Source organism: Pseudothioclava nitratireducens, assembly GCF_029210495.1.
Lineage (GTDB): Bacteria > Pseudomonadota > Alphaproteobacteria > Rhodobacterales > Rhodobacteraceae > Pseudothioclava > Pseudothioclava nitratireducens.
Window position 1 is genome coordinate 377,700 of record NZ_JARGDK010000001.1, and the last position, 57,191, is coordinate 434,890.

Genomic DNA, 57,191 nt, shown 5'->3' on the forward strand with positions numbered 1-57,191 from the left:
TCTGAACGTGGCCGCGCATCTGACCTGTGTCGATGCAACCCGCGCCGAGACCAAAGAGATCATCGACGCCTATGCCGAGGCGGGCGTCACCGAGATCGTTGCACTGCGCGGCGATCCGCCGAAAGGCGCGAGCCGCTTCACCCCGCATCCAGAGGGGTTTGCCTCGTCGGTCGAGCTGATCGAGTGGCTGGCCGAGGACGGTCGGTTCACCCTGCGTTGCGGCGCTTACCCCGAGCCCCATCCCGAGGCCGCCAATACGCTGGCCGATGTGAAATGGCTGAAGCGGAAGGTGGAGGCTGGGGCGACCTCGGCAATCACGCAGTTCTTCTTCGAGGCGGAAACCTTCTTCCGTTTCCGCGATGCCTGCGAAAAAGAAGGCATCGACGCCAAGATCATCCCCGGCATCCTGCCGATCCAGTCATGGAAGGGTGCGAAGAACTTTGCGCAGCGTTGCGGGACCTCGATCCCGACATGGGTGGAGGAGGCTTTTGAGGCCGCGACCCGTGACGACCGCGAGGCGCTTCTGGCGACCGCACTTTGCACGGAGCTGTGCGACGACCTGATCGCAGGCGGTGTCGAGGACCTGCATTTCTACACGCTGAATCGCCCGAACATGACCCGCGACGTGTGTCACGCCCTGGGCGTGACCCCGGCAACGGCGCTGGAGAATGTCGCCTGAAGGGAGCCTCCGGCGGGGATATTTCGGGCAGATTGAGGGGGGCGCGGCTCCCCTTTTTCGTTCGTGACGCAACGGAAATTTCTTCCACCCTTCCGGCCAGCGGCGGCGCGGTTACTCTGCGTCAAAAAGGAGGGGCCATGACCAGACAGACTTTCGCCGAAGGGCCCGAGGATTTTCTCTCGCTCGACGAAGTGCTGGCCCAGAATGGGCTGGACTATATGCACAAGATGGCAGCCGGCGAGGTGCCGAGCCCGACCGTCCAGCGCGCAATGGCCTATCACATCAGCAAGGTCGAAGCGGGCCGCGTGGAGGTGCGTGGCACGCCCGAGCATCCGCAGACCAACGGCTATGGCGGGGTGCATGGGGGATGGTATGCGATGGTGCTCGACACCTGCATGACCTGTGCCGTTATCACCGGGCTGAAAAAGGGCCAGACCCAGACAACGCTGGAATTCAAGGTCAACCTGATCCGGGCGATCCCACTTGGGACCGAGGTGGTCGGGATCGGGATGCTGGAGCATCTTGGCCGGTCAACCGGCGTCGCCCGCGGCGAGATCCGTGGGGCGGCGGACGGGCGACTCTATGCCACCGGCACTGCCACCTGCTTCGTCATGACCCCCTGAGCCGGAGGGCGCTGCGGGCGCCTCGGCAGGGGAGGGCTGGAAGGTGCGCCGCAAGACGCCCGGAACGAGAATGGTCTGCCAGCTGCGGCGCGCGCCGATGGCGCTTTCGTGGATGCGCTCGCTGGGATCGCGTCCGACGATTCGCGGCGCGCGAAACAGGAAGAGCTTGCCCCAGCCTGACCAACTGCCGACAGAGGGAGCGGCGGGATCGGTCGGGAAATCCTCTCGCCACGTATCCGGGAGCGCGAAGGCCAGCTCTTCGGCACGCTCCAGCATCCAGACCAACGGGATATTCGCCAGCGGACGCGACTCCTCTCGGCCCGAAAGCTGTCCGCCGATGTCACCGTGGCAGCCGCGGAACCAGACCTGCTCGACCCGTCCCGCCCCGGTGCCCTCGCAATCCCAGATCAATGGCTCAAAGATCGAGCGGGTTTCCTCGATGGCCAATGCCTGAAAGCCGTGTTTGACCGAAGGCCCAAGGTGGTGGTCGTGAAACCGATAGCGCGGCTCCGAGAGCATCCAGAGGAGCGGAAGCTGAAAGCCCAGACCCATCACCGTATCAAAAGCCCCGACCATCTCGATCGGACAGGTGTCATGGCACAGGCTCGCCTTGAAGCCCTGCAAGGTCTCGGGGCGCGCGCCGCCTTCATAGTGACGCCACGCCATGCTCACATTCCGCTCTATGGCGGCATCGCTGCGCAGGAGGCCGACCCGCTCGATCATGCCCGCCAGAGAGCGCGCGGCAAAGGCGCCGCGGGAGTAGCCGATCAGAAAGACGCGGTCTCCGGGACGGTACCGCATCGCCAGCCAGCCGTAGGCGCGCTGAATCTGGCGGTTCACCCCCCAGCCGAACCACAGGTCCGACAACTCGCGCCATTCGCGCCACTGCAACCCCTTGCCGTAATAGAGCGAGTGATGCAGACCGCTGCGACGCAAATATTGATAGAGCAACCCGATCGACGTGACCTGATGTGGCTTGAGCGAGCCCATCGTGCCATCGAACAACAGAACATGATCGACCGGCTCGCGCCCCAAGCGGGTGCTAGGCTGAGCGGGCGGCCCCCAAGGCGGCAGGCGCCGGAACATGACGGCGATCTTTTCGATCAGCCCGCGCATGTCATCAGCCCTCCGCCGATCATGTCAACGCGTTCGGGCATGTCTCCCCGGAAACGAAAAGGACCCTGCCAGTATAGGCAAGGTCCGTTGTCATGTCATTGACGTTCCGGTGAAAACCGGGCGCGCTCAGTCCGCCAGGGTGAGCGCAGTCACGATTTCCATCTGGCCGAACCCGTTGAAGCGGGTGTTGGTGGCCGAGGAATAGGCGCCCATCCCTTTGAAGACGATGAAATCGCCCTCTTCGAGATCAGCCGGCAGCGGCAGTTCGCCCGGCAGGCGGTCGACCGAGTCGCAGGTCGGGCCAAAAACGATGCGCGGCTCGGCGGCGCGGATGCGCTTTTCCCCCTCGGGCGAGTAGACCGCGATGCGGTCGATATTGCCGACCAGCGGCAGCTCTGCCAGACCGCCATAGACACCGTCATTGAGGAAGATGTGGGTGCGGTCGCGGAACGCTTTGACGCGGGTGATGTGGCTGAACGCATCGCCCACGAGGCCGCGGCCCGGCTCGCAGACAAGAGCGGGCGCATCGGCGCCGAAGGCCTCTTCGGTGACGCGACCGATCAGGGCAAAGATCGCCTCAAGCTCGGGTGCCGGGCCTTCGATCCGGTGGTTCGGGAAGCCGCCGCCCACGTTCAGGCGACGCGCCTTCACACCGGCATTCGTGCAAATCTCTGCGGCGGTGCGGATATAGGCGTCCCATGCCATGGGGTCGGTGCACTGGGTGCCCGGATGGAAGGTCAGCGACGGGATGAAGCCAGCCGCCGCAGCGCGCGACAGAAGCACGGCCGCCAGCTCCGCGGTCGCGCCAAATTTCGCGCCGAAGTTATAAGCCGCACCCGCCACCGGCAGCTTGAAGCGCACCGAGATTTCACATCCTTCGGCCGGCACCATCTCGATCAGCTTTTCGAGTTCAGAAACCGAGTCGACCGACCAGGTTTTCACCTCGGCGCGGACCGCGTGGGCGATCTCCGAGCGGGACCGGACCGGGTTGTGATAATGCAGCGCAGCGCTCGGCGCGATGCGGCGGATCATGTCGATTTCGGCGGGCGAGGCCACGTCGAACCCCTTGATGCCTGCGGCCACGAGATTCTCGATCACCATCTCGTCGGGATTGGATTTGACGGCATAGGTCACAAGGCCCGGAAAGCCCTTGAGGAACCGACGCGCGGTCGCCTGAAGGATGGAGGGCGCGAACACCAGAACAGGGTGATCGGGCTGCTTGTTGCGGATGATTTCGGCCGGGTTCGACCAGATAGTCTTCGACAGTCCCATTGGCTTCTCCTTTGCCGAATGAGTGGCAGCCACCTCTTGCCCCATAAGGGTTGGGAGAGCGCTTACGCGTTTCAACCAATCCCAGGCAAGGTACGTATGAGCCGCCCTTTTCCTGTCTTTCTATAGTCCGCCATATGAGGCACAATTTCACCTGTGGAAAGTGCAAAAATGATGTGATACTTCGTTATAATGACGAAAATTCCGGTCATATTGTTAGGTGTTGCATGGATGACCTAGATCGCAAGATCGTCGCACTCCTTTCCGGGGATGCGCGCATATCTCTGGCGACGATGGCGCGGCGGCTCAAGGTCGCGCGCTCCACCGTTCAGGCGCGGCTTGAGCGGCTGGAAACCACTGGCGTGATCGCGGGCTATACGGTGAAACTCGGAGAGGCGGCGCGGGCCGGGCGGCTCCGCGCGACCGCCCTTCTCGAGATTGAATTACGCGTCCAGCCTGCGATTTTACAGAAGCTCAAGGCGATCCCGGAAATCGAGCGCATCTCGACCACTTCGGGACGTGTCGATCTTGTCGTGCAGATTGCCGCCAATTCGACTCAGCAACTCGACAAGGTGTTGGATACGATCGGCGAAATTCCGGGCGTCAATAACTCCGAGAGCCTGATTCACCTGACCACGAAACTGGATCGTGCGGTCTGAACGGGCAGTTTCGGCCAAAACTGGCCGATGTGGCGGCGACGCTGTCGCGCGATTGTCGAAAAAGGCGTTCACTATCCCGATGCACCCGGCCCCGTGCCGGGATCAACACGCACAGATGGGGGTAGATCATGACTTTGTTTTCAGGGCTTTCGCGGCGCGGCTTTCTGACCGGGACCGCCGCCACCGCGCTTTTGACGCTGCATCCGTTCAAGGCCCGCGCCCAAGCGGGGCAGGTTCACCTGCGTCTTATCGAGACCACCGACCTGCATGTTGCGATCAACCCTTATGATTATTACGGCGACAAGCCCGACGACACGCAGGGCCTTGCCCGCACTGCCACCCTGATCGCGGGCATCCGCGCCGAGGCCGGCAACTCGATCCTGCTCGACAATGGCGACCTGATCCAAGGCAATCCGCTCGGCGACTACATCGCGCTTGAGAAAGGCGTCGAGACCGAGCCGCACCCGATGTTCAAGGCAATGAACCTTCTGGGCTATGATTGCGCGACGCTGGGCAATCACGAATTCAACTACGGGCTGGAGTTCCTGACGGCTTCGCTAGCGGGGGCGAATTTCCCCTTCGTTTGCGCGAATGCGGTGAAGGGGCCGGAGCTTGGCGCAGACCCGCTGTCTGATGAGACACTGATCGCCCCCTATATCATTCTCGACAAAATGCTGACGGATGGCGCGGGCAATGAGCACCCAATCCGCATCGGGCTGATCGGGTTTGTCCCGCCGCAGATCATGCAATGGGACGAAGCGAACCTCTCGGGCAAGCTTTCGACCCGCGACATCGTGGAGACCGCCGAGGCTTTCGTTCCGAAAATGAAGGCCGAGGGCGCGGAGCTGATCGTGGCGCTCGCCCATACCGGGATCGAGGGCGGCGGTCGGATTGACGGCATGGAAAACGCGGCGCTCTACCTTGCCGGGGTCGAGGGGATCGACGCCGTGCTGACCGGCCACCACCATCGCACCCTGCCCGGCCCCGATTACGAGGGGATCGAGGGCGTGGATGCGGCCCGCGGCACGCTCATGGGCAAACCCGCCGTGATGGCCGGGTTCTGGGGCTCGCATATGGGGCTGATCGACCTGCTGCTCGAAAAGACCGACGCAGGTTGGAGCGTCGTCGATCACACCTCCGAGGCGCGTCCGATCTTTGAGCGGGTGGAGCGCAAGCCCGTGCCCCTTGTCGAAAGCACCGCCGCTGTTTCGGACGCGGTCGCCGCCGACCATCAGGCCACGCTCGACTATGTGCGCCGTCCGGTGGGCGAGACCTCGGCCCCGCTCTACAGCTATTTCGCGCTGGTGGCGGATGACCCCTCGGTGCAAATCGTGAGCCAGGCGCAGCTTTGGTATGCCCGCGAAATGCTCAAGGAGACCGAATTCGGCGCGCTGCCGATGCTGTCTGCGGCGGCGCCCTTCAAGGCGGGCGGGCGCGGCGGGCCGGATTACTACACCGATGTCCCCGCCGGGCCGGTCGCAATCAAGAACGTGGCGGACCTCTATCTCTATCCGAACACGTTCCGCGCGGTGAAGGTCACGGGCGCGACGGTCAAGGAATGGCTCGAACGCTCTGCCGGGGCATTCAACCAGATCGAAGCGGGCGCGCAGGATGCGCCGCTCCTGAACCCCGATTTCCCGTCCTATAATTTCGACGTGATCGACGGCGTGACCTATCAGATCGACCTCAGCCAACCGTCCAAATACAACAATGACGGCGAGGTGATCTCGGATGGCAACCGCATCGTCAACCTGATGTTCGACGGCGCGCCCATCGACCCCGCGCAAGAGTTCATCGTCGCCTCCAACAACTACCGCGCGGGCGGCGGCGGGCATTTCCCGGGTGTGGACAGCTCGAAGATCATCTTCGAGGGTCCGGACACCAACCGCGACCTGCTGGTGCGCTTCATCCAGAAGGAGGGCACGATCAACCCTTCGGCGGATGCCAACTGGACCTTCGCGCCGATGCCGGGGACGACGGTGCTCTTCGACACCGGTCCCGGCGGCAAGGGCTTCCTTGCCGATGTGAAGGGCGTGAAAATCGAAGAAGCCGGCGAGGGCGAAAACGGGTTCGCCCGCTACCGGATCTCGCTCTGATCCGCAGATACCCGAAGGGCGCGGAGGAGTCTTCCGCGCCCTTTGTTTTAGGCCCAGAAGGCTTTTCCTTGCCGCGCCCTCGCGTTAAAGAGCGTCAAGCCCGAACAAGGACGTGATCGATGACGATGGAAAAGACCTTCAACGCCCAAGAGGCGGAACCGCGGATCTACGCGAAATGGGAAGAGGCCGGGGCCTTCAAGGCGGGCGCGAATGCGCAGCCCGGCGCCGATAGCTTCACCATCATGATCCCGCCGCCCAACGTCACCGGCGCGCTCCATGTCGGCCACGCCTTCAACAACACCATTCAGGACATCCTGATCCGCTGGCACCGGATGCGCGGCTTCGACACGCTGTGGCAGCCGGGGCAGGATCATGCGGGCATCGCGACCCAGCTCATGGTGGAAAAGGAACTGGCCAAGACCGGCCAACCCAAGCGCACCGAACTGGGCCGCGAAGCGTTCCTCGAAAAGGTCTGGGAGTGGAAGGGCAAATACGGCTCGACCATCATCAACCAGCTCAAGCGCCTCGGCTCCAGCTGTGACTGGGAGCGTAACGCCTTCACCATGTCGGGCGCACCGGGCGCGCCTGCGGGCGAAGAGGGCAACTTCCATGATGCCGTCATCAAGGTCTTTGTGGATATGTATAACAAGGGCCTGATCTATCGCGGCAAACGCCTTGTGAACTGGGACCCCCATTTCGAGACCGCGATTTCCGACCTCGAAGTCGAGAATATCGAGGTCGCGGGCCATATGTGGCACTTCAAATACCCGCTCGCCGGGGGCGCCACCTATGAATATGTCGAGAAGGACGAGGACGGGAACGTCACCCTGCGCGAAACGCGCGACTATATCTCGATCGCAACCACGCGCCCCGAAACTATGCTGGGCGATGGCGCGGTGGCCGTGCACCCTTCGGACGAGCGGTATGCGCCTATCGTCGGCATGCTTTGCGAAATTCCGGTCGGCCCGAAAGAGCATCGCCGCCTGATCCCGATCATCACCGATGACTACCCGGACCCGACCTTTGGTTCGGGCGCGGTGAAGATCACCGGCGCGCATGACTTCAACGACTATCAGGTCGCCAAGCGCGGCGGCATCCCGATGTATCGCCTGATGGACACCAAGGGCGCGATGCGCGCTGACGGGCTGAGCTACGAGGACTGTGCCGCCCGCGCCATGGACATCTCGAAAGGCGCCGATTTCACCGAAGCCGAGATCGACGCGCTGAACCTCGTCCCCGAGGAACTGCGCGGGCTCGACCGGTTTGACGCGCGCAAGGCCGTGGTGCAGCAGATCACCGAGGAAGGTCTCGCCGTGATGATCGCCAACCCGACAGCGGGTGAAGAGGGCGAGCCGGACCTGATCCCCTATGTCGAGGCCAAGCCGATCATGCAGCCCTTCGGGGATCGCTCGAAGGTCGTGATCGAGCCGATGCTGACCGACCAATGGTATGTGGACGCCGAGAAAATCGTGGGCAAGGCGCTGGACGCCGTGCGCACTGGCCGCACCAAGATCATGCCCGAGGCAGGCGAGAAAACCTATTACCACTGGCTCGAAAACATCGAGCCGTGGTGCATCTCGCGCCAGCTTTGGTGGGGGCACCAGATCCCGGTGTGGTATGGGCTCAACCTCTCGGCCGAAGGCTTCGTCGACGACGAACGCGATGGCTCTCTCGACCTGGTCGAAATGGGGCGCCTGCTGGTCGAAACCAAGATGGTCCACCAAGGCGACGTCTATCACTGCGCCGCCGATCTCGACACGGTGGCATCGCTCTTCAAAGCGGGGATCGCGGACCTGCCGACGCCGCTCAATGCGGCGCGGATCGTCGAGGTGAAGGACAAGCACGAGGCAGTCGAGACCCTTGCCGCCAGCCTCGCGCAATATGAGGTCAATCAGGACCCGACGCAGTTGGTCTACCCGGTCTGGCGCGACCCCGATGTGCTCGACACCTGGTTCTCGTCGGGCCTCTGGCCCATCGGTACGCTCGGCTGGCCCGAGGATACCGAGGAAATGCGCAAGTATTTCCCGACCGATGTGCTCGTCACCGGCTTCGACATCCTGTTCTTCTGGGTGGCGCGGATGATGATGATGCAACTCGCCGTCACGGGCGAGGTGCCGTTCCACACCGTCTACCTGCACCAACTCGTCCGTGACGAGAAGGGCAAGAAGATGTCGAAAACCGCCGGCAACGTGATCGACCCGCTCGAGATCATCGACGAATACGGCGCGGATGCGCTGCGCTTCACCAATACGTCGATGGCAGCCATCGGCGGCGTGCTGAAACTGTCGAAAGACCGCATCGCGGGCTATCGCAACTTTGGCACCAAGATCTGGAACGCGACCCGCTTCGCCGAGATGAACGGCGTCTTCGAGGGGCCCGCCCCGGCTGGAATCCCGCAGCCCTCGCACACGGTGAACCGCTGGATCATCGGCGAAACCGCCCGCGTGCGCGAAGTGGTGGACGAGGCCTTTGCCAGCTACCGTTTCAACGACGCGGCACAGGCGCTTTACGGCTTTGTCTGGGGTAAGGTCTGCGACTGGTATGTCGAATTCGCCAAGCCTCTCTTCGATGGTGAGGACGCTGCCGAGACCCGCGAGACGATGCGCTGGGTCCTCGATCAGTGCTACACGCTGCTGCACCCGATCATGCCCTTCATCACCGAAGAGCTGTGGGAGCTGACCGCGCCCGAAGGCGGGCGGGCAAAGATGCTCGTCCATGGGGACTGGCCGACCTATGGCGCCGACCTGATCGACGCCGAAGCCGACCGCGAAATGAATTGGGTGATCGGCCTGATCGAGGAAATCCGCTCGTCGCGCACGCAGATGGGCGTGCCGGTGGGTCTCAGGTTGCCGATGGTTCTGGCCGAAGCGGATGAGGCCGCGCGCGCAGCGCTGGCCAATAACGAGGCGCTGATCCTGAAACTCGCGCGGATCGACTCGATCACCGAAACGGCGATCCCGAAAGGGGCGATCTCGATCCCGGCGCCGGGCGCGCTGTTTGGGCTGCCGCTCGAAGGCGTGATCGACATCGGCGCCGAGAAGGCCCGGCTCGAAAAGGCACTTGGCAAGATCGAGAAGGAAATCGGCGGTCTCAAGGGGCGTCTGTCGAACCCGCAATTCATCGCCAAAGCCAGCGACGAAGTGGTCGAGGAAGCCCGCGACAACCTCGCCGCGCGCGAGGAAGAGGCCGCCAAGGTGGCCGCCGCGGTCAAGCGGCTCGCGGAACTGGGCTGAGACGCCTCGTCAGAGATCTTGACCCCCGGTGCGAGCGCCGGGGGTTTTCATTTGAACTGAGGTGCGCGCTTTTGCAGGTTCGCCGCGATCACCTCCATCTGATCGGGCTTACCGATCAGGTCGGTCTGCTCGCGGCTCTCTGTCATCAGCACCTCAGCCTCGGGCGCGGTCAAAGCTTTGCGGATCAGCCGCTTCGCCGCCCGGATCGCGGACGGGCTGCGCCCCGCGATGGACTGCGCCAGCGCCAAGGCGCGGGCCTGTGGGTCGGCGTTTAGCTCGGTCACCAGCCCCCAATCCGCGCCCTGCTCTGCGGTGATCTCATCGGCCGTATAGGTCAGGCGCCCGATGACATCGGCGCGCGTCAGATGCGGCAGCGTCGCCATGCCGCCCATATCGGGCACGAGCCCCCATTTCATCTCCATGATCGACAGCCGGGTTTCGGGGGCGGCGATACGCATGTCGGCACCGAGCGCCAACTGGAACCCCGCGCCGAACGCCACACCATGCAACGCAGCAATCACCGGCACCGGCAGGTCGCGCCAGACCAGCGAGAATTGCTGGAACTTGTTCGCAGCCCCATGCGTGCGCGGCATGATGAGCGCCTCCGGGTCGCCCATCGCGAGCGCACCGAAATTCACGACATCAAGGCCCGCACAGAACGCCCGCCCCTCGCCTTGCAGCACAACCGCGCGCAAATCGTCGCGCGCGGCCAAGGCCTCACCTGCCGCGATCACCGCGTCGATCATCTCGAAATCGACCGCGTTCATCTTGTCGGGCCGGTTGAGCGTCACAAGCGCCAGATTGTCCTGAATATCAAGTGTCACACGGGTCATCGGGGCCTCCTCTTTGCGCCGACTATAGCGGTGCTTCTGGCTGGCCCTAGGATGACGTGGCGTTCCTAGCGCGGCACCAGTCTCTCGACCGCGCGCAAACCGCCCGCCGCCTTGTCATAGACCAGCGTGAGGATTCGCCGTTGCGCCACGACCTGTCCGATGCGCGTCCCGATCACCGGGGCGACGCGCACCGTGCCGGCTGCTGCGATCCCTGCCAGAAAGCCGCGTCTTGAAAGCTTGTCCACCATGGCAATCTCCCTTCGCATTTGAGATGGGGGACGATGCGCCCCCTTGCGAGGGGGAAAAAGAAGGCCTACGCCTCAGATATGACCGGACCTCGCTATACCCGCCTCGTGCAATCGCTCCCCGCCACCGTGCCCTTTGTCGGGCCCGAAACGCAGGAGCGCGAGCGGGGCCGACCCTTTGCCGCCCGCCTTGGTGCGAATGAGAACGGGTTTGGCCCAAGCCCCCGCGCGATTGCCGCGATGGCGGCGGCGGCGGGGGAGGTTTGGAAATACGGCGACTCGGTCAGCTACGACCTGCGCGTGGCGCTCGCAGCCCGTCACGGCTGTACGCCCGAGCATATCGTCGTGGGCGAAGGGATCGACGGGCTGCTTGGATATCTCGTGCGGCTCCTGATCGAGCCGGGCGACGCGGTAGTGACCTCGGACGGGGCCTACCCGACCTTCAACTACCATGTCGCGGGCTTTGGCGGCGTTCTGCACAAGGTCCCTTATCTGAACGACCATGAGGACCCGGACGCCCTGTTGGCGATGGCGGAGAAGACCGGCGCCAAGCTGATCTACCTCGCCAATCCCGACAACCCGATGGGTACGGCACATCCGCGCGCAGTGATTGCGTCGATGATCGAACGTCTGCCCGAAGGCGCGCTGCTCGTCCTCGACGAGGCCTATGTCGAGCTTGCCCCGGACGGGATCGAGGCCGAGATCGCGCCGGATGATCCGCGCGTGATCCGGATGCGGACCTTCTCCAAGGCGCATGGCATGGCGGGGGCGCGTGTGGGCTATGCGATCGGGGCGAGGCCGCTGATCCAATCCTTCGACAAGATCCGCAACCATTTTGGCATGTGCCGGATCAGTCAGGCGGGCGCGTTGGCGGCCATCGAAGATCGCACATGGCAAGCCTATATGCGGCTCTTGGTCGATGGCGCGCGTAAGCGCATTGCCGAGATCGCGCGCGAAAACGGCCTCACGCCGATCCCATCAGCCACGAATTTCGTCGCGGTCGATTGCGGGCGCGATGGGGCTTTTGCCCGCGCTGTGCTGCGTGAGCTGACGGCGGCGGATGTGTTCGTGCGGATGCCGTTCGTCGCGCCGCAAGATCGTTGCATCCGCATTTCCTGCGGGCCGGATGCAGAGCTTGATCTGCTGGCAGCCGCACTTCCCGGCGCATTGGCGCGCGCCGCCAAGGGCTGAGCGACCGCGCGCCGATCACGCATTTCTCTCGGGCTGGTGATTTGCCGAGGCCCCGCCAGAGCGGCATCTTGCCTCAAAACAAGAGCAGGAGAGTCGCATGAAACGCGCGCAGAAAACCATCACCCTTCTCAGCCCGCTGGCCTTTGCGCTGACGCTTGGGGCATATGCCGAAAGCAGCCCGCCGCCGCTCGATGCCGCGCTGGTCTGGACCGAGGCCGCCTTGGTTGCACAAGACGGGAGCACCGGGTCGGACGATCTCGACTGGGTCATCGACTGGATCGAGCGGCACGGCGCCGCCTGATCACTTCGGGTTCGGCAAAGCCAGAACCCGCGCCGCAGCCGCAACGCCGCCCGCTCCGTGCGGAATGCCAAGCGCCTGCATCCCCGCCTCCATCACCCCCAGAACGCCCATCGTCATATGGGCGTTCACATGGCCCATATGCGCGACGCGCAGGTAGTCGCCGTAGCGCGGACTGTCGAAGGGCACCATGCCAAGCCCGATGCCAAGGGTGACGCCCGCCACGTCCTCGCACCATTTGCGCAACCGACCGGCCCCGCCATCGCCGATCTTTACCGCCGTCACCGAATGCGCGCGATGCGCCGGATCGGCAATGTTGAGCGAAATATCCCCCGCCTTGCCCCATTCGTCAAACGCTGCCCAGACCGCCGAGGCCAGATGATGGTGGCGCGCCCAGACCTCGCTCAGCCCCTCTTCGTCAAGGATCATCTTGAGCGACTCGGACAAGCCGAACAGGTGATGCGTGGGCGCGGTGCCCGCGAAATGCAGGTAGAACATCTCGGGGAAGGCGCGCGGCGTCCAATCCCAATAGGGCGTACGTAGATCGGCCGTTTTGCTTGCCGCCAACGCCTTGTCGGAGAACCACACGAAGGCGAGACCGGGCGGCACCATCAGCCCTTTCTGACTTGAGGCGACCATGACATCCACGCCCCAGTCATCCATTCGAAACGCATCACAGCCGAGCGAGGCAATGCTGTCCACCGCGAGAAGTGCGGGATGCCCCGCCGCGTCTATCGCCGCCCGCAGCGCCACAATATCGTTGCGCACCGAAGTCGCCGTATCCACCTGCGACACCAGAACAGCCTTGATCTCATGCTTGGTATCGGCCCTGAGCGCGGCCTCGAGACGCGCCGGATCGGCGGGGCTGTGCAGCCCGAAGTCGATGCTCTCGACCGTGACGCCCATGGCCTGAGCGTGCTCGGCCCAGCCATGCCCAAAGCGCCCCGTGATCAGCACCAGCGCCTTATCCCCACGCGAGAACATGTTGGCGATGGCTGCCTCCCATGCGCCGTGCCCGTTCGAGATATAGATCGCCACATGGCTCGACGAGAGCGCGACACGGCGCAGGTCCGAGACGATCCCGGCCGTCATCTCGATCAGTTCGCCCTCATAGATATTGGGCGCGGCGCGATGCATGGCACGCAGAACGCGGTCCGGCATCACCGAGGGGCCGGGGATCGAGAGATAGGGCCGTCCGTGGGAAAGGGGCATCGGGGGTCTCCGGTAACGTGTCGGGCCATCCGATCCGCGCGCCGCGAGATTGTCAATTGGCTGCAATGCAATGCCGCCACCCTCGGGCGGCATCGCTTGCCGCTTGTTTGCATTCGGGCTAGACCCTAGATCAGCCGTGCGCATGTCCGCGCTCATGGAACACAGGCCCGCCTTTGCCCCAAAGCCACACCCCATACAGCTCCCGCGACTTGTTCGCACGCATGTGGCGCGACTACCTGCGATCCCACTGGCCGCTGATGAGCGTCGCGCTCTTGCTGATGGTGATCGAAGGCTCGACGCTGGGCGCGCTAAGCTGGATGCTGGAGCCGCTTTTCGACCGGGTGTTCTCGGCCAAGGAAGCGGGGATGATCTGGTGGGTCGGGGGCGCGATCTTCGGCCTGTTCTTGCTGCGCGCGTTGACCTCGGTCCTGTCGCGCACGGTGTTGACGAATATCTCGCTCAAGACCTCGACCGCAATGCAGGTGGACCTGCTGCGCCACATTCTGACACTCGATCAGGGCTTCTTCGTGCGAAACCCGCCCGGCGCGCTGATCGAGCGGGTGCAGGGTGATACGCAAGCCGTGCAGGGCACATGGCAGGTGTTCATTGCGGGCGGTGGGCGCGATATGGTCGCGCTTGTGTCACTGTTCGGTGTTGCGATTTCCATCGACCCGATCTGGACGCTGGCCGCACTGATCGGCGCACCCCTTCTGATCGTGCCAACCGCGCTCGCGCAACGTTATATCCGGCGCAAAACCCGCCAGATGCGCGAGGAATCGAGTGATCGCGCCACCCATCTCGACGAGGTGTTTCACGGCATCAACGCTGTCAAACTCAACCGGATGGAAGACTACCAGGTGGGTCGCTTCACCGCACTGGTGAATAAGATCCGCCGGTCGCAGGTGAAAATGAGCGCCTCGACCGCGACCATTCCGGCACTGATCGATGTCACCACGGGGCTTGGCTTTTTCGCGGTGCTGCTCTTGGGCGGCGGTGAGATCATCTCTGGCGAGCGCTCGGTCGGTGAATTCATGTCCTTCTTCACAGCGATGGCGCTGGCATTCCAGCCGCTCCGGCGTCTGGGCAACATCTCGGGAACGTGGCAATCGGCGGCGGCGAGCCTGGAGCGGCTCTATGGTCTGTTCGACACAGAGCCCACGATCCGTCCGCCCGCACAGCCCAAACCCCTGCCCGCCAGCACCGAAATCCGGCTCGAGGATGTGCGGCTCAGCTATGGCCAAACCCCGGTCTTGCGCGGGCTCTCCTTCACCGCCGAAGCGGGCAAGACCACCGCGCTTGTCGGTCCGTCAGGCGCCGGCAAGAGCACGGTGTTCGGTCTGCTGACCCGGCTGATCGACCCGAATGAAGGCCGCGTGACACTTGGCGGCACTGACCTGCGCGATCTCGATCTGGCGGAACTGCGCAGCCAGTTTTCCTCGGTTGCGCAAGAGGCCGCACTCTTCGACGAGACGATCCGCGAGAACGTGCTCCTCGGGCGCGATGATGTCTCGCCCGAGACCCTCGCCCGCGTCCTTGAGGCCGCGCATGTGCAGGATTTCGTCGCCCCCTTGGCCGAGGGGCTGGACACCCGCGCCGGCCCGCGTGGCTCGGCGCTGTCGGGTGGGCAGCGGCAGCGTGTGGCCATCGCGCGCGCGCTGATGCGCGACACGCCGATCCTGCTTCTGGACGAGGCGACGTCGGCGCTTGACACGGCGTCTGAGGCAAAGGTGGCGCAGGCGCTCGAAGACCTGTCGCAAGGACGCACGACGCTGGTCATCGCGCACCGTCTGTCGACGGTTCGGAACGCCGACAAGATCGTGGTCATGGCCGAGGGGCGCGTTGTCGAAGAAGGCACGCATGAGACCCTGCTCGCAGCGGGCGGCACCTATGCCGCGCTGTGCCAGATGCAACTTGTGGACTGAGCCGCGCGGCCTATATCGGACGCGAAGGAGACCCCAATGGCCGAACGCAAGATTTACGAGATCACTGGCCCGGACCGGATTCACTTCCTGCAAGGGTTGATCACGAACGACGCCCGAAAACTGGCGGATGGGCCGATCTACGCCGCGCTGCTGACACCGCAAGGCAAATATCTTGCCGATTTTTTTCTGGTGCCGCAGGGGGATGCGATCCTGCTCGATATTGCTGCGGGGATCGCCGAGGCCACGATCAAACGGCTGTCGATGTATAAATTGCGCGCGGATGTCGCCATCACGCCCTCGGACCTTGGGGTCTGGCGCGGCACCGGCGCCGCACCCGTTGGCGCTGTTCCCGACCCACGTCACGCGGATCTTGGATGGCGGCTCTATGGCGAGACAAGCGGCGATGACGGCACGGATTGGGACTCCATCCGAGTTGCGCATTGCATCCCCGAGACCGGGATCGAGTTGACGCCAGAGACATACATCCTCGAAGCGGGCTTAGAGCGACTGAACGGCGTCGATTTTCGCAAGGGGTGCTATGTCGGACAGGAGGTCACCGCGCGGATGAAGCACAAGACCGAGTTGCGCAAAGGTCTCGTGCGCGTGACAGTGGAGGGCGCAGCCCCCATCGGCACCGAGATCGTCGCCATCGACGCGGAAGGCGGCACAAGACAGGCGGGCATGCTTTACACGCAATCGGGGGGGCAAGGCATCGCCTATCTGCGCTTTGATCGTGGCTCTTTGCCATTGCGCGCCGGTGCGGCGCAGATCACTCCAGCCTGAGTGTTAGCGTTCACCTTTCCGCGAGCCATGCGCGTGACGCATAGTTTTTTCTCCTCCGCTGGCGCCATCGGCAGGACGTTTCTTGTCCTCCTTCGCGGTTAACGGCGCCACGTCTTCACACCGCAGGAGTTACACGGCCACGGCCCTGACTTGTTTCGCTTGAAAGAACAGTACACGGGCGAGCGCATCGCGTGGCCCCTTGTTTCAAAGGGGGAGAACCCATGTGAGGGCCGAGGGCCAGTAGAAAAACACTCCCTCGCCAACACCTTGAAAAGAGCGAAACGCTTTCTAGATTTAGTGAATGCCTTCCCCGGATGCAGACTAAATCCTGCGTGGGTCAGTTCGAGCCATGCGAAAAACGCATGGCTGCCATGATCTGAGGGGCATATCGAATCAAGTGAGAAAGGCCATAGATGCCCCTCACGCCAGGAAACGCAAGAGCAATAACAAAGGACGGAACAATGCGCGATTTCGTTGACGGCTCCGCCTTCAACTACGAACAAGGTCAGCGCGCACGGAAGCTGTTTGCTGCCGTTGTGCTTGCTGCACTCGATGACGCGATTGCCGATGACAAGAAATATGGCAACGGCCCCGAGCAGATCGCTCGCTGGGCGCGGTCGCGTGATGGCCGCGAGGTCCTGTCCTGTGCCGGGATCGACCCGAACGAACGGGTCGTCAAAGGTTTGATGGAATTCGTGTCCAAGGGTGTGCGCACCTCCGTCGCGCTGTCGCGCGAAGAGAGCGAGCGCCGTATGGCCGCGGAAGAGGCAGAGGCCGCGTAAGCACCCCTCAATTCATTCAAAAAGGCGCAGCCCCGGCTGCGCCTTTTGTATTTTCGCCCTGCTCCAAAGTCAGTCGGTTCACTCGAACTCACGGCTGACAAGTGCCCGCTGAATCTCCCGCCGCACCAGTTTACGCACGTTGCGCGTGATGCGCTCGCCCAAGGCACCCTGAAGCTCTTCACGGATCATATCGGCCACCAGATCACGCAGCGCCTCTTCCGAGATCGGAAGCTTGTCGAGGGCCGGGGCAATCACGTTTTCGTCGCGCAGGATGTTCTCGCTGGCCTCTTCGAGTGCGATATCCTCGCGCAGGCGCTCGTAGCTGGACGCCCGTGCATTGCTGTTGAGCACCTGCTCCTCGGCATCGTGAAGATGCAAACGGCGCAGCACCTTGCCCGTCACAGCGCTGGCAAGCGGATCGGTGGCTGCGGGCGCGGGTTCCTCGGACCAGTCCTCTGCATCACCGGCCCAAGCATCGCTTTCAAGATCGGGATCGACAAGCGCCTCCTGAGCCTCGGCAAGCTCAGGGTCGAAGAGTTCGACCTCCTCATCCTGCGCCTCAGCGGCAAACGGCTCGTGCGCATCATCGGCTTGAGGGGCTTCGGCATCCTGTGCTTCCGCCTCGACCGGCATCTCGGGCGCCGCGTCCTGCGCATCATCGTGCGACTCAGACTGGGCGTCGAATTGATCGGCCAGCGCTGCCCCCTCGTCGGGCGCAAAGGGATCTCCCTGCTCCGGCTCGAACTCGGCACCACTCTGCGCGACGGCGGCCTCCATCTCGGCGATGGTATCCTCGAGACGATTCAGCTCTTCTCCCAGATCGACCTGGGTTTCCGGCGCGGGCGGGAAGGCCGTGTCATCATCGAAAATGACTTCGCCCTCATAGGTTTCTTCTGCGTCGGCGGCGGTCGCCTCTTCGCAGGTAGCCTCCAGCTCGGGGGTCGCCGGTGCGTCGGCACAGGACGGCTCTTCGACGGCGGCATCTTCCTCGCTCACGCGTTGCGCCGGGGTGAGGACCAATGTCGGGGCTTCATCCTCCAGCACGACGGCGTGCTCGGCCGGCGCGGTCCGATGCGGCATCGGGCGATGACGCACGGCGGCATCTTGCGAAACGAGCCGCCGGATCGACGACAGCACATCCTCGATTTCGATATTGGTTCCGGGATCAGACATCATGCCCCCCATCCTGCGTTTACCAGTCTCACAAGTCCAGCCCCATGCAGGAGAATCCGGGAAAGCGGGGCACCAGACACACAAGAACGGACGCCCCGGTCAGAGACGCCCGTTCCAAACTCATACAGCAAGTCAGGGCTTGCCAATGGCCCGAAGCACCCGGTCCAGGCTTTCACCATGGGTGCTGGTATAGGGCGCATTGCGCACCGCGTTGTAATAGGCCGCCGGATCATAGGTCGGAATTCCGAGCTTGAGGTTTTCTACCGTCAAGAGACCCATAGCCGACAAAAGTTGATAATAAGCTACCTGCAACCCTGCCTCGGCATCGATACGCGACGCCCGCGCATCCAGCAGGTCCTGCTCGGCATCAAGCACATCCAGCGTGGTCCGCGCGCCGAGCGTCGCCTCTTCGCGCACACCTTGATAGGCGATGGTCGCGGCTTGAATCTGCTCATCATAGGCGCGGATCTGGGCGCGGCGCACTTCGATGCCCGCCCATGCGTTGGCCACCGCTTCGGCCACTTGCGATGTAGCACTGCCAAGCGCGGCACGCGCGCCATCCCGACCCGCGATCGCCTTGCGATGCGCCGAGGACAGCGCGCCGCCGGAATAGATGGTTTGCGAGGCGCGCACGCCTACGCTCGCGTAATCGTTCGAGCTGTCTTCCGGGATCGTCGTGGTCAAGGAGCCGGTCACCGTTGGCATACGGCTCTTGGCGGCCAGTTCAACACGCAGATCATTGACGGTGACCTGATGCTGGGCCTGCCGGATCACCGGGTGCTGACGCACGCCGATGGACCTTGCCTCCTCCAACGATTTCGGGAGCGATGGCGCGCGCGGCAACGCGGCGAGCGCCTTGGGATAGTGCCCCGTCACCGCCTTATATGCCTCGCGCGCGGCAGAAAGATCCCCTTGGGCAGCCGCGAGGCTTGCACGGGCAGCAGCAAGCTGCGCTTCGGCCAGCGAGACATCGGTGCGGGTCACCTCACCAACCTCGAAGCGATCTTGTGCCGCCTTGAGTTCCTCACCGATGACGCGCACCGAATTCTGGTTGATCGCAACCTGCTCGGAGGCGGATTTCACATCCGCATAGGCCTGGACCGTGTCGAGCAACACATTCTGCTCGATATTGACGAGCGCCTGACGAGTGGCCAGCACAGCTTCCTTGGCGATTTCGATGCCAAGCCGGGTCTGACCGAAATCGAACAGCGTCATTTCGCCGGAGAGCTGCAGCGAGGCCCCGAGACGATCGGGTTGCCGACCCGCCGCTCGTGTCTGCGCTTCTCCAAGCGGGTTGCGGGTATAGCCGACATCCGCGATCCAGCGGATCACCGGGCGCAGCGCGGCCATCGCACCCGCGACATCCTCATCCGCTGCGCGCAAGGTCGCGCGGTTCTGTTCGAGAAGGTCGGAATTCCGGTAGGCCGCCACCAACGCGTCGGCGAGGGTCTCGGCACGCGCGGCAAGCGGCGTCGCCATCAGCCCAAGACCCGCGACTGCGGCCAAGAGAAGGGGTTTAAAGGTCTTGCGTTTCATGCCTGGCTTCCTCATTGTAACGGCCATGCCCTGCACTTCTTGCGGCGCAATGGGCACCGTGGCGCCGAAAACGCCACGCATTCAATTCTGCCTATACGAGCCTAAGAACGCAAGCCGTCGCTTAGAGCACGAATTCCTTGGACGCCTCGAAGCCCGGCAGCAGCGGGGCCGATGCGTTGAACGCGAAGCGCCAGGTCACCGAACCGTCGATCTTATGCCCGATCCGGGCGGTGCCCAGCGACCCTTCGAGGAAGATCGCGCCAATGCGGCCACCTTCCTTGAGTTGGTCGAGCAACGCGGCGGGCACGTCCTCGACGCCACCTTCGATCAGAATGACATCGTAGGGGCCATGTTTCGCGGACCCATCCGAGAGCGCAGCGGCCACGACGACGGCGTTATCCGCGCCCACCGATGCGAGCGCCGCCTCGGCCTGCGCCGCAAGATCCTCACCCTCAACCGCGACAACCGCCTCGGCCATTCGCGCCATGACGGCGGTCGAGTAGCCAAGGCCGCAGCCCAGGTCGAGCACCAGATCGGTCGGCTGAATGTTGAGCGCGTCCAGCAGCTTGGCGAAATTGCGCGGCTCCAGAAGCACACGACCCGACCCCAAATCAATATTCTCGCCGACATAGGCGGCTTCACGGCGGGCAGCGGGAACGAATTCCTCACGCGGAACAGAGAGCATCGCCTCGATGATCGGGAATTTGGTCACGTCATTCGGGCGAACCTGCGTGTCGACCATCATGGTGCGGCGCGTGGCGAAATCTTGCATGTTGGAACTCTTCGGTCTGAGGAACCCTGCGCGGGTTCTGCCACAGAAAAACGGCTTGGGCAACCACGCGCGCCATGGTTGCCACGCAAAAACACCGGCGACCGCTGCGGGTCAAGCGTAGCGGTTTTCGCCGCTCCGCATATAACACCCCCCTTGCGCCGGGTGCCGCGATACACTATCCGAAGTCCGAACCACGGCTGGCGAGTTGGCGGAGTGGTGACGCAGCGGATTGCAAATCCGTGTACACCGGTTCGATTCCGGTACTCGCCTCCATCTTCCCGACAGATCCATATCGAATCCATTGGCTGATCGTCTGAACGGTTATTCGGGCGCGATCAGGGCAAGCTGGACGTCGAAGAGGCGCAGGCCCTCATGCGTCAGGTCGAACCCGCGCGCACCGAGACTCCAACGGATTGCGATCCCCTGCACCAGCGAACTCAGGAACACGGCCGCGTCCGCGGGTGAGAGCGCACCTCTGGGCAGAATTTCGGTCAACTCCTCCACGAGATGCGCCTGAAATCGCTGTAATGCACCATTGAAGCAGCCCCGCAGCGCCGGATTCTCGACATTCAGCTCGCGGGAGAACAGGATCACCGGCAGTGCAGGCCACGCCTCGATCTGCGCCAGCTGCGCCGCGACCACCGCGCGCAACCGCTCACGCGGCCTGGTTTGCGGTTCCAGCGCCGCGCCCCACGCCTCCCCCAGACGCGCGACGATCACCTCGCCAGCAGCCGTCCAAAGCGCCGCCTTGCTTGGAAAGTGCCGGAAAATCGCCGCCTGCGTAATCCCGACCTCTCGTGCGATGTCATTGGTCGTCAGCCGATCTGGCCCGATGCGATCGGATAGTACCAGCAATGCTTCGACGATTTCGGCCTTGCGGTCCGTAGCAGATTTGCGAGCGGTCATGGCTGCCCCTTGTAAGTAATCAATCACTAACATATCCTGCGCGACAATCAAGGCGACTCATGCGCCCCGGATTTTGATGCGCGCTCGGCCGCCCCGACAGGCGAGCCGCCCACCGACACAGGAGACCTTCATGTCCCGCCTCTCCGCGCTTTGGGCGCTCCCGCCAATTGCCCTCGGTGTCGCCACCGCGATCTGGTTCGTATCCAACGCGCCCGAGCCGGCGCAGCTCGACACTGAAACGCAAGGGCCTGCCGTCCGGGTTCGCACGATCACCCCGACCGAGATTCGCCCGGTCGCGCATGGTTGGGGCAGCGTGCGCCCGGCGACCCGGTGGACCGCCATTGCCGAGGTGCGCGGGCAGATCGTCTGGCGTCACCCCGATCTGGAGGCGGGACGTCTGATCAGGGCCGGGACAGAGGTGATGCGGATTGACCCGTCGGATTACGAGCTTGCCATCGCGCAAGCCCGCGCCGATGCGCAGGCGCTTGCGGCGGAGGCTGCGCAACTCGCGGCCGAGCAGGCCAATACCGAGCGGGTTCTTGCGCTGGAAACCGAGCGGTTGCGCCTGGCCGAGGCAGATCAGACCCGCATTGACGGCTTGGTGGCGCAGGGCGTGAACCCGCAGACGCGCGCCGATGAAGCCGAGCGCGCGGTTCTTGCGGCACGCCGGACGGTCACTGAACTGACCAACAGCCTTGCTTTGATGCCCGCGCGCCGCGCCCGGATCGAGGCGCAGCAAGCCCGCACCGAGGCCGCCCTTGCACGGGCCGAACGCGATCTCTCGCATACCCGGCTCAGCGCCCCGTTCGACATGCGCGTGACCCGCGTAAACGCCGAGCGGTTTCAACCGGTTTCCGTCGGGCAGGTGCTGATCGAGGGCGATGCGCTCGATCAGGTCGAAGTCGTGGTCCAAGTGCCCGTTCCCGCCTTCCAGCGTCTTCTCGCACCGCTGCATCTTCCGGGCGATACGCTAAGCGCGATGCGCACAGGGCCGGCGGAACTGATCGCGGCGGAACTTCATCCGATCGACAATCCCGGGCAGGTTTGGGCGGCGACCGTGACACGGGTCGAGGGGATGCTCGATCCGAAAGCGCGCACCGTCCCCGTGGTCGTGACGGTAGAGGCGCCCTATGACGGCGCGGCCCCGCCCCTGCGCCTGCCGCTTGTGCCGAACATGCAGGTCGAGGTCACGCTGCGCGGTGCGCCGTTGGCCGATGTGATCACCGTGCCGGAGGCCGCACTCCACGGGGACGAAATCTATCTCGTGACCGAGGAGAACCGGCTTCAGCGCCGTCTCGTTTCCGTGGCCTTCCGTCAGGACGGGCAGGTCACACTGCGCGAAGGCCTCGCTGCGGGGGAGCGGATCGTGCTTGATGATCTGGCCCCGGCCTTCGAGGGCATGGCGCTGACCCCGATCGAGGACACGCCATGATCCGCTGGTTTGCTGGTCACCCGACCGCCGCCAATCTGCTGCTTTTGGTGTTTATCGCAGCGGGCATCTTCGCGGCCCCGACGCTTCTGCGCGAGACCTTCCCCGACTTCCGTCCAACCGAGGCGGAGGTCAGCGTCACCTATCGCGGCGCGGCGGCCCTCGATGTCGAGAGCGCCATCTGCGCGCCACTCTGGGATGCGGTGCAGGGGGTCGAGGCGCTGGACTCCTTCACCTGCACGGCGCAGGACAATCTGGCGCGCGCCGTTGCCACGATGGAGCCGGCGGGCGATGCGCTGCGCTTTCTCAATGCGCTGCGAACCGAAGTCGCAGCCATCGACACCTTCCCCGAGCGCGCCGATCCCGCCACCGTGCGGGAACTGCACCGCACCGATCTGGTGACTTCGGTCGCGGTTTCGGGCGCGGCGCCGCTGCGCGACCTCGACCGCTATGCCGAGCAGCTCGGCGACCGGCTGGCCGCGCTGGAAGATGTGGCACAGGTGAACCGCTCGGGGCTCGGCACGCGGACGCTGTCCGTGCTGCCCGATCATGCCCGGCTGTCGCAGCACGGGCTCGGCGCGGCGGCGCTCGCCGCGGCGATTGGCGCGCAAAGCCTTGACCTGCCGGGGGGGCTCCTTGAGACGCCGGGCACGGACCTGACGCTGCGCTTCACCGCCGAGGCGCGCGATGTCACGGCGCTGGCGGCGCTCCCGGTGATGACCCTGCCCGACGGCGCGGTGCTGCGGCTGGGCGATCTGGCCGATATTCGCGAAACCTTCGAGCCCGCCGAGCAGGCCGCCTTTGTGAACGGGGCCCCCGCGATCCTTCTGGAGGTGCATAAACCCCTCGATGCGGATGCGCTGCGAGCCCTCGACGATGTCCAGCGCGTGGTCGATGCAGAGGCCGCCGCCCTGCCGCCCGGCATTCATGTCGAGGTGGTGCAGGACGTGACCTCGATCATCCGGGACCGGCTGGCGATGCTGGTGCAGAACGGCATCCTCGGGCTGGTGCTGGTGATCGCGGTGATGAGCCTGTTCTTCCGTCCCGGCTTTGCGATCTGGGCGGCGATGGGGCTGCCCGTCGCCTTTCTCGGAGCCTTTGTCTGGATGGCGCTGACGGGGCTGAGCCTCAACATGATGACGCTGGTCGCGTTGCTGATGGCGATCGGGATCGTGATGGACGACTCGATCGTGCTCTCTGACTCCATCGCCGTTCACGCGGCCAAAGGAATCAGCGTGGACACCGTGACCGCCGGGGTCATGGCGGTTGCGCCCGGCGTGCTGTCTTCGTTCCTGACGACCGTATCGGTCTTTCTGCCACTCTCCTTTCTCTCCGGTGAGTTGGGCGCGGTGCTGGAGGTCTTGCCCCTTGTCTTGCTCGCAGCTCTGGCCGCGAGTCTGATCGAAGCCTTCCTGATCCTGCCGCATCACCTCAAAGGCGGGCTGCGGAGCCTGTCGAAGCCACCCTCCCGGTTCCGCCAGCGGTTCGAGACCGGTTTCGATCATCTGCGCGAGACCGTGGTGGGCCGTGCAGCGGATATCGCCATTGCGCGGCGGTGGCTGGTGGCAGGGCTTGCCATCGGCGCGCTGATCCTGACCGTCGGCGCGCTGCGCGGCGGCGTCGTCAAACGCGAGGCCATGCCCGAAATCGACGGCGATGTGCTCGAAGCGCGGCTACTGCTGCCGGCCGGCACACCCCTCGCACGCACGGAACAGGCGGTGCGCAGCGTCGAAGAGGCACTGGACCGCGTGAACGCGCGCCTTGCACCCACGCAACCGGAAGGTCAGGATCTCGTGCTGCGCACCATCACACGGATGGGGCGCAATGCCTCTGCGGGCGAAAGCGGCGCGCATGTCGCCACGGTCTCTGCGGATCTGCTCTCGGCAGAGACCCGCACCACCACGCTCGACACGCTGATCGCCGACTGGCGGGCAGAAGCCGGGCTACTGCCCGGTGTGTCCTCGCTGATCCTGACCGAGCCGGGCATCGGCCCGCAGGGGATCGCGATCGAGTTGCGCCTGTCACATCCCGATCTGACCACGCTTGAGCGGGCGGGACATGAGGCGCTCTCGGTGCTGGGGCGCTATGAGGGGGTGCGCAACGCGATGCTTGATCTGCGAGCGGGCAAGCCAGAGCTTCGGCTGACGCTGGCAGCGGGGGCGCATACGCTGGGCCTTACGGCGGCTGATGTCGCGGGGCAATTGCGCGCGGCCTATCTGGGCACGCAGCTGGCCGATGTGCGGCAGGGCGATCTACCCTTCGACGTGCTGGTTCAACTGCGAGAGAGCGACCGCGACGCGCGCGCCGATCTGGACGATTTCATGGTGGCGCTGGGGGATGGGACAGCCGTTCCTCTGGGCACCGTGGTCGAGATCAAAGAGGCGCGCGGCTGGTCCAGTATCAACCGGCGTGACGGTCTACGCTCGCTGACCGTGCAGGCGGATGTGGACGGGCGGCTTGGCAACGCGGACGCGATAACGGCCCGCATGGGCGCCGAGATTCTGCCCCTGCTCGCCACCCGCTACCCCGGTCTGAGCTTCGAAATCGCAGGGCAAGCCGCCAATTCCGCAGAAACCGTCGGCTCGATCCTACGCGGCTTCCTCGTCGGGATCGTCGGCATCTATCTGGTGCTCTCCTTCCAGTTCCGCAGCTATGTCGAGCCGGTCATCGTGATGCTGACGATCCCGCTGGCCTTCCTCGGTGTGATCTGGGGGCATGCCGCCATGGGCTACAATATCTCGATGCCCTCGCTGGTGGGGGCGGCCTCGCTGGCCGGGATCGTGGTCAATAACGCGATCCTGCTGGTCGAGGTAATCAATGCGACGCTGGCCGAAGGCGCGACCGTGGCAGAGGCCGCCGGGCGCGCGGTGCGGGCGCGGTTCAGGCCGATCTTCGTGTCGGTCTCGACGACGATCCTTGGCATGGCGCCGCTGCTGGCGGAAAGCTCCACGCAGGCGCAGACGCTCAAGCCGCTGGTGATCTCGGTGGTGTTCGGGCTGCTGGCCTCGACAGTGCTGGTGCTGCTGGTGCTGCCCGCGCTCTACGCGATCCTTGCCGAGCTTGGTCTGACACGGCATCGCAAAGCCAAAGAATGAGATGCAAGGCGGCTCTGCGCGCCTTGCTGCAAGGCTGGTGAGCGTTTACATCCTTGGAAAGCTTTCCGAATGTGGCGCATCAGATGACCCAGACAGTTGCGATCCTGCCCGCGCGTGGCGGCTCCAAGCGTATCCCGCGCAAGAATGTACGCCCTTTCGCCGGGCGTCCCGCCATCGGCTGGCCGATCGCCGCAGCGCAGGCATCCGGTCTGTTCGACCGGATCGTGGTCAGCACCGATGATCCCGAAATCGCCGAGACTGCACGCGATCTGGGGGCAGAGACCCCGTTTCTGCGCGATGCAACGCTGTCGGATGACTACACCGGCACGACCGATGTGATCCGCGATGCCGTCACGCGGCTCGGGCTTGAGGCGGGTGATGCGGTGTGCTGCATCTATCCGACCGCGTTTTTCCTTCTGCCCGAGGATTTGCAGACCGGTCAGGGCTATCTCGCGGAGGGCGCGACATGGGTGCTCGCCCTTGGCGAATACCGCACCCCCATCGACCGCGCCTACCGGATGACCGGGACAGACGGAACGATTGCCGCGCGCGACCCGTCGAAAATGCCGCTGCGCTCGCAGGATCTCGAACCCGCTTATTTCGATGCCGGGCAATTCTATTGGGCCCATGCCGCGACCTGGGCCGATCCGAAGGCGCGCGTCTGGGACGGCGCACGCGGCGTCATCCTGCCGGCGGAGCGCTGCCTCGATATCGACACCTGGGAGGATTGGCATCAGGCCGAACGCCTTCTGGCACTCCGGGAGGGCTAGGATGCGCCTGCTGATCCGGGTGGATGGCGACGGGCGGATCGGCGGCGGCCATGTGATGCGCTGCCTGACGCTGGCCGAGGGCGCGCGCGCCTTGGGACATCATGTGCATTTCGTGATGGTGGATGCGCCCGACACGATGGCGGGGCGGGTCCGCGCTGCGGGCTATGAACTGACGGCACTGCCCGAAATCGCGCACAATCCCGCCGAGGCCCCGGCCCATGCCGGATGGCTGCGCCTTCCCCCGGACGAGGATGCACGGCTCTCCGCCACGGCGGCGCAGACAGTCTCTCCCGACTGGATCGTGCTCGACCATTATGGGCTGGATGCCGACTGGGTTGCGACGCTCCGCGACGCGCACCCGCAGGCGCGGGTTCTGGCCATAGACGATCTCGACGACCGGGCGCTGGCCGCCGATTTGCTGCTCGATCAGGCGCGCCTCGACCCAGAGCCCTATCGCCACCCACCGCTCGCCACGCTGCGCGGCCCGGCCTATGCGCTCTTGCGCCCCGAATTCGCGGAGCTGCGCGAGGCCGCGCTCGCCCGGCGTGACGGGGCCATTACGCGGGTGCTGATTGCACCCGGCATGATGGATGCGGCGGGGCTGGCCCCGATGTGCCTGCGGCTGCTCGCCGCCGAATTTCCCGATTTGCAGGCCGAGGTCGTGATGGGATCGACCAGCCAATCCGTCGAAGCGACGCGCGCGCTTGTGGCGGCGCACCCGCAATTTTCGCTGACCCTCGATGCGGGCGACATGGCGGCGCGGATGGCGCAGGCCGATCTGTGCATCGGAGCAGGCGGGATGACGAGTTGGGAACGCTGCTGCCTCGGGCTGCCGACTTTGGCCGTGGCGGTCGCAGACAATCAACGCAAAGGCGTCGCGCAACTGGCCGCCCGCGGCGCGGTGGTGCCGCTTTCGCTTGAGGAGGCGCGCGACCAGAAGACGCTGGCGGCAGCGCTGCGGCAGGCCATCGGAAGCGCGGCGCCGCAGTCGCACGCGGCAACAACGATCTGTGACGGGACCGGCCGTGACCGCGTGCTGGGCGCGCTGAGCGGCGCGTTCCGACCGCTCCGCGCGGATGATGCCACCCGGCTTTTCGAATGGCGCAATCAGCCGCGGATCAGGGCGATCAGCCTGACGCAGGACCCGCTCGTCTGGGAGACGCACGAGGCCTGGGTCGCACGCACCGCCGCGCGGCAAGATGGCCTGTGGCGCATCTATTCCGAGAATGGCTGCGACATCGGCTTTGCCGGTGCAAGTATCGACAGCGACGGCGTCGCCCGGTGGAGCTTCTACATCGGGGCCGAGGACGCGCCCGAGGGCGCGGGCGGGCGGATGATGGCGGCCTTTCTGCGCGGCCTTGCGGAGCGCCCCGATGTGAAGTCGATCCGCGCCGAGGTTCTGTCGGAAAACGCCGCCTCGGTCCGATTGCATGAACGACTGGGCTTCGCCCGCGACCCGGCTCAGAGCACGCCTGCCGTGCTTGCCTTCACGCGCGACCCGTGGGATGTTCGCGCCCGCCTCCGGCTGCCCACACCACCGGACAGCGCCCTGCGAAAGGACTGACCCATGACCGCTGCGTTCCAGATCGCAAACCGCCCCATCGGGCCGGACCAGTCGCCCTATATCATCGCCGAATTGTCGGGCAATCATAACGGCGATCTGGGCCGGGCACTCGCACTGGTCGATGCTGCCGCCGAGACCGGCGCGGATGCGGTCAAGTTGCAGACATACACCGCCGACACGATCACCATCGACGCGGACCGGCCCGAGTTCCGCATTTCCGGCGGGCTATGGGACGGGCGGTCCCTGCATGAGCTTTACCAAGAGGCGTCGACGCCTTGGGAATGGCACGACGCGCTTTTCGAGCGCGCCCGCGCGCATGGGCTGCATGTGTTCTCGTCGCCCTTCGATCCGACGGCGGTGGATTTTCTCGAAACGCTCGACCCGCCCGCCTACAAGATCGCGTCTTTCGAGCTGGTCGACACGCCGCTGATCCGCAAGGTCGCCGCGACCGGCAAGCCGCTGATCATGTCCACGGGCATCGCCAATTACGCCGAGATCGAGGATGCGCTGCGGGCCGCCCGCGAAGGCGGCGCGGAATGTGTTTCGCTCTTGCATTGCGTCTCGGCCTATCCGGCACGCCCTGAAGATATGCGTCTGCGCACGATCGAAGCGCTGGCCGCGGCCTTTGGGGTGCAGATCGGCCTTTCGGATCATACGCTAGGCTCGGCCGTAGCGGTCGCCTCCATCGCGCGCGGCGCGACGATCATCGAGAAACACATGACGCTGGCGCGCGCCGATGGCGGGCCGGACGCGGATTTCTCGCTCGAACCGGCGGAGTTCAAGCAACTCGTGGACGACTGCCGGATGGCCCATGCCGCCCTTGGCGCCCCGATCCATGACCGCAAGGGCGTGGGCGGTGCGAATGCCCAGTTCCGCCGCTCGCTTTATGTCGTGTCCGATGTCGCGGAAGGCGAGGTTCTGACCGAAGCGCATGTGCGCTCGATCCGGCCGGGGCTGGGACTGGCACCGAAGCATCTGCCCGAGGTGCTGGGCAAACGCGCCGCGCGCGACCTCAAACGGGGCGAACCGCTCGACTGGAGAATGCTGCGATGACAATTCGGCTGGCAGTCGTTTCGACGGCAGAAAACACTACCAGAATCATGCCCTTGATCGGCACACTTGGAGGTGATCAGCTAAAAATTGTTCTTCACATTGGCAACAATGATGGACATTTCAAGGCATCCTCATTGGCAAGATTGAGCAAACGGCCTGGTACAGAGGGCCACCTTATGGCATCCCAAAGATGGACTGGAGCCGCGCAAAGCCTGATAGAGCAAGACGGGTTTCTGGAGCAAATGGAGACCTTCATCGACCAGCTGCATTGAAGGTCGGATATTTGTTCGCATAAATGTCATCCGCTCAGGACGATGCAGGATTATGTGGACTACTATCACACGCTTGCCGATGTTGCGGCGCAAACTTTGATTGATCGAGGTGTCAATCACTGTCTTTTCTTCAACGTCCCGCATTTGGCCTATGACACAATATTCTACCAGGCTGCCAAAGCCCTGAACATTCCAACGACGATAGTGACCCAATCACTGTTTCCGGCAAAGTTCTTTTCCATGACCGACCCGGCAGCCTATGGCGGGTTTGTTCCTCTCGGCGGAGCAGAGCACTTCGCGATCGAAAAAGGCAGCAAGCCCGAACTATTTTACATGGCTGGGATTAAACAGCAACGCGAGGAGGGCGGCAAAATCTCTGGCAAGGCATTATTACAGCTACTGACCTTCCTCGCGCTCAAGCGCCCCCTGAAAGCACTGAACCCGGTCTATGTTGCCCGGCTTGTGAGGCACATGAAAAAGACCTACGGCGCTTTCCCAAAATGGCGGGACCCTTTTGCGCGCTTCTTTCACGAGGACGAACTTGCCTATTTCGACCAGCTTGCGACGTTCGAGGACCAAGAGGTCGATCTGTCCGGGGACTATATCTATTTCCCGCTTCAGCTTCAGCCGGAAATGACGACAAGTGCTCTGGGCGGGCGCTTCCGCGACCAAGCCTATGCGATCGAGCGGCTGGCGGGGATCTTGCCCAAAGGTGTCCGTATCCTCGTAAAGGAAAACCCCAAGCAAGGCGCGTATATGCGCGGCCCGCTTTTCTTTCACCGGCTGAAGCGGATTCCCTCTGTGGTCTTCCTGCCAAGCTGGGCCGATACCCATAAGTTGACGGCGGGTGCCAGATTCGTCGCCACCATCACCGGAACCGTGGGGTGGGAGGCGATACGGCAAGGTGTGCCCGCTCTGGTCTTTGGCAACGCGTGGTATCGCAAGCTGCCCGGCGTGACCGAATGGCGCGAAGGCCTGACCTACGCAGAGATCTCCGGGACAGGCGTAAATCATACCGCGCTAGAGGCCGCGATGGGCGATCTTCTGGCACAGGCCCATGATGGGGTCGTAGATCGGCATTACGTCAAAATCGTCAAGGACTATGACGAGGCGAAAAATGATGCGGGAGCGGCCCGGACGATTCTCGGGCTGATCCAGCGTGAGATCGCCCCGACTTTTGAAGCCTGAAGCGCAGCCCTGAGCACCTCGAACACCCGGTCCTGATCGGCCTCGGTCAGGCCCGCATAAAGCGGGATCGAGATGGCGCGGTCGTAATAGGCCTCGGCCGCCGGGAAATCGCCGCGTGCGAAGCCGCGCGCGCAATAGAAGGGCTGGGTGTGAACGGGAATGTAGTGGACATTCACACCGATCCCGTTCTCGCGCAGATAGGCGAACACGCGGGCGCGATCCTCGACCTGAATCGGGTAGAGGTGATAGGCGGAATAGCTGTCGGGGTTCTGCACCGGGCGCGTGAGCGGCAGATCGGCCAGCAGCCGGTCGTAGCGCGCCGCCAGCACGTTCCGGCGCGCGACGAAGGCGTCGAGCCGGGTCATCTGGCTTGCGCCGAGCGCGGCCTGCATCTCGGTCATGCGGTAGTTGTAGCCCAAAGCGACCTGTTCGTAATACCAGCCGCCGGGGCTGTCTTCTTGCAGAAGCGACGGATCGCGCGTGACCCCGTGCGAGCGATGCAGCTCCATCCGCTGCGCAAGGTGCGCGTCATTGGTGGTCGCCACGCCGCCCTCGGCGGTGGTCACGATCTTGACCGGATGAAAACTGAAAACGCAGATGTCGGAATGGGCGCAATTGCCGACCGGCGCTCCCTGATAGCGGGCGCCGATGGCGTGGCTCGCATCCTCGATCACGCGCACCCCATAGGCCCGCGCCAGCGCCCCGATGGCCGCCATATCCGCGCTTTGGCCGGCAAAATGCACCGGCACGATCACCTTCGGCAAACGCCCCGCCCCTTTGGCCGCGACCAGCTTGGCCTCAAGCGCCTTGGGGCACATCACATAGGTCTCTGGGTCGATATCGACGAAATCGACCTCTGCCCCGCAATAGATCCCGCAATTGGCCGAAGCGACAAAGGTATTCGGCACCGTCCAAAGCCAGTCCCCCGGACCAAGATCCAGCGCCATGCAAGCGATATGCAGCGCCGAGGTCGCCGAATTGACCGCAAGCGCATGCTCCGCCCCCGTGGCCGCCTTGATCGCCGCCTCGAAACGCGGCACCGCCGGCCCCTGCGTCAGGAAATCCGAGCGCAGCACAGCCTCGACGGCGGCGATATCCTCATCCGAGATATCCTGACGGCCATAGGGGATCATCAAAACTTGCCGATCTTGTCAGAGTTGTCCGAGACCCATTTCTGAAGCTCTTCAACGCCCATCCACTCGGTGTTCTTCTCCGAGGAATACTCGAAGCCTTCCGGCACGGGCTTGCCGTCCTTGATGCGCACCGGGTCCTTGGACCAGTTGTGGATCGCCGGGATGATCTTGAAGTGATCGGCATATTCATAGGTATGCGCTGCATCCTCGGGGCCGATCATCTGCTCGTGCAGTTTCTCGCCCGGACGGATGCCGATGATCTCGTGCGCGGCTTCGGGCGCGACGGCCTTGGCGATGTCGAGAATGTTCATCGAGGGGATCTTGCGGACGTAGATTTCGCCACCGACCATGTCCTCCAGCGCATGCCAGACCAGCTCCACGCCTTGCTCGAGCGTAATCATGAAGCGCGTCATCCGCGCATCGGTGATCGGCAGGGCGGCGTTGTCCTTGAGCGAGAGGAAGAACGGAATGACCGAGCCACGCGAGCCCATCACGTTGCCGTAGCGCACCACCGAGAAACGGCAGTCCTTGGAGCCCGCGTAGGAGTTGCCCGCCACGAACAGCTTGTCCGAGGCCAGCTTGGTCGCGCCTTAGAGGTTTACCGGGCTCGACGCCTTGTCGGTCGAGAGCGCCACGCAGCGCTTCACGCCCTTGTCGATGCACGCGTCAATCACGTTCATCGCGCCGTTGATGTTGGTTTTGACACATTCGAACGGGTTGTATTCGGCGGTCGGCACGATCTTGGTAGCCGCCGCATGGACCACATAGTCCACCCCGTCCATCGCGCGATAAAGCCGCTCGCGGTCACGCACATCGCCGATGAAGAACCGCACGGCAGGATTATCGCCATATTGCTTGGCCATTTCCCACTGTTTCATCTCGTCGCGCGAATAGATGATGATGCGCTTGGGCTTGTAGCGCTCGAGCGTCATCGGCACGAAGCGGCTTCCGAAAGAGCCGGTCCCGCCGGTCAGGAGAATGGTCGAACCTTGCAGCACTGTCTTGCCTCGTCTGTCATTGCGCGCGCGACCGGCAGCGCCGCTCGCATCCTTGCTCGCTACTGAGGCCGATTGGCGCTTTTGTCCATGCCGCCACGTCGGGCAGCAGCTCCCGCCCGCCAAGGTGCATTCCGCCTTGCACCTGAAATATATTCTATTTACGACATGTAGCGTCGGTTTTGAGCAATTCACGCCCTCCGCAAAAGGCGCGACTTGCAACATGGACCATCTGAACGGCCCATCGGGGCCCGATCCATTCACGTCGTCGAGGCGGTGCAGCGTGCCCGACGATTTCGATAACGCTGCCAGACAGGAGTAACCACCCATGAAGGCCAATCTTGCCAAACTCATGCTGTCCCTGCCCTTCGCGGCGCTTGCCGCTCCGGCTTTTGCCGAAGACTGCGGCACCGTCTCGATCGCGGAAATGAACTGGGCCTCGGCCGGTGTCGCCGCCTGGGTCGACAAGGTCATCCTCGAAGAGGGCTACGGCTGCGATGTGACGCTGGTGACCGGCGACACCATGCCGACCTTCACCTCGATGAACGAAAAAGCCGAACCGGACATGGCGCCGGAACTCTGGGTCAATGCCGTGAAGAACGCGCTCGATGCGGCGGTTGCCGAGGGGCGCATGGTGATCGCCGCACCGCTTCTGTCGGATGGCGGGGTCGAAGGCTGGTGGATCCCGAAATATCTCGCCGACGCACATCCCGAGATCAAGACCGTGGCCGACGCGCTTGAGCACCCGGAACTGTTCCCGGCACCCGAAGACCCCTCGCGCGGGGCCGTGCACAACTGCCCCTCGGGCTGGAATTGTCAGATTTCGACCGCCAACCTGTTCAAGGCCTATGACGCCGAGACCAAAGGCTTCGACCTGATCGACACGGGTTCGGCGGCGGGTCTCGACGGCTCCATCGCCAATGCCTATGAGCGTCAGGCAGGCTGGCTGGGTTATTACTGGGCCCCGACCGCCATCCTTGGCAAATACGAAATGGTCGCGCTCGACTGGGGCGTGCCGAATGACAAGGAATATTGGGACGCCTGCACCTCGCAAGCCGAGTGCGAAGATCCCAAGCCGAACGCCTATCCGATCTCTGACGTGTTCACCGTCGTGACCAAGGAATTCGCGGAAAAGGCGGGTGTCGCCATGAACTATGTCCAGACCCGCAAGTGGGACAACCAGACCGTCGGTCAGGTGCTCGCATGGATGGACGAGAACCAGGGCAACAACGAAGACACGGCCTATTACTTCCTCGAAACCTACAAGGACATGTGGAAGTCGTGGGTCTCGCCGGAAGTTGCCGCCAAGGTCGAAGCCGCCCTCTGAGGCACGCCAAGAAACAGTATGCGCGGGGGCTGGTCTCCCGCGCTTCTTTCATCCTGACCGGAGGATAGCCAATGGCCAGTTGCTGGGGTCTCCCCGAGCTCCTGTGTGAGTTTCCGTCCCTCTCGAACGGCACGCTGCGCGGCATGCGCAAGAGCATCGACACCGGGTTCCGCGATCTCGTGCGCACCTATTCGGACGCGATCGACGCGGCCACCGCACCGCTTCAAATCTTTCTCAACACCCTTGAAGACATCTTCACCGAAGCCCCTTGGGTCGTGATCCTCCTCCTCCTGCTCGCTATCGTCTGGGCCGGGTCGCGCAAATGGCAGACCATGGTCGGCACGACCATCGCGATGGGGCTGATCGGGGTTTTCGGGCTTTGGGAGGACACGATGATCACGCTGGCCATGGTGACGGTGGCCACCTTGGTCGCCATCCTGATCGGGTTGCCATTGGGTATCCTGATGGCCCGCTCGGACCGGTTTCAGGCCTTCCTCACGCCGGTTCTCGACGTCATGCAGACCTTGCCCTCCTTCGTCTATCTGATCCCGGTCGTGGTGATCTTCGGCATCGGTAAGGTGCCGGGACTGATCGCCGTGGTGATCTATGCCGTGCCGCCGATGATCCGGCTGACGAACCTTGGCATTCGTCTCGTGGACCGCGAGGTGATCGAAGCGGCCGACGCGTTCGGCGCCAACCCGCGGCAGAAGCTCTGGGGCGTGCAGCTTCCGCTCTCGCTTCCGACGATCATGACCGGGGTCAACCAGACCATCATGATGTCGCTTTCGATGGTCGTCGTGGCCTCGATGGTTGGCGTGGGCGGCCTTGGCAAGAACGTGCTTCAGGCCATCACCAACCAGTATTTCACCGTGGGCTTCCTGAACGGCTTTGCACTGGTGGCCATCGCCATCATCTTCGACCGCACGTCGCAGGCCTTCGGTAAACGGCTGCAAAAGCATCAGGGGGTCGGCCATGACTGAGACCACAGACATCGCCCGCTCCGGGATCCAGATCCGCAATCTCTACAAGATCTTCGGACCGCATCCCGAACGCTATATCGACGCCGTCAAGAAGGGCATGACCAAGGAAGAGCTGAACGACCGGCACAACCATGTGCTCGGCCTTCAGAACATCTCGCTCGATCTCGAGCCGGGGCAGATCTCGGTTATCATGGGCCTGTCCGGGTCGGGAAAATCGACCCTGATCCGCCATATCAACGGGCTGATCGCGCCGACCGCTGGCGAGATCCTCTACGAGGGGCAGGACGTCGTCAGTATGAGCGCAGAGCAATTGCGCGAATTCCGGCGCACCAAGACCGCGATGGTGTTCCAGAAATTCGCTCTGCTGCCACACCGAACCGTTCTGGAAAATACCTGCTACGGGCTCGACATCAGGGGTGTGCCACGCACGGAGTCGGAGCCGATTGCGCGCAAATGGATCGACCGGGTGGGGCTGTCGGGCTTCGAGGACAACTATCCCGCGCAGCTTTCGGGCGGCATGCAGCAACGCGTGGGTCTGGCCCGCGCGCTCGCCAACGACGCCGATATTCTTTTGATGGATGAGGCCTTCTCGGCGCTCGACCCGCTCATTCGGATGGATATGCAAAAGGTGCTGCTCGACCTTCAGGACGAGTTGCACAAGACCATCATCTTCATCACCCACGACCTCGACGAGGCGCTGCGTCTGGGCGATTCCATCGCTATCCTGCGTGATGGCGCGCTGGAGCAGGTGGGCTCGGGGCAGGATATCGTGCTGCGGCCCGCGAACGACTACATCGCGGAATTCGTGCGCGAGGTGAACCGGGGCCGCGTGATCCATGCGGACCGTCTGGCACGCCCGATGGCGGAAGGTGAAACCCCGCCCGAACTCCGCGTCGAGGGCCGTAAAGTGCTGGAACTCGTCGCGCGGGAAATGACCGCCGCCGGGGCGCAAAGCGCGCAGGTTGTGGACCGCAAGGGAACGCCTATCGGGGTGATCGACACTGCGGCCATCATGGCAGCGATGGTGACGCCCGCCACGGTCAGCAGCAGCTAAAACGCAAAACGCCGGGCCTTTCGCCCGGCGTTTTCGCAGCGCCCCAACCGCTCAGGGCAGCGCGGGGCCGCGTTTTTTCAAACGGTTGACATTGTGCGACGCACGTTTGCCAATCGGCTTCATACCTGCCGAAAGCACCTTGTCAGGCGACTCCCCCCGGATAGCGGCCCGCGTCGCGGCCTGAAATGCCTGCTGCGCGGCGCGCGGCTTCTCTGCGATCATGCGGGTTATCTCTGCCGGCTCGGTGGCCCAAAAGCCCATCATCCCCGCGACGCGCATTCCGATCACGAATTGTGAGTCGATCCCGATCCGGGTCGCCTCAAACGTCAGCCGCATGGCCGAAACAGGGTCGATGAACATGCACTTACCTCACATCAGAGCAGGGCTTAGCCTGCGGCACACAGGTTACCGTTTCATTATCCGATCATTCTATTGTCAAAAGGTAGGCGTTTCAGCGCATAGCCGCCCTGCATGCCGCAACGTCATCCGCACAGGCGCACAGCAGGGAGCCCAATTTCCGCACAGGCTTTCGCCTTGCCCTCGCGATTTGGTGAGCCATTTTAGGGCGGAGATTGACAAGACATCGAATATCTGAACCATTCAGTTCAGATATGTCCGCGCCCGAGTCCATCGGGCGCGCTGAATTTTGACCGGAGATCCCATGATCAAGCGCGCCTTTCTTGCCTTCCTTGCCCTTATTCTCGTTGCGGGCGGGATCGTCGGCTTCAACCTGTTCCGCTCCAAGATGATCGCGGAGTTCTTCGCGGGCATGACTCCGCCGCCCGTCACCGTTTCGGTCAGCGATGTCGCGCTGACCCGGTGGACGCCGGGGCTGGATGCCATCGGCACGGCGACCGCGGCGCGCGGCGTCGATCTGGCGACCGAGGCCGCCGGCATCGTCCGTGAAATCCGCTTTGCCGCGAACGACCGCGTCGAAGAGGGGCAGCTTCTGGTGCAGATCGACGACCGAACCGAGCGCGCCGACCTTGCCGCCGCCGAGGCTGCCCTCGCGCTTGCCGAGACCTCGCTGACCCGCGCCCGTGAACTGCGCGAGCGCGGTGTCTCTGCGACCACCACCCTCGATCAAGCCGAAGCCGGCGCCGTGGAAGCGCGCTCGACCGTCGCCAAGCTGAAGGCTGTTCTGGAAACCAAGCAACTGACCGCGCCCTTCGGCGGCACGATCGGGATTCCGCGCATCGAGATCGGTCAGTTTGTGACGGCAGGCACGACCTACGCAACGCTTCAGGACCGCGAGAACATGCGTGTGGACTTCACCCTGTCAGAACAAGATGCGGGCCTCGTGTCGGTCGGTCAGCCTGTGACCGTGACCTCCGAGGTGGGCGATCTGTCGCTCTCGGGTGAGGTGACCGGGATCGAGCCAAAGATCGACCCCAATTCGCGCCTCGTGACGCTTCGCGCCGAGGTCGAGAATGCCGAAGACAAGCTGACGCCGGGCCAGTTCCTGCGCGTGCGCGTCGATCTGGCCGAGGTGGATGGCGTCATCGCCCTGCCGCAGACCGTGGTCAGCTCGAACCTCTATGGCGACTCGGTCTTTGTGATCCGCGAAGAAACGCCCGAAGGGGCGGAGGAGCCGCAACTGATCGCCCGTCAGGTCTTTGTCGAACTGGGCCGCCGTTCCGCCGACCTCGTCGAGATCGTCACCGGCCTTGAAGCCGGGGACCGCGTGGTCAATGCCGGACAGAATAAACTCTCGCCCGGCGCGCGTGTGCTGATCGACAATTCGGTTGCCCCGGTGGCCGCCGAAGCGCCCGCCGCGGCGCAGTAAGGGGTCCGCGCGATGCATTTCACTGAACTCTTCATCCGCCGCCCGGTGCTCTCGACCGTGCTGGGCGCCTTCATGCTCCTCCTCGGGTTCCAGGCCTTCTTCAGCCTGCCCGTGCGCGAATACCCGGAAGTCGAAGAGACCGTGGTGACGATCACCACCGTCTATCCGGGCGCGGCGCCGGACCTCATGCAAGGCTTTGTGACTGCCCCGATCGCCGCCGCTGTCGCGACGACCGAGAATATCGACTACGTCACCTCTCAATCGCGGCCCTCGGCCTCGGTCGTTTCGGTGAACATGAAGCTCGGCGCCGACCCTGATGTTGCGCTGACCGAGGTTCTGGCCAAGGTTCAGCAGGTGCGCGGCGACCTCCCCGAGGACGCCAACGACCCGATCATCGTCAAGGGCACCGGGATGACCTTCGCGCTGATGTATCTGGCGGCGTTGAACCCGAATATGACCGCCGAGCAGCTGACCGAATATCTCGACCGCGTGGTTCGCCCGCGCATGTCGACGATCCCCGGTGTGGCAGAAATCGAGATCATCGGCGCGTCCAATTACGCGATGCGGGTGTGGCTTGATCCGCTGAAACTCGCCGCTCGCAATGTGACAGCCTCCGAAGTGCTTGCCTCGATCCGCGCGTCGAACTTCCTGTCGGCCCCCGGCAAGACCGAGAACGAGTTCATTGCGCAATCGATCACGCTCAAATCGACGCTGCAAACCCCCGAGGCCTTCGGCGCGCTGCCGATCCGGGCGGATGGGGATGCCGTTGTGCGGCTGCGCGACGTGGCCGAGGTCGAACTCGCCAGCGCCGAAAAAGATGCGATCGTGACCTTCGACGGGCGCCCCGGCACTTTCATCGGGGTCTATCCGACGCCGGCGGCCAACCCGCTCGACACGGCGGCGGCGGTGATCGCGGACCTGCCCAATATCAACAACACCCTGCCCGAGGGCATGTCGATCGAGATGGTCTACGATTCAACCGAAACCATCTCTGCCTCCATTGCCGAGGTGTTCAAGACCATTGCCGAGGCTGTCGCCATCGTGGTGGTCGTGATCCTGCTGTTCCTTGGCTCGCTGCGTTCCGTCGCAATGCCAATCGTCACGATCCCGCTCTCGCTCGTGGGGGTGCTGGCCGTACTGCTGGCGCTTGGCTATTCGATCAACCTGCTCACACTGCTGGCGATGGTTCTGGCCATCGGACTCGTGGTGGATGACGCCATCGTGGTCGTCGAGAACATCCACCGCCATATCGAGGACGGGATGAAGCCGCTTCCCGCCGCCGTGCAGGGGATGCGCGAGATCACCGGCCCGGTGATTGCAATGACGATCACGCTGGCGGCGGTGCTGGCACCGCTGGGCTTCACCGGCGGGCTGACCGGCGCGCTGTTCCGGGAGTTTGCCTTCACTCTGGCCGGGTCTGTGATCTTGTCGGGAATCATCGCACTGACCATCACGCCGATGATGTCGGCGCGGCTCCTCAAGTCGGGCCACGCCTCTGGCTTCCAGGCATGGGTGGACAAGGCCTCGGACAAGCTTGCGGCGTTCTACGGGCGGCGTGTGGACGGGTCGCTCTCGATGCGGTGGGTGACGCTCAGCATCGTCGTCGTGCTCGTCGGCGTAACCGGGTTCATGTTCACCCAGACCTCGACCGAGCTTGCCCCGGACGAGGATCAGGGCGCGCTCTTCGCCTTTTTAAATGGGCCGCGTTATGCGACCACCGATTACACGCAGCTCTACACCGATCAGATCGCCGAAAAGACCGCCGATATCGAAGAGATCAAGGTCGATTTCTCGATCGCGGGCTTCGGGGGCGCGGGCAATACCGGGATCTATATCTGGTCGCTCAAGGATTGGGCGGACCGCACGCGCTCGCAGGCCGAAATCCAAGCCGACATTCAGGCGCGACTCGATCAGGTCGCGGGGGTGCAAGGCTTCGTCTTCGCGCCGCCGACGCTTCCCGGCACCGGGGGCGGCCTGCCGATCTCGATGGTGGTGCAGTCGATCCACTCGCCTGACCGGGTGGCCGAGATCACCGACCAGATCAAACTGCGTGCCATGCAGTCGGGCAAATTCATCATCGTGCAGAACTCGCTCGCCTTCGATGCCCCCGAGGTCCGCGTGACCATCGACCGCGACCGGGCGGCGTCGCTGAACGTGCCGGTTTCGGATATCGGTGCGACGCTGGGCCTTCTGGTCGGCGGCGGTGCGGTCGCGCAGTTCGACCGGGACTCGAACAGCTACGACATCATCACGCAGGTGCCGCAAAGCTTCCGCGAGAACCCCGAGCAACTCGGCCAGTATTTCGTGCGCGCCGCCACTGGCGAGATGGTGCCCCTGTCCTCGGTGGTGAATATCGAAACCGGTGTCAGCGCCGCCTCCATCGAGCAGTTCAACCAGCTGAACGCATCGACCCTCACCGCACTGCCGCTGCCGGGCGTCTCGACCGGCGATGGCCTCGCGGAGCTTGTCTCCATCGCGCAAGAGATCATGCCCGAGGGCTTCTTCCTCGACTATTCCGGCCAATCCCGGCTCGAGGTCACCCAAGGCAACACGATCCTTCTCGCCTTCGGCGCGGCGGTTCTGGTGATCTACCTCGTGCTGGCGGCCCAGTTCGAGAGCTTCCGCGACCCCTTCATCATCATGATGTCGGTGCCGCTGACGATCTTCGGCGCTGTGCTTCCGTTGAATATCGGGCTTGGGACGCTGAACATCTACAGTCAGGTGGGCCTGATCACTCTGGTCGGGCTGATCACGAAGCACGGCATTCTGATGGTCGAGTTCGCCAACCAGCAGCGCGAGGAACATGCGCTGACCCGGCGCGAAGCCATCGTGAAGGCCGCGACGATCCGCCTGCGTCCGATCCTTATGACCACCGCCGCAATGGCGCTCGCCGTCGTGCCACTGATCCTCGCCGAGGGCGCAGGCGCTGCCGCGCGTCAGGCGATGGGGCTTGTGATCTTCGCGGGTCTCCTGATCGGAACCAGCTTCACGCTCTTCGTGGTGCCGATGTTCTACACCTTCATCTCGCCCTCGGACAAAGCGTGGCGTGCAGCGCGCGAGAAAAAACTCGCTGCGGGCTGAGACATGGTCAAATGCACAACAAAAGGCCCCCGGAAACCGGGGGCCTTTTGCTTGGAGAAACCTATTCAAAATGCCGAACGGATGCCCCGGGTGTAGAGATGGGAGCCTCCGGCCGTCGCTGTGACGAGGGCCTCAGCCTTTCGCATCCTCCAGCATCATCCGCGCGCATTTCTCGGCGATCATCATCGTCGGCGCGTTGGTATTGCCGCTGGTGATCGTCGGCATGACCGAGGCATCGGCGATCCGGAGGCCCCTGAGCGCCCGCAGACGCAGGCGCGGATCGACGACAGAGCCCTCATCCGCCCCCATCCGGCAGGTGCCGACGGGGTGAAAGATGGTCGTGCCGATATTGCCCGCAGCCCGCACGAGGTCTTCCTCGGTCTGATAGCTCGGGCCGGGGAGGTGTTCTTCGGGCGAATAGCGGGCGAAGGCGGGCTGACGCACGATTTCGCGGGTGAGTCGCAGCGACTGCGCCGCGACACGCCGGTCGCCCTCGGTGCTGAGGTAATTCGGCGCGATGGCGGGCGCATCCCGGAAGCTGTTCGATTTGATATGGATCGAGCCGCGGCTTTCCGGGCGCAGGTTACACACGCTCGCGGTCATGCCCGGGAACGGGTGGACCGGGTCGCCGAACTTGTCGAGGCTCACCGGCTGCACATGGTATTCCAGATCGGCGCTTTCCTTTTCGGGGAAGGAGCGCGTGAATATCCCCGCCTGGCTCGGCGCCATCGCCATCGGCCCTGAGCGTTTGAGCGCGTATTCCAGCCCGATCATCGCCTGACCGAACCAGCTCGACGCCATGGTGTTAAGGCTTTTGACGCCCTTCACCTTGTAGACCAGACGCAGTTGCAGGTGGTCTTGCAGGTTCTCGCCCACGCCCGCGACCTCGGCCACCGGTGTGATGCCATGAGCGGCGAGCACATCGCCCCGCCCGACCCCCGAGAGTTCGAGGATCTGCACCGACCCCACTGCGCCCGCCGAGAGAACCGTTTCGCCCGCGCGGACCTCGTAGGGCGCGTTGTCCTGCTGATAGCGCACGCCGACCACGCGACCCTCTTCGATCAGCAGCCGTTCGACCTGCGCGCCGGTGACGATGCGAAGGTTCTTGCGGTTCTTGGCGGGGCGCAAGAAGGCCTTGGGCGCGCTCCAGCGCCAGCCCTTTTTCTGGGTCACATGGAAATAGCCGCCGCCCTCGTTATCGCCGCGATTGAAGTCGTCAGTGCGCGGGATGCCCGCCTGCTCGGCGGCTTCGAGGAAGGAGTCGAGAACGTCCCATCGCACCCGCGCCTTCTCGACCCGAAGCTCACCGCCCGCGCCATGCTCTGCGCTCTCGCCAAGGAAGAAATCCTCCTGCCGCTTGAAGAACGGCAGCACATCGTCCCAGCCCCATCCGGTGCAGCCCGCCTGCGCCCACATGTCGTAATCGCGCGCCTGACCGCGCATGTAGATCATGCCGTTGATCGACGAACAGCCCCCCAAGATGCGCCCGCGCGGATAAAGCAATTGCCGACCGTTCAACCCGGCATCCGGCTCGGTCTTGTAGCCCCAATCGGTGCGCGGGTTGCCGATGCAATAGAGATAGCCGACCGGGATATGGACCCAATGGTAGTTGTCCTTGCCCCCGGCTTCGAGCAACAGCACCCGATTCCTGGGGTCCTCGGACAGCCGGTTCGCCATGACGCAGCCTGCGCTGCCGGCCCCCACGACGATGTAATCGTATTGCTCCACAGCCAGCCCTCCTCATCTCGCGCGCGTCGGCACATGCCCCACCCGGCTTTGATATATCTCTGGTATAACCGCATCCAAGCGCCCTTGGGCACAGACAATTTCGCAAAATGATCTTTGCACCCGCTGACGGGTCGGGTCACACTGGGCGCGCGTGAGGCTGCGCAGCCCTTGCATCACGCGCTCGGGCAAGGTCTATGGGGAAAAACCACGAGGGATCGGCCTGTGCTTGCCTACCGCTTTCTGATCGCATTGGCGTTTCCGGCCCTGCTGGCGGGGCTGGTCTGGCGCGTGCTGCGCGGTCAGGAAGGCACGGCGGACCTCGCACAGAGGCTTGGCGGCGGACTGTATGCGCCACATGGCGCGGTCTGGCTACATGCGGCCTCGAACGGCGAGCTGACCTCGGCGCGCCCGCTAATCGAGACGCTGCTCGCGCGCCGTCCCGACCTGCATCTGCTGATCACCACCAATACCGTGAGCGCGCAGGACCTTGCTGCGAGTTGGCGCGAGCGCCGGATCACCACGCGCTTGGCGCCGCTCGACCTGCGCTGGATCGTGCGGCGCTTTCTGGAGCGCCACGAACCTGCCGCGCTGATCATGGTCGAGAACGAGCTTTGGCCCAATCGCTTGCGACTGACCGCAGAGGCCGGCTTGCCGATCGCCTTTGTCGGTGCACGGATGTCCGAGGGCTCGGCCCGCAACTGGCAAAAGATCGGCCTCGGGCCTGAAGTCATGGCGACGATTTCAGCCTTTTCCGCGCAGGATGCCGGGTCCGAGGCACGGTTTGCAGCGCTTGGCCTGCCGCGTGATCGCATCTTGCCCGTGATGAACCTCAAAGGCTCCGTGACGCTCGCCCCGCCCAGCGCGCCACTCGATTGGCCACGCGGGCAAACGGTGCTGGCAGCCTCGACGCATGAGGGCGAGGAGACGCTGATCCTCGAGGCGTTTCGACGCGCTCGCGAACGCGTGCCCGAGTTGCGGCTGATCCTCGCGCCACGCCACCCGCGCCGCTCTGGTGAAGTGGCGGAACTTGTGCGCAAAGCCGGGCTTGGGGTGGCGATCCGCTCCAAGGGCGAAGCGCCCACACAGCCGGTCTATCTCGCCGATACGCTGGGCGAGATGTCGAACTGGTATGCGAGTGCAGGGATCTGTGTCATCGGCGGCACCTTCGCGCCAAAGGGCGGGCATACGCCGTTCGAGCCGACCGCGCAGGGGGCTGCGGTCTTGCACGGGCCGGACATATCGAATTTTGCCGATGCCTTCACCGCGCTGGATACGGCCGGGGCTGCGGTTCTGGTGCAGGATGCCGCCGCGCTGGCAGAAACGCTGGCCACGCTGTCCACCGAGGAACAGGCCCGGATGGCGCAAGCTGCGGCCAGGGCGCTCGCACCGCTTTCGCCCGAGGGCGGACCGGGAGAGCTAGCCGACCGGCTCCTCGAGCGTTTTGGCCCCGCCCTTGCATTCCCACCCGCGAAGGGTAGATGATAGCGTATCATCGAGTTTGGCCGCGACATGATCCGATACAGCTTGAAATGCGATCAGGACCACGCTTTTGAAAGCTGGTTCAACTCCGCCGAGAGCTTTGCCTCTCTGCGCGATCAGGGGCATGTTGCCTGCGTCATTTGCGGCTCGACGCGTGTCGAAAAGGCTTTGATGGCTCCCGCAGTGCGCCCGGCGCGCAAGGCCGCCACCAGCCCCGCCACCACGGACGAGCCGCAACCGCTGGGTGAACCGACCTCGGAGGTCGAAAAGGCACTGCGTGCGATGCGCCACCATGTAGAACAGAATTCAGATTATGTCGGCTTGAATTTCGCTGCCGAAGCGCGCGCGATGCATGAGGGCGAGACACCCGAGCGCCCTATTCATGGCGAGGCGAAGCCGGACGAGGCGCGCAAACTCCTCGAAGACGGCGTGCCCGTGATCCCCCTGCCCTTCATCCCGAAGCGCCAAACCAACTGATCCAGCAATCAGCGCCGACGTCCGGGGCCGGGAAAGGGCAACACCTGCCCGCCCGGTCGCGGCGGGTTCTGGTCGCCAAACGATCGCACCGATGGCTCGCGCGGAATTGGCTGCGGCTCGAGGGCTTGGCGATGATTGAGCAACGGGGCAATCACCTCGAGCGCATCTACGAGAGCCGCGGAGACCTCGGGCAGCCCCTCGTTATCGGTATAATCCACCAGATAACTCAGGGTTTCCACCATCCAAGTATGCTTTGAGCCCGCACCCAACATCGCGCACCTCCTAAATGAGGTAATATTAACTCATCTTCCTTAAATATCCGGCACGCCAAAAGTATATAATGGGCAAACTTCGTATATAATAACCCCGCAACATTCTCATGTGCGGGGTTACGCGGCATGGCCGCAATAAAGAAGCTTAAGTGGATTGATAAGTTTAGTGGCTCGATATTTACCTTTTTATCCATCCATAATTAACGAGCACTTAATATTGCAGGCCCAAAAGATTGCCATTTGTACGCAAAAGTATATTTCAGACGCGCAGTCCTTGATGAAGATAATAGACACGGGCACTCGCACCTTCCCGGCGCGAAATATCATTTCCTCCCAAAGACTTCAAAGTCAATTCGTCTGATGTGGCCATCGCAGAGGGGGCGCAATCACCCCGCAAGGCTGCCGTGCAGGCAGATACTTCTCGGAAAAAGGATTGCAGAATGCACCCGATTTCGACGGGACATGAATACCCGGAAATCTCAAGCGTATAACCGGAAACCCGCAGAGTAATAGACTTGTCGGACATTCATGCTCCAGCACTGCTGCTTCAAGTATATTTTACGCAACCGACAGGCGTGAAAGCTTACCTGCGCAAATTTCAATAGAATCACGCAGAGCCAGCGAAGGGAGAGGAACAGCCGCGTTTATGCGACTTGCGAATGCGCTGCGTCAGAGAGACGCTCAAACCAGGCCCAGTTATTTATTTCTGCTTCGACCAGCGCCAATTCGAGCGCAGCGAAGGTGCATGGCAGGCGCAGCGAGATGTCGCACAGCGCCAAGCGCTCCTGCCCGAAATCATGCCGTTCAAACTCATTCGACATGAGGATGACGATCAGATCGGGGCGCTTGAGACGCAGCGCCATCAGGTCAGAGGCAATCGCAGTGATCCCACCCATCGCCTCGACATCGACGATGACATACCCAGCTCGCGGCGCAGCCCAGATCGGATCGCTCGGCGCAAAGCTCTTGCCAGAGACCAGGGTTGCGCCCTGCTCTGCGAGCCAGCGCAGGCAAGGCAAACTGGCGCGAGAACGGCCCATCACCGTCAGCAAGGTCGACTCGGCATCCAGCGCGTGCATGACCGGCGCAGCGGCCGGGCCCGCGGCCTCGGCGTAGGTCATGGCGCCGGCATCCGACGCACGTGCATTTCGGCGAGCCGCGGGCGAGAATGTGGGGTTCGCTTGCACCGCGGCTGCCCGGCGCGGCAGCGGCGACGGGGGTGCCGTCGTGCCGGCACGCGCCGAATCCGTCCAACCCGCCCCCTTCACGCTGGCGCCATCGCCACGAAAGCGCGCCATCAGCGAGGCCATGGCATCGTGCAGCATCTTCGACAGCCCCGCAGGGGCGGACTTCGTCAGATTTTTCGTGTCGTGATGGACCAACGGCATAGGCGGTTCCTCCTAATGCCAAGGTATGATTCACCACGCCTTAACGGCAATTTCTCTTCCGGGCATTAAGAGCTTCTTAAGTATCAACACATACCCGAATGGGTTCTGGATATATCGAACGGGTATGTTGACAACGAAAGATCATCCATGGCGCAGCCCGGAGGCGCACGCTAACCCTAAAGATCAGCGACCGTCCCGACCTGCTGGGCGTCCAATGTGCCGTCCGCGACCAGCGCCTTCACCGTCTGGCGCCACAGGTCGACCACCTCAGCCATAGGCTGCGCGGTCTGGGCGGGCTGATCCTCTCGCGCAAGCGACTCAAGCCGCCTCAGAGCCGCAGCCAGACGATCCGCCCCCATCATCGCCGAGGACCCGGCAAAGCGATGTGCGACCGAGGCCAGAAGATGCATCTCACCAGAGCGCAAGGCGTGGCTCAGGCCGGAAATCTGCGCATGCCCTTCGGTCAGGTAGGCCGCGCAGGATTTGGCGAATTGCTCCGGCCCAAGGACCTCGGCCAACTCCGCGCGCGTCGTAGCGTTGAGCACCGCGCTATCGGGTGTGCCGGGGTCGTCGGCGTTGGTGCGGACACCTTGAAGCGCACCGTCAAGCGCCGCCTTCGAGAAGGGTTTCGGCAAGAGTCCGTCAAACCCCGCCAGCTCGGCACGCAACCGCATTTCGGGCTCTATATTGGCGGAGACCGCGATCATCAGCGCGTCCCGGTTCGGACCCTCCGCGGCCCGGATTTCCGACGCGGCCGTCAAGCCATCCTTGTTCGGCATGTTGATATCCATCAGCACCGCGTCGAAGCGCTCCGAGGCGGCCCGAACCACGGCCTGCGCACCATCCGTGACAGCCACCACGCGATGCCCGGAACGCCGGAGCATCTCGCACAGCACATCACGGTTCACATCGCTGTCTTCGGCCACGAGAATACGCAGCCCCCCGGCGGGCGCGGCGCTGCTGACCGGGCCGGGCGCGGGATCAGCCCCGGTCATCGCGCTCTCGGGTTCGGGCACTGCCTCACCGCCCGGCGCGATCGGCGCAGGCAACCGAACCCAGAAATCCGACCCTTCTCCCAGCGTGCTGTCCACGCCGATCTCGCCCTTCATCGCCTCTACGATCCGACGCGCGATTCCGAGCCCGAGACCCGAGCCGGAATGCCGCCCGCTCGCTTCCGTGCGCAGCGAGACGAAATCATCGAAAATGCGCGGCAGGTCATCGGTGTCGATGCCGATACCGGTATCGCGCACCCGGTATTCGAGCGTGCCCTGCGCCCGGTCATAGCTGATCGAGACCGTGATCCGGCCGTGATCCGTGAACTTGTTCGCATTGCCAACGAGGTTCACCAGAACCTGCCGAATCCGGGTCGAATCGCCCAGGAGCCGCGCGGGAAGGTCCGCATCGGCATCGAGATGGAACGCATTCCCCTTGGCGGCGGCTTCCGACTCCATGGCCACGAACAGCTTTGCCACCAGATCCTCGGGTGCGAACGGCAGGCGCGACATCTCCATCTTGCCGGCGTCGAGGCGCTCGACATCCAGCACGTCATTGACATGCTGTAGCAGGAGGTCCCCCGCCTGCTGCATCGCCTCAATATATTTTTGCTGCTTGTTGGTGAGACGCGTCGCACGCAGATTTTCGAGCGTTCCGAGCAAGCCGCTGAGCGGCGTGCGCAACTCATGGCTCATCACCGCAACAAAGGCGGCCTTGGCACGCTCACCTGCCATGGCGCGGTCGCGCGCGGTCACAAGCTCACGCTCCGCCGCCACACGCTCGGTGATGTCGCGCAGGTAAGAGACGAAAATCTCCCGCCGCCCGATCTGTGTAGACGAGATCGACAACTCGACAGCAAATTGCGAGCCGTCCTTGCGGCGCGCCAACAACCGCTTCAGGCCAGTGCCGACGATCGTGCGCAGCCCGGTTTCCCGATACCGCCGCAGGGCCGCCATATGAGCCGCGACAAAGCGACTTGGGATGATCAACTCTGCCAGATCATGACCCACCGCTTCCGCGCGGGTGTAGCCGAAAATATGTTCGGCTGCGGCGTTGAATTCGACGACGCGCATGTCGTCATCGACAACGATCACCGCATCCAGCGCGGTCTCGATCACTGCTTCAAGCCGCAGCTTCGCGGCGCGCAGCGAAAGCGCGCGACGCTGCCCGTACACCCACAGCGCCCAAAGCGCAAACCCGCCCCCGGTCAGCGCGGTCAGCAACGCCACCGTCATCCCGGCAAGGCGCAGCAAAGCTGTGTGAACCCGCTCGCGCTGTGTATTCGCGGCCGCCGCGAAAGAGCGCACCCCCTCCAGCGCAATGGCACGGACATCGTCCGAAGCCTCCTCGATTTGCGCCTGAAGGTCAGGAAGCGCCTGTTTCAACGCAGCGGCATCGCGCGGCGCAGGCAATGCGTCGATCCGGGCCGCAGTCTCTTGTACAAATGTCCGAATACGCGAGGCCTTTTCGCGCACGCCCGGTTCGGTGACGATTTCCGCAAAGCCCCGCGCCTCGAGGACCGTGCCGACCCGGCTGTAGAAAATGTCGAACCGGCGCAGGAACTCCGCCGCCGGGTCAGCCGTATCGACCTGCATGAAGTCCCAGGCCCTGCGCATTGTCAGAAACTCGACCTCGAATTGCGAAAGCGACCATTGCAGACTGTCGGAATTCGCTATGGCGAGCGCGTCGATCTCCTTCTGAACCTCGCGCCCGAACACATACAGACCCCAGAGCGACAGCGACAGCACAAGCACGGTCAGCCCCGCGGCCAAGCGTTGCACAGTGCCTTTCTCGAGCGGTGTGAACAGAGGCATATCGACCCTGCGGTCAGTTCGAGAGCGTTATTTTCGAAAGTTGCCAGACGGACCGCGAATACACCACCTCGGTGCGATAGAGGTCCGAGGCGTCGTAAGGATAGACCAGCCAGACCGGCCCCTTGTCGCGCAGTGTCATCTGCTCGCCGTTGCGCAGATAGGCCAGAAGCGCGCCATTCGGCTCGGCCTCAGCTGAGGGCATCGAGACCTGATAGTCATTCACAGCGACCAGATCGACCTGACCCTCATGGTCCGGCGCAAGCGCCTCGAGCAGGCGATGCAGCCGCACTCCGGCGAACTCTTGCGCGCCCTCAGTCCAGATCGTGCTGGTCGAGAAGCTCTCTTCGCCCAGCGCCGCAAGCTCATCGCGGGAAAAACGGCGCTCATCGGCAACGCCATCGCCGTCAAAATCGCCCTGCACAATCAGAATCGTCTCTTTCTCCTGCGCCAGAGCACCACTCGCACTCAGCGCCAGAAGCAGCGCAGCGGTGCGCACCGTTTCCGACGTAAACATTCGCATTTCCGGTCCCTCCATGCTAGGATTACCCAAGCACATTTGCATACCCAAGCGGCTTAAACACGGGCTCATAGGGATATTCATCTAACCTAAAGGATATATGTACCCATACCTAAAGACCCCGGAACGGCCCGTGCGCGCGGCCATATTCTCGACTAAAACAGGGTCTAGTTACGATTTCGATCCAGGTAACAAAATATACACTTCTCGGTGGCCGCCCACCGGCAAGAGGAGGACAACTTATGCGTTTGATTCTGGCTGATGACCATGACCTCGTGCGCGATGCAATCGCGGCTATTCTGAAGGGGTCGGGCTGCCGTGAAGTGCGTACCGCATCGAGTTTCACCGAGGCCGCCCAGATCGTCGCGCAAGAGGGCGCTTTCGACCTGGCAATCCTCGATTACGACATGCCGGGCATGAACGGGCTCGAAGGTTTGAAGCAAATGCTGAAGTCGCATCCCGATATGCCGGTTGCGATCCTCTCGGGGGTAGCCAAGCCAGAGGTCGCCCGCGCCGCGATCGAGGCGGGCGCGATCGGCTTCCTGCCCAAGACACTGCCCGCCAAGTCGATCGGTTCCGCCGTGTCGCTGATGGCATCGGGTTCGGTCTTTGCCCCGATTGAACTGATGCGGGCGGCAAGCTCCCCCACCATCGACAAACTGTCAACGCGCGAGAGCGAGGTTCTGCGTGGGATTTGCGCCGGCAAGACCAACAAGGAAATCGCCCGCGATCTGGGCTTGCAGGAGGTCACCGTCAAGCTGCATGTGCGCACGCTGACCCGCAAGATGAACGCGCGCAACCGCACGCAGGCCGCGATGATGGCCCGCGAATTGAAATGGGTCTGACCCTTTGACCCGATAAAGCCCCAGCGACCCGCGCCGATGCGTGGGTGCGGGGCGCGGGTCGCCTTCCCCTTGTAATCCTTCATCTGCTCTTGCACGCGCGCCTCGTGGGCGATAACACGCAGCAGATTCTTTTCCCGGGAAACCGGGCCATCTCAGGGGGGGTTCTGGATGCCGCTTCTTGTCATGAAATTCGGCGGCACCTCGGTGGCCGATCTCGACCGCATCGCGAATGCGGCCGAGAAGGTGCGCCGCGAGGTCGAACGCGGCTATGACGTCATCGTCATCGTCTCGGCCATGTCCGGCAAGACCAACGAACTCGTCGGCTGGGTCGAACAGACCTCGCCCCTCTATGATGCGCGCGAGTATGACGCTGTCGTGTCCTCGGGCGAGAACGTGACCGCAGGTCTGATGGCGCTGCGCCTGCAAGAGATGGGCGTGCCCGCGCGCAGCTGGCAAGGCTGGCAAGTGCCGATCAAGACGACCTCGGCCCACTCGGCCGCGCGCTTTGTCGACATCCCGCGCGAGAACCTCGATGCAAAGTTCGAAGAGGGCATGAAGGTCGCGGTCATCGCGGGCTTCCAGGGCCTCTCCGAGGAAAACCGGATCACCACGCTGGGCCGGGGAGGCTCGGACACCACCGCCGTGGCCTTTGCCGCCGCGTTTGGTGCAGAGCGCTGCGATATCTACACCGATGTGGACGGGGTCTACACGACCGACCCGCGCATCTCGGACAAGGCGCGCAAGCTCGACAAGATCGCCTTCGAGGAAATGCTCGAACTCGCATCGCTCGGCGCGAAGGTCCTGCAAACCCGTTCGGTCGAACTGGCGATGCGTTACAATGTGCGCCTGCGGGTGCTGTCCTCCTTCGAGGATACCGACGAGAATTCTGGAACCCTGGTCTGTGGCGAGGATGAAATCATGGAATCGAAAGTTGTCTCGGGCGTGGCTTATTCGCGCGACGAAGCGAAAATGACCCTCGTGACCGTCGAGGATCGCCCCGGCATCGCCAGCGCGATCTTTGGCCCGCTCGCCGAAGCCGGCGTGAACGTGGACATGATCGTTCAGAACATCTCCGAGCGTCAGGCCGATCACGAGGCCAAGGTCACCGACATGACCTTCTCCTGCCCGATCAATCAGGTCGCCCGCGCCCAGAAAGCGATGGAAGAGGCCAAGGCACGCGGCGACATCGCCTATGATGATCTGATCGTCGACACCGATGTGGCCAAGGTTTCGGTCGTGGGCATCGGCATGCGCAGCCATGCGGGCGTCGCCGCCGAAATGTTCAAGGCGCTCTCTGCCGAGAATATCAACATCAAGGTCATTTCCACCTCCGAGATCAAGATTTCCGTCCTGATCGACCGGAAATATATGGAACTGGCCGTGCAGGCCCTCCATGATGCCTTCGAACTGGAGAAATCGGCCTGATCGTAATCGGGCCCTTTGAGAGACGGGGGCTGAACCGACATCATGCCGGATCGCAGCGAAAGCGATAGTCGCAACCTGTTGCGGCGCTTGCGCGACACGCTGGCCACCCAAGGGGGTGGCCAAGACCGGCTTGACCACATCACCCACCTGATCGCGGATTCGATGGGCACGCAGGTGTGCTCGATCTACCTGTTCCGCGACCCCGAAACGCTCGAACTCTGCGCGACCGAGGGCCTCAAGCCTGAATCCGTCCACCAGACGCGAATGCGGCTGGGCGAGGGTCTCGTCGGGCGCGTGGCGCGCACGGGCACCCCGATCAACACGGGCGATGCCCCGTCGGAGCCGGGCTTCCGCTACATGCCCGAGACCGGGGAAGAGATTTACTCGAGCTTCCTCGGCGTCCCGATCCAACGCGTGGGCGAAAAGCTGGGCGTTCTTGTCGTGCAGTCGAAACAGGCGCGCAGCTTCTCCGAGGACGAGGTCTACGGCCTTGAGGTCGTGGCGATGGTGCTGGCCGAGATGACCGAACTGGGCGCTTTCGTCGGCGACAACAATAACGGCATTGGCGCGGCGCACCGTTTCCCGGTGATGTTCCGTGGCTCGACCGGGCAGGAAGGTGCCGCCGAAGGCCGCGTCTGGCTCCACGAACCGCGCGTCGTTGTCACCAACCCGGTCGGCGACGATCCCGAGACCGAGATGGCCCGCCTGACCCGCGCCATCGAGGCGCTGCGCGACCAGATCAACGAAATGCTCGAAGGATCGGCGGCGATGGACAAGGACCATCGTCAGGTTCTCGAGACCTATCGGATGCTGGCCAATTCGCGTGGCTGGATGCGCCGCATGGGCGAGGATATCGAGCGCGGCCTCTCGGCTGAATCCGCCGTCGAGAAAGAGCAATCGACCGCGCGCGCACGTCTCGAACAATCGCCCGACCCCTATCTGCGCGAACGGCTGAACGACCTCGATGATTTGTCCAATCGGCTCCTGCGTATCCTCACCGGTCAGGGCTCGGATACGGGCGCCGAGCTGCCCGAAGACCCGGTGCTCGTCGCGCGCAATATCGGCCCTGCCGAACTGCTGGAATATGGCCGTGCGCTTAAGGGTGTCGTTCTGGAAGAGGGCTCTGTTGGCAGCCACGCCGCCATTGTCGCCCGCGCGCTGTCGATCCCGCTGGTGATCCATGCAAGCCGCATCACCACCGAAGCCCTGAATGGTGACCAGATCCTAGTGGATGGCGATCAGGGCATTGCCCATCTGCGCCCCGAAGAGAACGTGGCCAAAGCCTTCCGCGAGAAGATCGCGATGCAGGCCGAGGCGCAGAAGCGCTACTCCGATTTGCGCGACAAGCCGGCGCGGGATCGCTCGGGGATCGAAATCAGCCTGATGATGAATGCAGGCCTTATGGCGGACCTGCCGTCGCTTGATGGCTCAGGCGCGACGGGCGTCGGCCTGTTCCGCACCGAATTGCAATTCCTGACCCGAACGCGCGTGCCGCGCCGAGATGAGCTCGCTGCGCTCTATGCGCGGGTGATGGACGCGGCGGGCGACAAGCGGGTCTATTTCCGCACGCTCGATATCGGCTCCGACAAGGTGCTGCCCTACATGAAGCCGCAAGAAGAACCGAACCCCGCGATGGGCTGGCGCGCGCTGCGGGTGGGGCTCGACAAGCCGGGCGTGCTGTCGATGCAGCTTCAGGCGCTTCTGCGTGCCGCCAACGGGCGCCCGCTGAGCGTGATGTTCCCCTTCGTGGCGACGCCGGAAGAGTTCTATCGCGCGCGCGATGCACTCCTGCACCAGCGCGACCGCGAGGCCAAGTTGGGCCGCCCAGTGCCCAAGGAGTTGCGGATCGGCGCGATGCTGGAGACGCCCTCGCTCGGCTTTGCGCCGGACAGCTTCTACAAGGCGTGCGATTTCATCTCGATCGGCGGGAACGACCTCAAGCAGTTCTTCTTTGCCGCCGACCGCGAAAACGAACGGGTGCGCCGGCGCTACGACACGCTGCACAGCTCGTTCCTGACCTTCCTGGAGCGCATCATCGCGCGCTGCGGCGCCACTGGGACCGTGCTGAGTTTTTGCGGCGAGGATGCGGGCCGCCCCGTCGAAGCGCTGACCTTCGCCGCGCTCGGCATTCGCAAACTCTCGATGCGCCCAGCCTCGATCGGCCCGGTCAAGCACCTGATCCGCCGCTCCGATCTTGGCGAGCTGCGCGCGATCATTCAGAAGTCGCGCAATGCGGGCGATGAAAGCGTACGCCCTGCGGTGATGAGCTATCTCGCAAGCCTCTGACCCATGCGCACCTGTCTCGGGCGGGTCGCTCCGCGGGGGATATTTTCAGCAGACTGACAGGGCTCAGGTTTTGCGCGTAATCCGCGCGATCAGTTCCTCGCGCAGCAGCCCCTCGTCCTGCTCGAGGTCGCGGGCAAGCGCCTTGAGCCCGAAATGCACATGGGCGATTTCCTGGTAATAACTGGTGAAGGAATAGTTCACCGCCGCGCCTGCAACCGCCCCCAGAACGGGCGCAGCCTGCGCCGCAAGCTTTTGCCCGAGCACGGCCGATAGTTTGGGGGCCACCCGCGCGATCAGGCTGTTGAGGCTTGCGCCCGTGATCGTCATTCGGGCAGTCATGAACCCCATATCCGACCCGTCATCCCGTGCCAGCGGCCCGGCGGACGCAAAGACACGCAGACATTCCACCCGAACCTCTTCCGAGGCGGGATCGAAGCCATGCTCAGCGGCGATACCCTGAATGGCGCGCAGCAACATGGTCACGGTGAAGGGCAGTTCCGCCAAAGCGCCGGGCAAACCGCCGAAGCCGCCCGCTGCCCCCATCGCAGTGGTCAGCGTCGTATTCACCCAATCCGGCCGATCCTCGACCAGACCGCGCGACCGGCTGGCGGCATGAAAGGCGGTCTCGAGCGCCTGCGCGGTTGCGCCTTCCAACCCACCACGGATCGGGGCGGGCAGCTTGGCCAGCAACCCTTCGGCGGTGCCGCCAAGATAGGTCAACACCTGCATCCCCACACCCGAGGCCGCACGGTGTCTTTTGGCCAAGGCGTCGAGCGCGGCCTTGGTCTTTCCATCGGTGACGGGCGGCAAAATCTCGGCCATGCGGGCACCTCCATTTCGGTCAATATGGGGGTGGTGCGGCGGCTGCACCAGTCAGTCCTGCGCTTTTTCGACAGGGCCGGTGACGCCCTCCCAAGCGCCGGGAACAAGTTCAAGCCCCAACACCCGGTCCGGGTTGGTGGGCGGCGGCATCACCACATCGTCGAGCTTCTCAAAACCGAAACGCGCATAGTATGGGGCATCGCCGACGAGCAGGACGCGCTCCCACCCCAAGCGCCGCGCTTCCGCAAGGCTTTCCTGCATCAGGAGCCCGCCCAGCCCCTCGCCCTGCCGGGTAGGGTGCACCGCGACGGGGCCGAGCAGCAACACGCGCCGCCCGCCAACCGTTACCGGCCAATAGCGGATCACAGCGGCAAGGATGCCATCCTCGCGCAATGTAAGGCAAAGAGGCGCAACTTTAGCCACCCCCTCGCGCAGACGGTAGGAAGACAACGCCGTTCGGCCCGGCGCGAAGCAGAGGTCGTAGAGCGCCTCGACCTCCCACCAGTCCTCTTCGGTTTCTTCCTCAAGCTGATACATCCGCCCCGCGCGCCCCGATTCCCCTTCATCACGCGGGTAGCATGCGCTAGGCTCGGGTTCAAACCCGATGGAGCCGCGATGTTCTACCAACTTACCGAGGGACATCCTCTGCCGCATAACCCGTTCAGCGCCATCGTCGCGCCCAGACCCATCGCGTGGATTGGCACACGCGGCAAGCTGGGGGATAATCTCGCGCCCTATTCCTTCTTCAATGCGGTGGCTTATACGCCGCCTCAGATCATGTTCGCTTCGACCGCTGCGAAACCGGATCGGGACGGCACGAAGGATACTCTGGCCCAGATCCGCGAGAGCGGGGTTTTCTCGATCAACCTTGTAACGACAGATATGATCGATGCGATGAACGCCAGCTCCGCGCCGCTCCCGGCGGGCGGAGATGAGTTTGATCATGCCGGTGTCACCAAAGCCGAATGCCGCAGCATAGATGTGCCAAGGGTGTCTGACGCGCCGGCCACTCTCGAATGTCGGCTCGTGCAGGAAATCCCGCTTCTGGGTGCCGCGAATTTTCTTATCCATGGCGAGGTCGTCGGCATCCATATCCGCGACGACTGCCTGAATGACGGGCGCTATAGCCCGCCGCCGCGGCTCGCCCGGCTTGGCTATCGTGATTACGCGGCGATCACCGAGGTCTTTGAACTCGAGCGCCCCCTTGGCGGTTAGCCTGGCCCGGGGGCTCTGCCCCCGCGCTGGCGCGCTCCCCCGGGATATTTGCAGCGATTGGAATAGCAAGTTTCGTTCACATCCAATCGCCGGAAATATCCCGGGGGTGAATTTGCCGACAGGCAAAGAGGGGGCAGCGCCCCTTTACCCGCGCGGTCGATGCAAGAGCGTGTAGAGGCCCGAGGCGAGGATCAGCCCCGCGCCGATCATCATCGGCCAGTCCAGACGCTCCGCGAAGACCAGCACGCCCAGCGCGACCCCGAAGACGAGCCGCGTATATCTGAATGGCGTCACGACCGAGACCTCGCCGATCCGCATCGCCGCCGTCAGCCCCCAATAGGCGAGCACGCCGACCACGCAGGCCAGCATCACCGCACCTGTCGCAGCCGGGCCGGGGAGCGTCGCGCCGCCGCTTACCCCCAGCATCACCACGCCCGTCGGGATCAGCGCAGCGAAGCCATAGAGTCCGAGCTGGAAATTCGACAGGACCTTGGGGGCGGCCCGCGTTGCCAAATCGCGCCCGGCAAAGCCGAACATGCCGAGCACGGTCCAGAGCGCGGCGGGCACGAAGCCTTCGAGGCCCGGACGCAGCACGATCAAAACGCCGAGAAAGCCAATCCCAATCGCAAGCCAGCGGCGGACCCCGACCTTTTCGTGGAACAGCACCGCCGCCCCCGCCACAACCACCAGCGGCGTCGCCTGCAAGATCGCCGAGGCGTTTGAGAGCGGGGTGAGCGCGATGCCAAGCGTGTAGCCAAGCCGACCGATCACCTCCATCACCGCTTTGATGATCAGTGGGCGGCTCAGGATCGCCGGATGCCAGAGCCGTTGCCCCGCGCGTTTTGCGAGCATCACGAAACCCAGCATCCCGCCAA

At 63.7% G+C, this 57,191-nt stretch carries 47 protein-coding genes, 1 tRNA gene and 1 pseudogene (2 of these 49 cut by a window edge); 29 read left to right on the plus strand and 20 right to left on the minus strand.

All coding sequences use genetic code 11. The features are described from left to right. Both metF and P0X85_RS01850 read left to right on the plus strand, forming a co-directional pair. On the plus strand, nucleotides 1-679 hold the 3' portion of the coding sequence (metF, locus tag P0X85_RS01845; protein ID WP_275807525.1) for a methylenetetrahydrofolate reductase [NAD(P)H]. It extends 188 nt beyond the left edge of the window; the window shows 679 of its 867 coding nt (coding positions 189-867); its start codon lies off the left edge, out of view; it ends in the stop codon at nucleotides 677-679. A gap of 137 nt (nucleotides 680-816) precedes the next feature. After that, nucleotides 817-1,302 carry a PaaI family thioesterase gene (locus P0X85_RS01850; RefSeq protein WP_275807528.1) on the plus strand — a complete coding sequence of 162 codons (486 nt, stop codon included), beginning with the start codon at nucleotides 817-819 and terminating at the stop codon, nucleotides 1,300-1,302. Here the strand turns inward: P0X85_RS01850 and P0X85_RS01855 are convergent. Continuing rightward, entirely contained in the window at nucleotides 1,210-2,418 is a 1,209-nt protein-coding gene (locus P0X85_RS01855) for a DUF2235 domain-containing protein (protein WP_275807531.1), read from the minus strand. The two genes, P0X85_RS01850 and P0X85_RS01855, sit on opposite strands and share 93 nt — an antisense overlap. Nucleotides 2,419-2,544: 126 nt before the next feature. After that, a complete protein-coding gene (locus P0X85_RS01860; protein WP_275807533.1) occupies nucleotides 2,545-3,690 on the minus strand; it encodes a type III PLP-dependent enzyme in 1,146 nt (381 codons plus the stop codon). Between the two features lie 224 nt (nucleotides 3,691-3,914). Between P0X85_RS01860 and P0X85_RS01865 the strand changes: the two genes are divergently transcribed. The 3 genes from P0X85_RS01865 to P0X85_RS01875 all read left to right on the plus strand — a co-directional run bounded on the left by P0X85_RS01865 (nucleotide 3,915) and on the right by P0X85_RS01875 (nucleotide 9,675). Beyond that, nucleotides 3,915-4,346: an Lrp/AsnC family transcriptional regulator gene (locus P0X85_RS01865; protein ID WP_275807536.1), complete on the plus strand. Its 432-nt coding sequence runs from the start codon at nucleotides 3,915-3,917 to the stop codon at nucleotides 4,344-4,346. 128 nt (nucleotides 4,347-4,474) lie between these two features. Further along, nucleotides 4,475-6,442 carry a bifunctional 2',3'-cyclic-nucleotide 2'-phosphodiesterase/3'-nucleotidase gene (locus P0X85_RS01870; RefSeq protein ID WP_275807540.1) on the plus strand — a complete coding sequence of 656 codons (1,968 nt, stop codon included), beginning with the start codon at nucleotides 4,475-4,477 and terminating at the stop codon, nucleotides 6,440-6,442. 119 nt (nucleotides 6,443-6,561) lie between these two features. After that, nucleotides 6,562-9,675: a valine--tRNA ligase gene (locus tag P0X85_RS01875; RefSeq protein WP_275807543.1), complete on the plus strand. Its 3,114-nt coding sequence runs from the start codon at nucleotides 6,562-6,564 to the stop codon at nucleotides 9,673-9,675. Between the two features lie 47 nt (nucleotides 9,676-9,722). Here the strand turns inward: P0X85_RS01875 and P0X85_RS01880 are convergent, their stop codons facing one another. Together P0X85_RS01880 and P0X85_RS01885 are read right to left on the minus strand one after the other, a co-directional pair. Continuing rightward, nucleotides 9,723-10,508, minus strand: coding sequence for a crotonase/enoyl-CoA hydratase family protein (locus tag P0X85_RS01880; protein ID WP_275807546.1), 786 nt, complete (start codon nucleotides 10,506-10,508; stop codon nucleotides 9,723-9,725). A 65-nt stretch (nucleotides 10,509-10,573) separates the two neighbouring features. Next, entirely contained in the window at nucleotides 10,574-10,756 is a 183-nt protein-coding gene (locus P0X85_RS01885) for a Tat pathway signal protein (RefSeq protein WP_275807549.1), read from the minus strand. A gap of 78 nt (nucleotides 10,757-10,834) precedes the next feature. Here P0X85_RS01885 and P0X85_RS01890 point away from each other — a divergent pair, with 78 nt between their 5' ends. Beyond that, on the plus strand, nucleotides 10,835-11,944 hold the full coding sequence (locus P0X85_RS01890; RefSeq protein ID WP_275807553.1) for a pyridoxal phosphate-dependent aminotransferase: 1,110 nt from the start codon (nucleotides 10,835-10,837) through the stop codon (nucleotides 11,942-11,944). 97 nt (nucleotides 11,945-12,041) lie between these two features. Further along, nucleotides 12,042-12,245, plus strand: a complete 204-nt coding sequence (locus P0X85_RS01895; protein ID WP_275807557.1) for a hypothetical protein — start codon at nucleotides 12,042-12,044, stop codon at nucleotides 12,243-12,245. On the opposite strand, the gene P0X85_RS01900 is transcribed toward P0X85_RS01895, so the two are convergent. After that, nucleotides 12,246-13,454, minus strand: coding sequence for a pyridoxal-phosphate-dependent aminotransferase family protein (locus tag P0X85_RS01900; protein WP_275807560.1), 1,209 nt, complete (start codon nucleotides 13,452-13,454; stop codon nucleotides 12,246-12,248). It abuts the gene before it with no gap. Nucleotides 13,455-13,675: 221 nt separating this feature from the next. On the opposite strand from P0X85_RS01900, the gene P0X85_RS01905 reads away from it, so the two are divergent. From P0X85_RS01905 to P0X85_RS01915, 3 genes are all read left to right on the plus strand, one after another. Next, nucleotides 13,676-15,376, plus strand: coding sequence for an ABC transporter ATP-binding protein (locus tag P0X85_RS01905; RefSeq protein ID WP_275807741.1), 1,701 nt, complete (start codon nucleotides 13,676-13,678; stop codon nucleotides 15,374-15,376). Between the two features lie 36 nt (nucleotides 15,377-15,412). After that, nucleotides 15,413-16,159, plus strand: a complete 747-nt coding sequence (gene ygfZ / locus P0X85_RS01910; protein WP_275807563.1) for a CAF17-like 4Fe-4S cluster assembly/insertion protein YgfZ — start codon at nucleotides 15,413-15,415, stop codon at nucleotides 16,157-16,159. Nucleotides 16,160-16,620: 461 nt separating this feature from the next. Continuing rightward, nucleotides 16,621-16,941: a DUF6280 family protein gene (locus P0X85_RS01915; RefSeq protein WP_068765522.1), complete on the plus strand. Its 321-nt coding sequence runs from the start codon at nucleotides 16,621-16,623 to the stop codon at nucleotides 16,939-16,941. 78 nt (nucleotides 16,942-17,019) lie between these two features. Here P0X85_RS01915 and P0X85_RS01920 read toward each other — a convergent pair whose 3' ends face one another. The 3 genes from P0X85_RS01920 to P0X85_RS01930 all read right to left on the minus strand — a co-directional run bounded on the left by P0X85_RS01920 (nucleotide 17,020) and on the right by P0X85_RS01930 (nucleotide 20,422). Next, nucleotides 17,020-18,117: a hypothetical protein gene (locus P0X85_RS01920; RefSeq protein WP_275807567.1), complete on the minus strand. Its 1,098-nt coding sequence runs from the start codon at nucleotides 18,115-18,117 to the stop codon at nucleotides 17,020-17,022. Nucleotides 18,118-18,246: 129 nt separating this feature from the next. After that, nucleotides 18,247-19,650 (minus strand): TolC family outer membrane protein, encoded by a 1,404-nt coding sequence (locus tag P0X85_RS01925; protein ID WP_275807570.1) that lies wholly within the window; start codon nucleotides 19,648-19,650, stop codon nucleotides 18,247-18,249. Between the two features lie 121 nt (nucleotides 19,651-19,771). Then, entirely contained in the window at nucleotides 19,772-20,422 is a 651-nt protein-coding gene (locus tag P0X85_RS01930) for a protein-L-isoaspartate O-methyltransferase family protein (protein WP_275807573.1), read from the minus strand. Between the two features lie 199 nt (nucleotides 20,423-20,621). Between P0X85_RS01930 and P0X85_RS01935 the strand changes: the two genes are divergently transcribed. Then, a tRNA-Cys gene (locus P0X85_RS01935) sits at nucleotides 20,622-20,695 on the plus strand. A gap of 48 nt (nucleotides 20,696-20,743) precedes the next feature. Here P0X85_RS01935 and P0X85_RS01940 read toward each other — a convergent pair. Beyond that, nucleotides 20,744-21,328 (minus strand): TetR/AcrR family transcriptional regulator, encoded by a 585-nt coding sequence (locus tag P0X85_RS01940; protein ID WP_275807578.1) that lies wholly within the window; start codon nucleotides 21,326-21,328, stop codon nucleotides 20,744-20,746. A gap of 130 nt (nucleotides 21,329-21,458) precedes the next feature. Between P0X85_RS01940 and P0X85_RS01945 the strand changes: the two genes are divergently transcribed. From P0X85_RS01945 to P0X85_RS01975, 7 genes are all read left to right on the plus strand, one after another. Continuing rightward, a complete protein-coding gene (locus P0X85_RS01945) occupies nucleotides 21,459-22,760 on the plus strand; it encodes an efflux RND transporter periplasmic adaptor subunit (protein ID WP_275807580.1) in 1,302 nt (433 codons plus the stop codon). Then, nucleotides 22,757-25,852 carry an efflux RND transporter permease subunit gene (locus tag P0X85_RS01950; RefSeq protein WP_275807583.1) on the plus strand — a complete coding sequence of 1,032 codons (3,096 nt, stop codon included), beginning with the start codon at nucleotides 22,757-22,759 and terminating at the stop codon, nucleotides 25,850-25,852. Before P0X85_RS01945 ends, P0X85_RS01950 begins: the two co-directional genes overlap by 4 nt. Nucleotides 25,853-25,935: 83 nt before the next feature. After that, nucleotides 25,936-26,622: a pseudaminic acid cytidylyltransferase gene (gene pseF / locus P0X85_RS01955; RefSeq protein ID WP_275807586.1), complete on the plus strand. Its 687-nt coding sequence runs from the start codon at nucleotides 25,936-25,938 to the stop codon at nucleotides 26,620-26,622. Between the two features lies 1 nt (nucleotide 26,623). Next, on the plus strand, nucleotides 26,624-28,186 hold the full coding sequence (pseG, locus tag P0X85_RS01960; RefSeq protein WP_275807588.1) for a UDP-2,4-diacetamido-2,4,6-trideoxy-beta-L-altropyranose hydrolase: 1,563 nt from the start codon (nucleotides 26,624-26,626) through the stop codon (nucleotides 28,184-28,186). A gap of 3 nt (nucleotides 28,187-28,189) precedes the next feature. Continuing rightward, entirely contained in the window at nucleotides 28,190-29,239 is a 1,050-nt protein-coding gene (gene pseI / locus P0X85_RS01965) for a pseudaminic acid synthase (RefSeq protein ID WP_275807591.1), read from the plus strand. Then, nucleotides 29,236-29,511, plus strand: a complete 276-nt coding sequence (locus P0X85_RS01970) for a hypothetical protein (protein WP_275807595.1) — start codon at nucleotides 29,236-29,238, stop codon at nucleotides 29,509-29,511. Before pseI ends, P0X85_RS01970 begins: the two co-directional genes overlap by 4 nt. Before the next feature lie 42 nt (nucleotides 29,512-29,553). Then, on the plus strand, nucleotides 29,554-30,699 hold the full coding sequence (locus P0X85_RS01975; protein WP_275807599.1) for a capsular polysaccharide export protein, LipB/KpsS family: 1,146 nt from the start codon (nucleotides 29,554-29,556) through the stop codon (nucleotides 30,697-30,699). Here the strand turns inward: P0X85_RS01975 and pseC are convergent. Next, the gene (gene pseC / locus P0X85_RS01980; protein WP_275807602.1) at nucleotides 30,612-31,832 is read right to left on the minus strand and encodes a UDP-4-amino-4,6-dideoxy-N-acetyl-beta-L-altrosamine transaminase; all 1,221 of its coding nucleotides are present in this window, start codon (nucleotides 31,830-31,832) and stop codon (nucleotides 30,612-30,614) included. The genes P0X85_RS01975 and pseC overlap by 88 nt on opposite strands. Then, nucleotides 31,832-33,181, minus strand: a pseudogene (pseB, locus tag P0X85_RS01985) (UDP-N-acetylglucosamine 4,6-dehydratase (inverting)). Before pseB ends, pseC begins: the two are co-directional and overlap by 1 nt. Between pseB and P0X85_RS01990 the strand changes: the two are divergent. From P0X85_RS01990 to P0X85_RS02000, 3 genes are all read left to right on the plus strand, one after another. Further along, on the plus strand, nucleotides 33,156-34,154 hold the full coding sequence (locus P0X85_RS01990) for a glycine betaine ABC transporter substrate-binding protein (RefSeq protein ID WP_275807605.1): 999 nt from the start codon (nucleotides 33,156-33,158) through the stop codon (nucleotides 34,152-34,154). The pseudogene pseB and the gene P0X85_RS01990 overlap by 26 nt on opposite strands. A gap of 71 nt (nucleotides 34,155-34,225) precedes the next feature. After that, the gene (locus P0X85_RS01995) at nucleotides 34,226-35,134 is read left to right on the plus strand and encodes an ABC transporter permease (RefSeq protein ID WP_275807608.1); all 909 of its coding nucleotides are present in this window, start codon (nucleotides 34,226-34,228) and stop codon (nucleotides 35,132-35,134) included. After that, entirely contained in the window at nucleotides 35,127-36,188 is a 1,062-nt protein-coding gene (locus tag P0X85_RS02000) for a quaternary amine ABC transporter ATP-binding protein (protein WP_275807611.1), read from the plus strand. The genes P0X85_RS01995 and P0X85_RS02000 overlap by 8 nt, the downstream gene beginning before the upstream one ends. Nucleotides 36,189-36,239: 51 nt before the next feature. On the opposite strand, the gene P0X85_RS02005 is transcribed toward P0X85_RS02000, so the two are convergent. Then, a complete protein-coding gene (locus tag P0X85_RS02005; protein WP_275807614.1) occupies nucleotides 36,240-36,548 on the minus strand; it encodes a hypothetical protein in 309 nt (102 codons plus the stop codon). Nucleotides 36,549-36,849: 301 nt separating this feature from the next. Here P0X85_RS02005 and P0X85_RS02010 point away from each other — a divergent pair, with 301 nt between their 5' ends. Together P0X85_RS02010 and P0X85_RS02015 are read left to right on the plus strand one after the other, a co-directional pair. Continuing rightward, the gene (locus P0X85_RS02010; protein WP_275807617.1) at nucleotides 36,850-37,974 is read left to right on the plus strand and encodes an efflux RND transporter periplasmic adaptor subunit; all 1,125 of its coding nucleotides are present in this window, start codon (nucleotides 36,850-36,852) and stop codon (nucleotides 37,972-37,974) included. Nucleotides 37,975-37,986: 12 nt separating this feature from the next. Next, nucleotides 37,987-41,055: an efflux RND transporter permease subunit gene (locus P0X85_RS02015; protein WP_275807620.1), complete on the plus strand. Its 3,069-nt coding sequence runs from the start codon at nucleotides 37,987-37,989 to the stop codon at nucleotides 41,053-41,055. A 132-nt stretch (nucleotides 41,056-41,187) separates the two neighbouring features. Here the strand turns inward: P0X85_RS02015 and P0X85_RS02020 are convergent, their stop codons facing one another. Beyond that, a complete protein-coding gene (locus P0X85_RS02020) occupies nucleotides 41,188-42,783 on the minus strand; it encodes a GMC family oxidoreductase (protein ID WP_275807622.1) in 1,596 nt (531 codons plus the stop codon). A gap of 222 nt (nucleotides 42,784-43,005) precedes the next feature. Here P0X85_RS02020 and P0X85_RS02025 point away from each other — a divergent pair, with 222 nt between their 5' ends. Both P0X85_RS02025 and P0X85_RS02030 read left to right on the plus strand, forming a co-directional pair. After that, nucleotides 43,006-44,265 (plus strand): 3-deoxy-D-manno-octulosonic acid transferase, encoded by a 1,260-nt coding sequence (locus P0X85_RS02025; protein ID WP_275807625.1) that lies wholly within the window; start codon nucleotides 43,006-43,008, stop codon nucleotides 44,263-44,265. Between the two features lie 27 nt (nucleotides 44,266-44,292). After that, nucleotides 44,293-44,739, plus strand: a complete 447-nt coding sequence (locus P0X85_RS02030; protein WP_275807628.1) for a DUF1178 family protein — start codon at nucleotides 44,293-44,295, stop codon at nucleotides 44,737-44,739. Nucleotides 44,740-44,747: 8 nt separating this feature from the next. Here P0X85_RS02030 and P0X85_RS02035 read toward each other — a convergent pair whose 3' ends face one another. The 4 genes from P0X85_RS02035 to P0X85_RS02050 all read right to left on the minus strand — a co-directional run bounded on the left by P0X85_RS02035 (nucleotide 44,748) and on the right by P0X85_RS02050 (nucleotide 49,720). Then, entirely contained in the window at nucleotides 44,748-44,981 is a 234-nt protein-coding gene (locus P0X85_RS02035; protein ID WP_275807630.1) for a hypothetical protein, read from the minus strand. A gap of 674 nt (nucleotides 44,982-45,655) precedes the next feature. Next, nucleotides 45,656-46,399 carry a hypothetical protein gene (locus tag P0X85_RS02040; RefSeq protein ID WP_275807632.1) on the minus strand — a complete coding sequence of 248 codons (744 nt, stop codon included), beginning with the start codon at nucleotides 46,397-46,399 and terminating at the stop codon, nucleotides 45,656-45,658. 176 nt (nucleotides 46,400-46,575) lie between these two features. Beyond that, nucleotides 46,576-49,206 carry an ATP-binding protein gene (locus P0X85_RS02045; RefSeq protein ID WP_275807634.1) on the minus strand — a complete coding sequence of 877 codons (2,631 nt, stop codon included), beginning with the start codon at nucleotides 49,204-49,206 and terminating at the stop codon, nucleotides 46,576-46,578. A gap of 13 nt (nucleotides 49,207-49,219) precedes the next feature. After that, entirely contained in the window at nucleotides 49,220-49,720 is a 501-nt protein-coding gene (locus tag P0X85_RS02050; protein ID WP_275807637.1) for a putative pterin-binding protein, read from the minus strand. Nucleotides 49,721-49,965: 245 nt separating this feature from the next. On the opposite strand from P0X85_RS02050, the gene P0X85_RS02055 reads away from it, so the two are divergent. From P0X85_RS02055 to ptsP, 3 genes are all read left to right on the plus strand, one after another. Next, nucleotides 49,966-50,568, plus strand: coding sequence for a response regulator transcription factor (locus P0X85_RS02055; protein WP_275807640.1), 603 nt, complete (start codon nucleotides 49,966-49,968; stop codon nucleotides 50,566-50,568). 168 nt (nucleotides 50,569-50,736) lie between these two features. Next, entirely contained in the window at nucleotides 50,737-51,993 is a 1,257-nt protein-coding gene (locus P0X85_RS02060) for an aspartate kinase (protein ID WP_275807643.1), read from the plus strand. Nucleotides 51,994-52,035: 42 nt separating this feature from the next. Continuing rightward, nucleotides 52,036-54,279 (plus strand): phosphoenolpyruvate--protein phosphotransferase, encoded by a 2,244-nt coding sequence (gene ptsP / locus P0X85_RS02065; RefSeq protein WP_275807646.1) that lies wholly within the window; start codon nucleotides 52,036-52,038, stop codon nucleotides 54,277-54,279. A 63-nt stretch (nucleotides 54,280-54,342) separates the two neighbouring features. On the opposite strand, the gene P0X85_RS02070 is transcribed toward ptsP, so the two are convergent. Together P0X85_RS02070 and P0X85_RS02075 are read right to left on the minus strand one after the other, a co-directional pair. Further along, entirely contained in the window at nucleotides 54,343-55,101 is a 759-nt protein-coding gene (locus P0X85_RS02070; RefSeq protein ID WP_275807649.1) for an EcsC family protein, read from the minus strand. 51 nt (nucleotides 55,102-55,152) lie between these two features. Then, complete coding sequence (locus P0X85_RS02075; protein WP_275807744.1) at nucleotides 55,153-55,638, minus strand: GNAT family N-acetyltransferase; 486 nt, start codon at nucleotides 55,636-55,638, stop codon at nucleotides 55,153-55,155. A gap of 78 nt (nucleotides 55,639-55,716) precedes the next feature. On the opposite strand from P0X85_RS02075, the gene P0X85_RS02080 reads away from it, so the two are divergent. Beyond that, entirely contained in the window at nucleotides 55,717-56,316 is a 600-nt protein-coding gene (locus P0X85_RS02080; RefSeq protein WP_275807651.1) for a flavin reductase family protein, read from the plus strand. A gap of 144 nt (nucleotides 56,317-56,460) precedes the next feature. Here P0X85_RS02080 and P0X85_RS02085 read toward each other — a convergent pair whose 3' ends face one another. Continuing rightward, nucleotides 56,461-57,191, minus strand: partial view of a DMT family transporter gene (locus P0X85_RS02085; RefSeq protein ID WP_275807654.1) — the 3' portion only. 136 nt of this gene lie beyond the right edge of the window; the window shows 731 of its 867 coding nt (coding positions 137-867); its start codon lies off the right edge, out of view — the gene reads right to left on this strand; its stop codon occupies nucleotides 56,461-56,463.

Excerpts from the sequence above, each read along its gene's own strand:
- P0X85_RS01850 (WP_275807528.1), top strand. The coding sequence starts at position 817 with ATGACCAGACAGACTTTCGCCGAAGGGCCCGAGGATTTTCTCTCGCTC.
- P0X85_RS01855 (WP_275807531.1), bottom strand. The coding sequence starts at position 2,418 with ATGCGCGGGCTGATCGAAAAGATCGCCGTCATGTTCCGGCGCCTGCCG.
- P0X85_RS01860 (WP_275807533.1), bottom strand. The coding sequence starts at position 3,690 with ATGGGACTGTCGAAGACTATCTGGTCGAACCCGGCCGAAATCATCCGC.
- P0X85_RS01865 (WP_275807536.1), top strand. The coding sequence starts at position 3,915 with ATGGATGACCTAGATCGCAAGATCGTCGCACTCCTTTCCGGGGATGCG.
- P0X85_RS01870 (WP_275807540.1), top strand. The coding sequence starts at position 4,475 with ATGACTTTGTTTTCAGGGCTTTCGCGGCGCGGCTTTCTGACCGGGACC.
- P0X85_RS01875 (WP_275807543.1), top strand. The coding sequence starts at position 6,562 with ATGACGATGGAAAAGACCTTCAACGCCCAAGAGGCGGAACCGCGGATC.
- P0X85_RS01880 (WP_275807546.1), bottom strand. The coding sequence starts at position 10,508 with ATGACCCGTGTGACACTTGATATTCAGGACAATCTGGCGCTTGTGACG.
- P0X85_RS01885 (WP_275807549.1), bottom strand. The coding sequence starts at position 10,756 with ATGGTGGACAAGCTTTCAAGACGCGGCTTTCTGGCAGGGATCGCAGCA.
- P0X85_RS01890 (WP_275807553.1), top strand. The coding sequence starts at position 10,835 with ATGACCGGACCTCGCTATACCCGCCTCGTGCAATCGCTCCCCGCCACC.
- P0X85_RS01895 (WP_275807557.1), top strand. The coding sequence starts at position 12,042 with ATGAAACGCGCGCAGAAAACCATCACCCTTCTCAGCCCGCTGGCCTTT.
- P0X85_RS01900 (WP_275807560.1), bottom strand. The coding sequence starts at position 13,454 with ATGCCCCTTTCCCACGGACGGCCCTATCTCTCGATCCCCGGCCCCTCG.
- P0X85_RS01905 (WP_275807741.1), top strand. The coding sequence starts at position 13,676 with ATGTGGCGCGACTACCTGCGATCCCACTGGCCGCTGATGAGCGTCGCG.
- ygfZ (WP_275807563.1), top strand. The coding sequence starts at position 15,413 with ATGGCCGAACGCAAGATTTACGAGATCACTGGCCCGGACCGGATTCAC.
- P0X85_RS01915 (WP_068765522.1), top strand. The coding sequence starts at position 16,621 with ATGCGCGATTTCGTTGACGGCTCCGCCTTCAACTACGAACAAGGTCAG.
- P0X85_RS01920 (WP_275807567.1), bottom strand. The coding sequence starts at position 18,117 with ATGATGTCTGATCCCGGAACCAATATCGAAATCGAGGATGTGCTGTCG.
- P0X85_RS01925 (WP_275807570.1), bottom strand. The coding sequence starts at position 19,650 with ATGAAACGCAAGACCTTTAAACCCCTTCTCTTGGCCGCAGTCGCGGGT.
- P0X85_RS01930 (WP_275807573.1), bottom strand. The coding sequence starts at position 20,422 with ATGCAAGATTTCGCCACGCGCCGCACCATGATGGTCGACACGCAGGTT.
- P0X85_RS01940 (WP_275807578.1), bottom strand. The coding sequence starts at position 21,328 with ATGACCGCTCGCAAATCTGCTACGGACCGCAAGGCCGAAATCGTCGAA.
- P0X85_RS01945 (WP_275807580.1), top strand. The coding sequence starts at position 21,459 with ATGTCCCGCCTCTCCGCGCTTTGGGCGCTCCCGCCAATTGCCCTCGGT.
- P0X85_RS01950 (WP_275807583.1), top strand. The coding sequence starts at position 22,757 with ATGATCCGCTGGTTTGCTGGTCACCCGACCGCCGCCAATCTGCTGCTT.
- pseF (WP_275807586.1), top strand. The coding sequence starts at position 25,936 with ATGACCCAGACAGTTGCGATCCTGCCCGCGCGTGGCGGCTCCAAGCGT.
- pseG (WP_275807588.1), top strand. The coding sequence starts at position 26,624 with ATGCGCCTGCTGATCCGGGTGGATGGCGACGGGCGGATCGGCGGCGGC.
- pseI (WP_275807591.1), top strand. The coding sequence starts at position 28,190 with ATGACCGCTGCGTTCCAGATCGCAAACCGCCCCATCGGGCCGGACCAG.
- P0X85_RS01970 (WP_275807595.1), top strand. The coding sequence starts at position 29,236 with ATGACAATTCGGCTGGCAGTCGTTTCGACGGCAGAAAACACTACCAGA.
- P0X85_RS01975 (WP_275807599.1), top strand. The coding sequence starts at position 29,554 with ATGCAGGATTATGTGGACTACTATCACACGCTTGCCGATGTTGCGGCG.
- pseC (WP_275807602.1), bottom strand. The coding sequence starts at position 31,832 with ATGATCCCCTATGGCCGTCAGGATATCTCGGATGAGGATATCGCCGCC.
- P0X85_RS01990 (WP_275807605.1), top strand. The coding sequence starts at position 33,156 with ATGAAGGCCAATCTTGCCAAACTCATGCTGTCCCTGCCCTTCGCGGCG.
- P0X85_RS01995 (WP_275807608.1), top strand. The coding sequence starts at position 34,226 with ATGGCCAGTTGCTGGGGTCTCCCCGAGCTCCTGTGTGAGTTTCCGTCC.
- P0X85_RS02000 (WP_275807611.1), top strand. The coding sequence starts at position 35,127 with ATGACTGAGACCACAGACATCGCCCGCTCCGGGATCCAGATCCGCAAT.
- P0X85_RS02005 (WP_275807614.1), bottom strand. The coding sequence starts at position 36,548 with ATGTTCATCGACCCTGTTTCGGCCATGCGGCTGACGTTTGAGGCGACC.
- P0X85_RS02010 (WP_275807617.1), top strand. The coding sequence starts at position 36,850 with ATGATCAAGCGCGCCTTTCTTGCCTTCCTTGCCCTTATTCTCGTTGCG.
- P0X85_RS02015 (WP_275807620.1), top strand. The coding sequence starts at position 37,987 with ATGCATTTCACTGAACTCTTCATCCGCCGCCCGGTGCTCTCGACCGTG.
- P0X85_RS02030 (WP_275807628.1), top strand. The coding sequence starts at position 44,293 with ATGATCCGATACAGCTTGAAATGCGATCAGGACCACGCTTTTGAAAGC.
- P0X85_RS02035 (WP_275807630.1), bottom strand. The coding sequence starts at position 44,981 with ATGGTGGAAACCCTGAGTTATCTGGTGGATTATACCGATAACGAGGGG.
- P0X85_RS02040 (WP_275807632.1), bottom strand. The coding sequence starts at position 46,399 with ATGCCGTTGGTCCATCACGACACGAAAAATCTGACGAAGTCCGCCCCT.
- P0X85_RS02045 (WP_275807634.1), bottom strand. The coding sequence starts at position 49,206 with ATGCCTCTGTTCACACCGCTCGAGAAAGGCACTGTGCAACGCTTGGCC.
- P0X85_RS02050 (WP_275807637.1), bottom strand. The coding sequence starts at position 49,720 with ATGTTTACGTCGGAAACGGTGCGCACCGCTGCGCTGCTTCTGGCGCTG.
- P0X85_RS02055 (WP_275807640.1), top strand. The coding sequence starts at position 49,966 with ATGCGTTTGATTCTGGCTGATGACCATGACCTCGTGCGCGATGCAATC.
- P0X85_RS02060 (WP_275807643.1), top strand. The coding sequence starts at position 50,737 with ATGCCGCTTCTTGTCATGAAATTCGGCGGCACCTCGGTGGCCGATCTC.
- ptsP (WP_275807646.1), top strand. The coding sequence starts at position 52,036 with ATGCCGGATCGCAGCGAAAGCGATAGTCGCAACCTGTTGCGGCGCTTG.
- P0X85_RS02070 (WP_275807649.1), bottom strand. The coding sequence starts at position 55,101 with ATGGCCGAGATTTTGCCGCCCGTCACCGATGGAAAGACCAAGGCCGCG.
- P0X85_RS02075 (WP_275807744.1), bottom strand. The coding sequence starts at position 55,638 with ATGTATCAGCTTGAGGAAGAAACCGAAGAGGACTGGTGGGAGGTCGAG.
- P0X85_RS02080 (WP_275807651.1), top strand. The coding sequence starts at position 55,717 with ATGTTCTACCAACTTACCGAGGGACATCCTCTGCCGCATAACCCGTTC.